Raw genomic sequence first — 57,312 nt, forward strand, 5'->3', positions numbered from 1 at the left:
GATTGACGTGATTGCCTCAAACGATATTCAGGATCTTATGCGGCGCGAGGCAGATATCGCGATCCGCCATGTCCGTCCTGATCAACCCGACCTAATCGCGAAGCTGGTACAGGAGGCGTCGGGGCATTTCTATGCAACCACAGAGTATCTCAACCGTGCGGGACGCCCGAAATCAAAGCAGGACCTTTCACGGCATGAGTTCATCAGCTTTGGCGACAACAATCAGATGATCGCCTATCTGAAGCCGCTTGGCATTCACCTGACCAACGAGAATTTCCGGCTTGGGTCTCAGAACGGAATAGTGGCTTGGGAATACGCCAAACAAGGCTTTGGCATAGCGCCCATGTCGCAGACCGTCGGTGATGCGGCACCAGGTATGGAGCGTGTGTGCCCCGGGATGGAGGCTATCACATTTCCGATCTGGTTGACCACGCATCGCGAGTTGCACACCAGCCGCCGCATCCGGCTGGTCTATGACTTACTGACCAAGTTCCTGTCCAAATAAAAAACGCGCCCGAAGGCGCGCTTTCCATTGGAGCCTCAGAGCTCTAACCGCGAAGGACCCCACCCGTCGCCTTGGCAACCTTGGCAATGATCTTCTCGGCCACAGCTTCGATGTCTTTTTCCTTCAGAGTCGCCTCGGTCGGTTGCAGGCGCACTGTAATGGCAAGGGACTTTTTGCCTTCGCCAAGGCTGCCGCCGATGAATTCGTCAAAGACACGCACGCCCTCAATCAGTGCCTTGTCAGCGCCTGCGGCTGCGTTTACCAGCGTCAGCGCTTCGACATCGGCATCGACGACAAAAGCAAAATCACGCTCGACCGCCTGCAAGTCGCGCAGTTCCAGCGCAGCGCGGGTGGCACCGGATTTGCGGGGCAAAGGCACTTCGTCCGGCCAGATGGTGAATGCCATTGCCGGACCTTTTATGTCCATGGCCTGCAAAATGCGTGGGTGCAGCTCTCCGAAGACACCCAGTACTTTTTTCGGGCCCAGACAGATTTTGCCATGACGACCCGGATGCCACCATGGATCGCCGTCGCGCAGAATCTGAACCTTTTCGGGCGCGCCAATGGCGGCCAGAACAGCCTCGACGTCTGCCTTGGCGTCGAACACGTCCACTGGGCGCGCAGCACCGTGCACATCCTTGGGGCCAGAACGTCCTACCAGCAGGCCGGTGATCTGGGTTTTCTGATCACCCGGCTCGCCATTGTGAAAGACCGGACCGACCTCGAACAGGGCGACGTCCGCGAATCCGCGCGCCTGATTGCGGGCGGCAGCCTGCAACAGGCCGGGCAGCAGATCGGGGCGCATATGGCTCATCTCGGATGAGATCGGGTTTTCCAGCATGGTCGTAGTATCGCCACCACCGAACAAAGCCGCCGAAGCCTGATCAATGAACGTATAACTGACGCATTCGTTATAACCCAGCGCCGCGCAGGTACGGCGCGCCATGGACTGACGGCGCTGCGCCGGGGTCATCACCGGTTTCGGTATCCCCTCGGTCACGCGCGGCAACGGCCGGCCTTGCAGCTTGGTCAAGGAAGCAATCCGCGCGACCTCTTCCACCAGATCAGCCTCGCCCAGGATATCCGGGCGCCAGCTGGGGACATGGGCCATCTCGCCTTCCAGACGAAAGCCCAGACGGGTCAGGGTCTGTCGCTGTTCGCTTTCGGGAATATCCATCCCGACCAGAGACTGCACCCTTTCCGCATTCAGCTTGTAGGCGCGCGCATGGTTCGGCGCTTTGCCAGCCTCAACCACGTTGGAGGCTTCTCCGCCGCAGATATCCAGAATCATCTGGGTCGCGTGTTCCAGCCCCTCGCGGGTGTATTCCGGGTCAACACCGCGCTCGAACCGATAGCGCGCGTCGGAATTGATCTTGAGCGCACGGCCTGTGAGCGCGATTTGCACATGATCCCAGAACGCGCTTTCGAGGAAAACGTTTACCGTTTCCTCGGTACATCCGGTTTCCTCACCGCCCATGATGCCCGCAATCGATTCCGGGCCTTTGTCATCCGAAATCACCATCATTCCGGGTTGCAGCGTGTATTCTTTTTCATCCAGCGCGACCAGCGTCTCTCCGCCTTTGGCGCGGTGCACCCGCAGGTTGCCCTGCACCTTGTCGGCGTCGAACACGTGCAACGGGCGGTTGTGATCGTAGGTCATGTAATTGGTGATATCCACCAGCGCCGAGATCGGACGCAGACCTATGGCCTTCAACTGATCCTGCAGCCATTGCGGGCTGGGGCCATTCTTCACGCCACGGATCAGACGACCGGTGAAATGCGGCGCTCCGTCCAGCGTGTCTTCTTCGATTGACACCTTGATCGGACACTCGAAATCACCCGGAACAGGCGTATAATCACGCTGCTTCAACGTGCCAATTCCACGCGCGGCCAGATCGCGCGCAATCCCTTCAACCCCCAGCGCATCCGGACGGTTCGGAGTGATCGCGATTTCGATCATCGGGTCGACTTTGGATGGGTCGTTTTCTGCAAGCCAGTCCACGAATGTATCACCCACTTCGCCCGAGGGCAGTTCGATGATGCCGTCATGTTCATCCGACAGCTCCAGCTCACGCTCGGACGCCATCATGCCAAAGCTCTCGATACCGCGGATCTTGCCGACGCTGATGGTCAGGTCCAGGCCAGGGATGTACATGCCCGGTTTGCAGACCACGACGGTGATCCCTTCACGCGCATTGGGCGCACCGCAGATGATCTGTAGCTCGCCCTCGTCCGTATCGACCTTGCAAACGCGCAGCTTGTCTGCGTCGGGGTGTTTTTCGGCGTGTTTCACATAGCCCAGTGTAAAACCTGCCAGCCGTTCGGCCGGGTTCACGATCTCTTCGACCTCAAGCCCGAGATCGGTCAGCGCCTCGGCGATTTCATCAACCGAAGCATCAGTGTCGAGGTGGTCTTTCAGCCAGGACAGAGTGAATTTCATTGCACGGGGCCTTTTTTGGCAAACATCCAGTCGGCACAGGCAATGGCAAAGAATGCGCCGGGGTGCAAGCTCTGCGCGTCACGGATACGTGGGGGTGCGGCCCAAAAGCTCATCCAGCTGCCATCCGATCCAGCCATGGGGGATGAAATGTCCACCGGGATGCGTGTCCAGCATCACCTGCCCCTGCGTGCAATCGGTCCATTCCACTCGGCTAAGGGTCAGGAACGGTTCCACACTCCAATCACCCCGCGGGGTGGCTGCATCGCAGCCGTATTTCTCACGCCACAGCGCCACCGGATACGTTGTATCGCCACCCGGACCAAACGGGAAATCCATCACCGTGTCATCTGTCCCATGGACATGCCGCACCTCTTGCGGGGCTTGCGGGCAGGTCTCGGTCTGGCGGAGTGTTCCGGCCACACCCAGCAGCGCCGCGATATCATCGCCGGTTTCGCAGACAAAGCGCCACGCCATCGCACTTCCAAAGGAATAGCCTGATACATAGATGCGGGTCGCGTCGATCGGATAGCGCCGGGCGACATCCTCAAGCACCCGGTCGGCAAAAGGCACATCATCCGAGCTTGCGGACCAGAAATCCCAGCTTTTGCCCAGACCGTTCGGGGCCACCAGCAGCACACCCCGACGTTTCGTGGCCCCGGCAATCCGTTCGTGGTTCACCACCACGGTCCCCTGCCGGGACCAGCCATGGAAATGCAGCAGCACCGGCAGAGGTGTTTCACCATCCCAGCCATCAGGTTCTAAAACGTGATACGAGCGGTCACCGAGATCACAGACAATATCGCCGTGGCATTCGGTTTTCCAGGGCCCCATGGCAAAGGCGGGCCCGGTCATCAGCAGAAGAAGGCAGAGCAATCGACAGATCATGCGCCCGACCCTAACGAGGCATTCCGCCCTGTCACTTAACATATCGGTGTGGTCCGAACGTAGGCCGGGCTTCAGCTCGGCACCCACCCATCGCACATGGCGGGCTGAAGCCCGCCCTACGTCAGGTCAAAGCATCAAGCCGCGCTTAGCAGCCAAACCAACTGCTCACCACCACTTCCAAAACCCGCAATTGCGTTTGTAAATGAGGTCCTGAGTTTTTTCTCTCTGAATTCTATCGCGCATCTGAAACACAGCAGGCCGCAAAAACTCGAAACCAGCAATTAGAATTCCGGGCAAGAACAGAAGTGCCGATGCAACAAAAGCAATCAGAACTGCAACCGGCTGGCTTTTCCAAACCCACAGCACAAAAGTTGGCGTCACAAACATCGCGAGGAACAAACACAAACACCAAAGCAGTGGATGCCTAGAAGCCTTTTGCTTCCACCAATCCTTATATGCGGTCAGCCAGTCGTCCGATGTGCTCTCTACCGCGACAAACCACCATGCAGGTTTGGCATATCTAGCGCTGCAAACCCGTAGTGGCGCAGCCAGCGCAGGTCGCTATCAAAGAACGCCCGCAAATCCGGAATGCCGTATTTCAGCATCGCCAGACGGTCGATGCCAATCCCGAACGCAAAACCCTGATAGACCTCGGGGTCGATCCCTCCAGCGGCGATCACCTTGGGGTGAACCATGCCGGAACCCAGAATCTCCATCCAGTCGTCGCCCTCGCCGATCTTCAGCTGGCCGTTATCCCACGAACAGCGGATATCGACCTCGGCAGACGGCTCGGTGAAGGGGAAGTGCGAGGCGCGGAAGCGCAGTTCGACATCATCGACCTCGAAGAATGCTTTCACGAACTCTTCCAGAACCCATTTCAGGTTCGCCATCGAGATGTCCTTGTCGATGGCCAGCCCCTCGACCTGATGGAACATCGGCGTGTGGGTCTGGTCGTAATCGGCGCGGTACACGCCGCCCGGACAGATTACGCGGATCGGTGCACCCTGTTTCTCCATCGAGCGAATCTGGACAGGCGAGGTATGGGTGCGCAGCACATGCGGCGGGCGGTCATCACCCTCGGCGCGGTGCATATAGAACGTGTCCATCTCGGCCCGTGCGGGGTGGTGACCGGGGATGTTCAGCGCGTCGAAATTGTACCAGTCGTCTTCAACACGCGGCCCTTCGGCCACCGAGAAGCCCAGTTCAGCAAAGATCGCGGTCAGTTCCTCGGTCGCCTGGCTGATCGGGTGGATTGACCCCTGACGGCGCGGGCGGGTCGGCAGGGTGACGTCCAGCCATTCGGTCCGCAGGCGCTCATCCAGTGCAACATCGGCCAGCGCGGCTTTCTTGGCGGACAGCGCCGAGTTAATCTCATCCTTCAGGGCATTCAGCGCCGGGCCTGCGACCTGACGTTCCTCGGGCGTCATCTTGCCCAGCTCGCGCATCTTCAGCGCGACCTCGCCTTTTTTGCCAACAGCCGCGACGCGGATCGCCTCAAGCGCGTTTTCGTCGCCTGCTTCGGCGATTTGGCCCAGATACTTTGCCTTAAGATCGTCCATGACGGCCCTCTGAATTTGGTCGAGAACCTGCTATCGGCCCCGCCCCGCGAATGCAAGCGGGACGGTGCGCATCAATAGCTGTATTCGGGATAAATCCGGGTCAGGTCGCCATTCCAGTCGCCATTGTAGTGTTCCAGCAACTCATCTGCCGGAACCTTGCCGGTGTCGATGCTTTCCTTCAACGCGTTCAGGAAATGCGTCTCATCCGGGACCAAACCACCAGCACCAGGGCGCGCACGGGCTTTCAGGCCCGCCTCGGAGATTGCCACAACTTCACGCGCCAGATCATGCATGTTGACGTTGCCAACCTGCGCTTGAAGCCCGTCTTTGGCCGCCGCAACACGCAGCGCCTCGCGCGTTTCAGCATCCCAGCCCTTGACCAGATCCCACGCCGCATCCAGCGCGGTTTGGTCATAGGTCAGCCCGACCCAGAAGGCGGGCAAGGCGCAAAGCCGTCGCCAAGGGCCACCATCCGCGCCGCGCATCTCCATGAACTTCTTGATCCGCGCTTCGGGAAAGGCCGTTGTCAGGTGATCGGCCCAATCCGACAGGGTCGGCGTTTCACCCGGCAATGCAGGCAACTCACCCTTGAGGAAATCTCGGAACGACATGCCCAGCGCATTAATGTACTGCCCGTCGCGGTAGACGAAATACATCGGCACATCGAGCGCGTATTGGACATAGCGTTCGAATCCAAAGCCATCCTCGAACACGAAGGGCAACATGCCCGTGCGCGCATCGTCCAGATGTCGCCAGATATGGCTGCGCCAGCTTTTCTGACCGTTCACTTTACCTTCGAAGAACGGAGAATTGGCAAACAGCGCCGTCGCTACCGGCTGCAATGCCAGCGCCACGCGCAGTTTCTGTACCATGTCGGCTTCGGACCCGAAGTCGATATTAACCTGAACGGTACACGTCCGCCGCATCATGGCGCGGCCCATGGTGCCGACTTTTTCCATATAATCGTTCATCAGCCGATACCGCCCCTTGGGCATCAGCGGCATCTGGTCATGCGTCCAGATCGGCGCCGCGCCCAGACCGATGAATCCCACACCGATCTCATCGGCGATATCCTTCACCTCGCGCAGGTGAGTGTTCACCTCATCGCAGGTTTCATGGATCGTTTCCAGCGGAGCACCCGATAGCTCCAGCGCGCCACCCGGTTCAAGGCTGACATTTGCGCCGTCCTTTTCCAGACCGATCAGATGACCGGATTCACGGACCTCTCCCCAGCCGTGGCGATCCCGCAACCCCTCCAACACGGCGACAATGGATCGCTTTCCTTCAAAAGGCAGAGGTTTCAGCGTGTCCTTGCAATAGCCGAATTTCTCATGCTCGGTGCCGATGCGCCAATCTTGCTTGGGTTTGCAACCCGATTCCAGATATTCGGCCAGTTGTTCATGGCGTTCGATCGGACCGCCGCCGGACTGAGGGATGGACATGAACCGTGCTCCGATCCTGCTGTGTCTGTTTTGAAGGTCAAGTGGTGGTCGGAAATGGCGCCAGTGTCAATGCAACGGCAAATGCGCCGGGCGCGACGGTGTACGTTCCCAGATAACGACCGGATGCTGCGATTTGCCGTTGAGTTCCGACAGCATTTGCTCGGTTTTGAGGCCAGGCAGGTTTGAGAACACGTCGAACAACGCCTCGGCTCCCTCTGCATTCACAGGAATGTGAAGCGTTGGCTGGCCCGGCTGATCCAGAACCCAATGTGCGGGGTCGGAGGTCGGGTCAAGGGCCAAACGCTCAATTTCGCGGGACGCGACGATGCCGCCATCCAAGGGGCCAAGATAAGTGATCTGACCTTCATCAATCGTCACGACACCTTGCCCGCCCACACCTGTTCTGAAGCGCGCGCGCTGTATGCCGATCACGGCCAAAGCCGCTGACACGACAATCAGAAACCAGCCTATCCAGGCCAACAGTCCGCCCGGCCCGCTGATCCAGCTCAGACCAAGGATCAGGACAAAAGCCGCAACCAGAACCTCGCGCCAACGCCAAAGCGCCAGTTTTGCCTCGGGTCGGATGAAACTCATGAGAGCACCCTTTGCGGTTCCTGAAGCAAAGCGACCTTGTACCAACCCACCTGTTGGAACCCAATCGCCTCATAGGCACGGGCGGCAGGTGCGTTGTTCGCAAACAGGATCGCTGCCGCCGCGCCCTCGGATTTTGCTTTCTGCATCAATGCGGTCGTGACCCGTCGACCCAAGCCACGATTTCTGTTTTTACGTGGAACAAAAACACCACCGACCTGAATTTGGTCGTGAACCCTGGCATTTACAGACGCCATGGCAACCGGCGCGTCGCCTTCCATCAGGACAATCGCCCTGCCTGCGGTCATTTCCGCCTCGACGCGCTCTGCGGCAAGCTCACGCGCCTCTTCGCCTGCGGCTTGTCCGGTATCCTCGATGTAATCCGCAAACCAAGTGTGCAGCCTTGCTCGATCCTCGGCGCGCAAAGCGCGATAAGGAACAGGTACCTCAGTCAGACCGCGCAGGTCACGTCGATAAAGCGGTTCATCGTGATTCAACCGGTACTTCGCCTGCCCCAATCCCAAAGCGCCCAACGTCAGCTCGACCTGAGGTGCATCCCCCGTCATACCCAAAACGGTTTCGCCTTCGATCATCCGCGCGAAACACTCGGCAGCTTGGGTTTCGGCGTTGGGCAATTGAACCATCAGATAGCCCTTCTTGCTGAGCCCAAAGACACCCTGAACCTGATCCTCACCCCAGATGAAGTAGCGGCTGGAATATTCATTCGCATTCAACCCCACCCCATGAGCCGCCAAATTGCCGCGCAAGAACATTGAACTGTCAGGGTAGCGGGACAGAAACCTCTCAAGCGCCGGGGCATCCGATTGAACCGCCTCGCGAATCACGACCAATCCCCCAATGCCTGCTGCCACATGGTCAATGCGGCCACCGCCGCTGTATCCGCCCGCAGAATACGCGGGCCAAGACTGACCACATGCGCATAGGGTAAAGCCGACAGCCGCGCACGCTCAGCGTTGGAAAACCCGCCCTCCGGGCCGATGAGAATCGCCCAGGCGCGCCCTTTTTCATTCGCTGCCAGCCGCAGGGCCGAACCGACCTCGGCTTCGTTGCAGAACATCAACTGTCGACCTTCAGGCCAGGTCTTCAGCACGCGGTCCAGCCGCTGAAGGTCTGCCACCTCGGGCACGTAGGTTCCTCCGCATTGTTCAGCGGCTTCGATTGCATGAGCCTGAAGCCGGTCTTGCCGGATACGGTCTGCGTTGGTGAATTCGGTCTGAACTGGCAGGATGCGAGCCGCGCCCATTTCAGCGGCTTTTTCAACAATGAAATCAGTGCGCGCCTTTTTGATCGGCGCAAACAGGAGCCACAGGTCGGGGGGCAGCTGCAAAGGTTTGGTCTGCCTGACACAGGTCAGAGCTCCGCCGCGTTTTCCGGACTCGGCCACCTCGGCCAGCCACTCTCCATCTTTGCCGTTAAACAGCGCCACTGCTCCGCCAACCGGCAGTCGCATGACGCCAAACAGATAGTGCGCCTGATCGCGCGTCAAAGGAACCGATTGCCCCTGACCCAAGGGCTGCTCTACATACAGTCTGATTTTCGCACTCATGAGACCTACATATGCAAGGCAATGCCCCAACACCAGATGGTCAAGTCGCCGATGCCGTCACCGGCAACTGGGTCGACACATATGCCCCAGCCTTTGCCCGACCGTATCTGCGCCTCAGCCGCGCGGACCGGCCCATCGGCACATGGCTGTTGCTGCTTCCATGTTGGTGGGGGCTGGCGCTGGCCATCCTGCATGACGGTCAACCGCGTTGGGAAGATCTGTGGATTGCCCTAGGCTGCGCATTCGGAGCTTTTTTGATGCGAGGTGCCGGTTGCACGTGGAACGACATTACAGACCGGGAATTCGACGCACAGGTTGAACGCACACGCTCGCGCCCGATACCGTCGGGGCAAGTCAGTGTCCGGCAAGCTGCGGCCTGGATGATACTGCAAAGCCTTCTGGCGCTCGGCATTCTTCTCAGCTTCAATCAGGCGGCGATTGCCATGGGTGTGTTATCTTTGCTGCCGGTGACCGTTTATCCGTTTGCCAAGCGGTTTACCTGGTGGCCTCAGGTTTTTTTGGGGCTGGCCTTCAACTGGGGCGCATTACTGGCTTGGACGGCGCATAGCGGGTCGCTCGGCTGGCCTGCTGTCACGCTGTACCTGTCCGGCATCGCCTGGACCCTGTTCTATGACACGATCTATGCACATCAGGATACCGACGATGATGAACTGGTCGGCATCAAATCCACCGCGCGCCTGTTCGGCACCGACACGGCGAAATGGCTGAAGTATTTTCTGGTCGCAACAGTATCGCTGATGGGGCTGGCCATTATTGATGCCGGGGTGCCTGACGCGTCAATTCTGGCGTTGGGGGTCGCGCTTTGCGGCCCCTGGGCCATGGGCTGGCACATGATGTGGCAATTGCGCGGGCTTGATACCGAAGACAACGCCAAGCTGCTGCTGCTGTTTCGGGCCAACCGCGATACCGGCTTTATTCCGCTGATCTTCCTTTGCGTCGCCTTGTTGCTCTGATTGCACCCGCTGAACGGGGCCTGTAAAGATCGGCGCAAACGCCTGAGGAGTGCCAAACCCAAACATGCGTCTGCCGTATTTTATCGCTGTTTCCCTGATCTTTCTTGTATCAGCTGGCCTGTCACTTCTGGCGGCCAGCTATGCTGTTACCGAGATCGAAGAATCATCGGAACTCGCTGTACGGCGCTCGCTGGACCTGAAAGGACACGATTGGGCCGAGGTCGAAGCCGATGGTTTGCGGGTGGTCCTGACCGGTACAGCGCCAGATGAAGCGACCCGCTTTAACGCTCTGACCGCCGCGGGAACCGAAGTTGATACATCCCGCGTAATCGACGAAATGGAGGTTATCGCAACTTCCGCCCTCGCAGCACCGCGCTTTTCGGTAGAAATCCTGCGAAATGACAGTGGAATTTCGGTGATAGGTCTGATCCCGGCCAGTGAGAACAGGGACAAGCTGCTCCAACGGCTTGGCAATCTGGACAGATCTGTTGCCATTTCGGACCTGATGGAAACAGCAGATTACCCGAAGCCCAAAGGGTGGGATGCCGCAATATCTTACGCGTTGGAGGCCCTGACCCACCTGCCCCGCGCCAAAATTTCCGCCAACCCGGATCTGGTCAGGATCACGGCAATTGCCAACAGTCAGCAAGAAAAACAAAAACTGGAACGCGACCTGACCCGTAGGGCACCGCCCAGTCTGCGGGTTGGGCTGGCGATTTCAGCACCTCGCCCGGTCGTCACACCATTTACTTTGCGTTACCTGATCGACGAAGAAGGCGGGCATTTTGACGCCTGCTCGGCGCAGGATGAGAAGGCACGTGACCGAATCGTGGCCGCCGCGAAAAACGCCGGGTTGACGGGGCCTTATTCCTGCACCGTCGCCTTGGGCGAACCATCGCCACGCTGGCCAGAAGCAGCCGAGAAAAGCATTCAGGCGCTGTTCAGGATAGGCCAGGGTTCGGTCACCATGTCAGATGCGGACATTACCCTGATCGCAGCGGAGGGAACCGATCCTGCGGTGTTCGACCGGGTTGTGGGCGAGCTTGAAACCGAGCTGCCTGCGGTCTTCGCATTGCACGCCGTATTGCCCGAGCCTGAGACAACGAACCCAAATGGCCCGGTCGAGTTCTCGGCGACCCGCAGCCCTGAAGGGCTGGTGCAATTGCGCGGACGGCTGGGTGATGAAACTCTGCGCGACATGGTCGACAGCTACGCGCGCGCGGCTTTTGGGTCCGATCAAGTATATACCGCCACCCGCATCGTTTCGGATCTTCCAGCGGATTGGCCGGTACGTGTTCTGGCCGGTCTGGAGGCTTTGGGTCAGCTCCACAACGGCGTATTGACCGTCACACCCGATACGGTCGAGCTGATCGGCCTCAGCCACGAAGAAGACGCCAAGGCCCGTATCGCAGGTCAATTGTCCGACAAGTTGGGCGAGGGGCAGGAATACACCCTGACCATCACCTATCAGCCCCCACCGGAACCCGAGGACGCCCTGCCCGACCCGGAAGTCTGCGAAGCCCAGATCGCCGAAATTCAGGCCACCAGCAAGATCGCCTTTGAGCCCGGATCGGCCACGATTGCATCAGACTCGCGCGATGTGGTGAACCAGATTGCGGATATCCTGCGCGACTGCGGTCCGATCCGTATGGAGATTCAGGGCCACACAGACAGTCAGGGCCGCGAAGAGATGAACCAACAACTCAGCCAGGCACGGGCACAATCCATCCTGAACGAATTGCGCGGGCGGCGTATTCCGACCAGCAGCTACACCGCTGTGGGATATGGGGAAACGCAACCCATCGCTGACAACGACACCGAAGAGGGCCGGGAAGAAAACCGCCGGATCGAGTTCCGTTTGATCCGCCCTGAGCCTGTTGCGAGTACCGAAACAGGCCTTGAAGCACTCGAGGTCGAGGCTGCGACCTCCGCAGAGGACCAAACCGACACGACCGCACCTGATGCGGATGCAGGGGACCAATAAGTTGAACAGAACAGAATTCGTCATTGTCACTGCCATTATCCTGTTCGCAGCCTTCTGCATGGGCTGGTTTGCCAATTGGCTGGCGCATCGCCTGTCCCGCGTACGACAAAGCGATGTCGCCGATCTGGACCGGATGAGTCAGGAGTTGCACGAGGCCGAGGAAACACGCGATCAGGCCATCACCTATTTGCAGCAACGTGAGGCCGAATTGACAAACCAGCTAACCCAGACAGAGGCCGAGCTGGCAGCCGCAATGGATGGCCTGCGGGCCGCGCGTCAGGAGGCCGAAGAACTGCGCGGACGGATCAACAACGCGGATTAAGTATACGACCTTGCGCCACCGCCCAAGTTTGCAAGAATAAACGGTCGCTAAATCACTACCACCGGGTCAGCGCGTCTTCGTCTTCGTCTTTGGCTGCGACCCATTCCGCACCAGAGTGGGTGATTTCCTTCTTCCAGAAGGGTGCGCGAGACTTCAGATAATCCATCAGAAATTCCGCTGCCTCAAACGCATCTTTACGATGCGGCGCAGCGGTCGCCACCATCATGATCCTGTCTCCCGGGGACAGGCGGCCATGACGATGGATCACCAGGACGTCACCCAATGACCACCGCTCCTTGGCTTCCTGGGCAATCTTGCTCAGCGCCCGTTCCGTCATACCCGGATAGTGTTCAATCTCCATCACATCCAGATCACCGCTTGCCAGGTCGCGCACAACGCCAGTGAAGGTGACAATGGCTCCGTTGGCATCATCCCCGGCGGCAAAAGCATTGGCCTCGGCGCCCAGATCGAATGCTTCCTGCTGAACAGTGATCCGCATCACTCAGCCGCCCGTCATTGGTGGAAAAAACGCCACTTCCCGAACGCCCGACAGCGAGGCGTCAAAATCCGACAATTCCTGATCCAGTGCAACGCGCAGGGCGGACAAATCGGCAAATGCCGCGGCATAGCGTTCTTCCCGCGCGCTCAACTCGGCCACCAGATCATTGACAGTGACTGCCTGCGTTTCGACCTTTTCCTTTGGCAAACCGATACGTTCGCGTACCCATGCAAAATACAGCACATCCATCCCTTAGATCTCCTTCAGATGTGGCATGGCTTTACGTAGGTAATCATAGCCGGTGATCAACGTCAGTGTCGCCGCAATCCACAGCAACCACAGCCCGATCTGGCCTGCCCAGAACATACCATGGATGTTCCAGCGCAGGTGATTCACATCTTCAACCTGGCCCGCGATAATCTGTTCTACCAGCGCGGCGTCCATGCCGAAACTCGCCATCACGGCATAGTGTTCAAAGATGCCCTGCGAGAACAGCACGGCGATGGCGATCATCTGCGCTGTAGTTTTCCACTTGGCAAGCTTTGTAACCTTCAGCGTCCCCGCCACATCGCCCAGATATTCGCGCAGGCCCGAGACAAAAACCTCGCGGAACAGGATCACGGTGGCGGGTAGCACCAGCCATGGCGTCCAGTGTTCGGTCGAATAGCCAACCAGAATCATCAGCGCGATCACCACCATTGCCTTGTCGGCAATCGGATCCAGCATCGCGCCCATCTTGGTTTCCTGTTTCCACGCACGGGCCAGATAGCCATCAAACCAATCGGTGATCGCCGCCGACAGGAACAGGATCAAAGCGAACCAGTCCGCATAGGGCCGGGTGAAGTACAAAAACATAACGGCCAGACCGGGCGCAGCCAGCAGGCGTAGAACCGTCAGGATATTGGGCAAATTCCACTTCATGGCTTGGACCCTATATCGCCGGTTCAAGACAGAAAAGACAAACTGGTAAAAAACTACATCACTCACAACAGCTTGGTCAAAGCGCCGCAGGTCCGACGCTTTGGACCTTGTGCACTTGGCGTTTCACGTCTTTGCGGTCAGATTGCCCGTCAACTGCAAAGCGGAACGTACAGGATGACAGCGCATATTCAAACCGACGCCCGGTCGAACATGATCGGCAGCCTGTGGATGGTGGCCGCAATGGCGGGCTTTGCGCTGGAGGATGCGTTGCTGAAAGCAGCATCGACCGCGCTTCCGATCTGGCAGATAATGGTGCTGTTCGGGACGGGCGGGTCCGTTATCTTTGTCGGGCTGGCGTCAGCTCGTGGAAAACGCCTGATGCACCCAGACGTTCTTTCCCGCCCGATGAAAGTTCGGGTGCTGTTCGAAGTCTTTGGTCGGCTGTTCTATGTGCTCGCCATCGCATTGACGCCCTTGTCCTCGGCCACGGTGATTCTGCAAGCGACGCCGTTGGTTGTGGTCGCAGGCGCGGCGTTGTTCTTTGGTGAAACGGTTGGTTGGCGGCGATGGAGCGCAATTTTTGTCGGTATGATCGGCGTCGTCATTATTCTGCAACCGACCGGAGACAGTTTTTCACTGCTGTCGATACTGGCCGTGCTGGGTATGTTAGGGTTCGCAGGGCGTGATCTGGCCAGCCGCGCGGCCCCTGCCACGCTTGGAACCGAAGTTTTGGGGTTTTATGGTTTCCTCAGCATTATCGTCGCGGGCCTTGCCTATCGGATGTGGGAAGGCGCGCCCTTGGCATCGGTTGGCCTGCACACCAGCCTGCATCTGACGGGCGCGGTTCTGATGGGCGTCATGGCCTATGCCTCGCTCATGAACGCAATGCGCACGGGCGAAGTGTCTGCCGTAACCCCGTTCCGCTATACCCGACTGCTGTTCGGTATTGGGTTGGGTATCGCCCTGTTCGGCGAAAGCCTGAACCGTACCATGTGGGTCGGCAGCGCGCTTATTGTAGCCTCGGGCCTCTATATCCTGTGGCGGGGGCGACAGGTCTAACCCTTGTCGTGGAAGAAATCATAGACTTTCTGAGCCAACCCGGCCGAGATCCCCTCGACCGCTTTCAGGTCCGCCAGATTGGCCCGGCTTACCGCTTTGGCGCTGCCGAAGTGAGTCAGCAAGGCGCGCTTGCGTGCTGCCCCGACACCTGGGATTTCATCCAGCGGCGTGGCACCAACGGCCTTGGCGCGTTTCGCACGATGGGTGCCAATGGCAAAACGGTGCGCCTCGTCCCTTAGCCGTTGAATAAAGTACAAGACGGGATCGTTGCGTTTCAGCGCAAAGGGGCGCTGACCGATCCGGTGAAACTCTTCCTTGCCGTGGTCACGGTCGACCCCTTTGGCAACACCGACCATCGGAATGTCTTCGACCCCGTGAGCCTGCATGATCTCGTGCACAGCGCTAACCTGCCCGGCACCGCCATCGATCAGCAGCAGGTCGGGCCAAAGCCCCTTATCCCGATCCGGGTCTTCTTTTTGCAGGCGGGTGAAGCGACGGTTCAGAACCTCTTTCATCATGCCGAAATCGTCACCCGGGGTCAGGTCATCGCCACGAATGTTGAACTTGCGATAGGCGTTCTTCATGAACCCGTCGGGCCCTGCCACGATCATGCCGCCAACAGCGTTGGTACCCTGAATGTGAGAGTTGTCGTAGACCTCGATCCGACCGGGCGGGCCGTCCAGATCAAATGCTTCGGCCACACCGCGCAACAACTTGGCCTGTGTCGCGCTTTCCGACATGCGCCGGGCCAGAGACTCTCGCGCATTGCGCAATGCACCTGCAACCAGTTCCTGTTTCTCACCCCGCAGCGGGACAAGGATTTTGACTTTGCGCCCGGCTTTCTCGGACAAAGCCTCCTGCATCAGATCGGCGTTTTCGATCCCGTCCGACAAGATCAACTGCCGTGGTGGTTCCTTGTTGTCGTAGAACTGGCCAAGGAAAGCCTCCATCACTTCGGCATGTGATACATCCGGGCCAACACGCGGATAAAAGTCCTTGTTGCCCCAGTTCTGGTTGGCCCGGATGAAGAATACCTGAACACAGGCCTGCCCGCTGTCCATATAAAGGCCGATCACATCCGCCTCGGTCACGCCACGAGGGTTGATGCCTTGCGCGGTCTGTACCTGCGTCAGCGCCCGGATGCGGTCGCGCAGACCGGCGGCGCGTTCGAACTCCATAGCCTCGGACGCCGCCATCATCTGTTCAGCCAGTTCCTCCTGCACCTTGGTCGAGCGCCCCGACAGGAAACGTTCTGCATCCTTGACGCTTTCACTGTAATCTTGCTCCGAAATCAAACCGACACACGGCCCGGAACACCGTTTGATCTGATAAAGCAGACAGGGCCGCGTGCGGCTGTCGAACATGGAATCCGAACAGTTACGCAGCAGGAATGCCTTTTGCAGCTGGTTCAATGTGCGGTTTACAGCGCCCGCGCTGGCAAATGGTCCGAAATAGGCGCCTTTTTCCTTCTTCGCCCCACGGTGTTTTTTGATCTGCGGAAAGTCATGATCCTTGGCGACCAGGATGTTCGGAAAGCTTTTGTCGTCCCGCAGCAGCACATTGTATTTCGGTTTAAGCTGCTTGATCAGGTTCTGCTCCAGCAGCAGCGCCTCGGTTTCCGTTCTTGTGGTCAGAAACATCATCGAAGCGGTCGAGGAAATCATCTTCTCGATCCGGCCCGAGTGACCCGGCCTTGTATAATTCGACACCCGCGCCTTCAGGTTTCGCGCCTTGCCCACGTATAAAACCCGACTGTCGGCATCCAGCATCCGGTACACCCCGGGTGAGCTGTCCAGCGTCTTTGCATAACGCTGAATGCAGGCATAACCGGTCAGGGACGTTTCACTGTGGGTAGTCATGGGATTCCGATATGATTCTCTTTTACTGGCTGCAATCTTGCGGGCTTCAGATCAAGAGAAAACAAATCCACGATTCCTGTGGATAAGTGTGAAGATAAGTTTTCACAGCCTTAGAATTTCCCTTGTTTCATTACCACTTCATTAACATGCACAAAAAATAGGCACATTATCAAGATGCTGATTTTTAACGATATTTTTTCACACATTTAGCAAGTGTATGAAAAAAAAGACATTTTTGTAACACGCAGGTAACACAAACGTGCGCGGTGCAAAACTTGCAGCGATATTGCTTATTCAACTCCCAGAACATCCGGTGTTTTCCACCCCAGGTGTTGGCCGCCATCCACGCATATCAGTTGCCCCGTTACTGCGTGTGCATCCAGAAAATATCCCAAGGCGGCGGTGATATCCGACGGATTTGACCCGCGTTCCAGAACAGTATTCGTTCGTTGCGCCTGGAAATGCTCAGCGCTTTGACGATGCCCCTGTACCGTTGGTCCGGGTCCGATGGCATTGACCCGGATTGCAGGGGACAGCGCCTGCGCCGAGGTACGGGTCAGCGTCCATAGCCCCATTTTGGCGATGGTGTAAGACATGAACTCGGGTGTCAGCTTGCGTACACGCATGTCCACCATGTTGATGATCAGACCGGTCGCAAGGGGTTCGCCATTTTCGTCCGTGTCCGGGGCCAGCCCCTGCCCGGCCATGGCTTGGGTCAAAACGAACGGTGCCCGCAGATTACTGTCGAGATGGCGGTCCCAGCTTTGGCGGGTCGCGGTGTGAACGCTGTCATACTCAAAGATCGAGGCGTTGTTCACCAGACAGGTGATCGGCCCGCCCAGAGCCTCGGCTGCTTTGGGCAGCAGATCCTGCACCTCTGCCTCATCCAGCAGATCAGCCTGCAATGCCACTGACCGTCGGCCCATAGCCTGTACCTCCGCCACAGTCTCGTGCGCGGGGCGTTCTGAGGACGCATAATGAACGGCGACATCATATCCACGACCCGCCAGATAAAGCGCCATGGCCCGACCCAGACGAATACCGGCACCGGTCACTAAAGCTCGGGTCATGCTTCACCTCGTTTTGTCAGATCACACCAGCAATACAGTGACATAAAGCGCATAAAGGAAGGTCAGCACCAGCCCCCAACCGCGAGAGATATCCTGCTTGAAAACAACAAAGGGAACCAGAAGCAGCGATGCGCCCAGCATGACCCAAAGGTCAAAATGCAGGAAACCGGGATCGACCGGGATACGCCCGAACCAGGTTGCAATCCCGATAATGGCCAGAAGATTGAACATGTTCGAGCCAATCACGTTGCCAAGGGCCACATCGGCCTGTCGGCGCAAAGCGGCCATCACGGTTGTCGCCAGTTCGGGTAAAGACGTTCCAACCGCAATTAGGGTCAGACCGATAACCGTTTCACTGACACCATATGTCCGGGCGATGACCGTCGCATTTTCCACCAGCAGGTGCGCCCCCATAGGAAGGCCCACAAGGCCGAGGATCAGGTAAACCGATACCTTCCAGTAAGGCATGTCAGGATCAGCTTCTTCCAGACCTTCAAGGTCGTCGTCATCGGCACAGGCTTCCCCACAGGCCTTGCGGTGCGCCTTTGCTTCACGAAACGCATTCATCAGAACCAGGCCCAAAGCCGCCAGCAGGATCAGGCCGCTGACGACGGTGAATGTTCCACAAAACGCCAACCCTATGAACAGGGCCGTCGCCATCAGCATGAATGCATAGTTCCTACGGCTGTCGCATTCGCTGGTATGGATCGTTGCCAGCATCGCAGGAAGACCAAGAACCAACAGGATGTTGGCCGTGTTTGATCCGACAACATTGCCCAGCGCAATACCCGGTGCGTGTTCCTTGACGGCACTGATAGCAATCAGCAACTCGGGCGCGGACGTGCCGAAGGCCACAATCGTAAGGCTGACGATCAAGGCCGGAACACCTAAACGCAGGCTCAGGTTCACTGCGCCACGCACCAAGGCATCGCCTGCCAGCAACAGGATCAACAGGCCAAGACCAGACAGCAGCCACGTGGTGATCAAGCCCGGCCTCCTTTTCCACAGGCACAGGGGCCTTTTCCGATGCGATAGCGACCGCATCGCGGACATTTCGCCGAACTTAGCTTCTTTTGCCCAGGAAACCGCAGCTTGCCGAACATTGCCAATACGCCCATTGCGATCAGAAATAGAGTGACAGCCTTTACGATCACGTCACAAACCGAAACGCGCGTAGGCTGCCCGCTCCTCTAACCCTGCGATAGCATCCTGCGCCAGGCTGGCACCAAACCGGGTCCAGATCGGTTTTTTCACGCCATAGCGGCGAAATTTGACCTTGTCACCGAAACGGTCCTGCACCTTTGGCTTCAGATGGGCGATGCCGTCGATAAGCCCCAGTTCCTGCGCGCGACGCGCCAGCCAGACCTCGCCCGTGAACAGGTCAGCTTCCTGATTCAGCTTGTCCCCGCGCCGATCTTTGACGTGCGCAATGAAATTCTCGTGGATATCGCCCAATAACCCTTGCAGGCGGGCTACATCCTCTTTCTTTTCCGGTGAAAACGGGTCGAGCATGGACTTCGATTTCCCGGCAGTATGGACCCGCCGCTCAAATCCCTGCCGCGCCAGAAAGACATGCGCGCCAAATCCAGCCGAGATCACACCGATCGATCCCAGTACGGAACTGTCATCGGCCCAGATCTCATCCGCTGCGGCGGCCAGCCAATACCCACCGGATGCAGCGACGTCTTCGACAAAAGCGATGACCGGCACGTCCAGTTCTTCGGACAAACGCCGAATGCGCGCACCGATCATTGAACTTTGGACAGGGGATCCGCCCGGTGAATTAATCTCAAGCGCCACGGCCGCAGGTTTTCCCTTGCGAAAGGCTTTCTCGAGAACCGGCGCAAGCGTGGCGTCGTTCAAGGACCCGCGCCCGGCCATTCCAATGGCGCCGGACAGGCGGACAACGGCCACACAGGGGTGTTTTTTGACGAACGGCAGGCTGAGCTTCATGGGTGCCGATGTAGAGTGCCACCAACCCGTAAACAAGAGACTCTTCGAACCTTGAACGCGACGTGAACCAAATTCACACACTCAATGGGCAAAAATGCAACGCCTCGGTGCGGGTTAGCTGCGAATGCGCCAGCCGGTTTTGAAGATCCAGCCAATGACCGCCAGACACACCCCGGTAAAGGCTATGATGGCCAGCAAACTCAGGGCAATGGGCACATCCGCAAGCCCGAAAAACGACCAGCGAAACCCCGAAATCAGATAGACGACCGGATTGAACAACGTGATCGTCTGCCACAGAGGCGGCAGCATCGAGATTGAATAAAACGTACCGCCAAGGAAGATAAGCGGCGTGACCACAAGCTGCGGCACCAATGACATCTGTTCAAAATTACTGGCCCATATCCCGATGATAAAACCCAGCAACGAGAAGCTGAGACATGACAGGATCAAGAACGCCGCCATGGCAAAGGGATGTTCGATCCGTATGTCGACGAAAAAGGTCGACGTGGCCAGAATGACCAACCCCACGAACAGCGCTTTGGTGGCCGCCGCACCGACATACCCAATCACGATTTCGATAAAATTCACCGGCGCCGACAACAGCTCGTAGATGGTGCCCAGAAACTTTGGGAAATAAATTCCGAAAGACGCGTTCGAGATCGAAAGCATCACCACAGACAGCATGATCAAGCCCGGGACGATGAACGCGCCGTAGGATACACCCTCGACCTCCTGAATTCGACTGCCGATGGCGGTGCCAAATACCACGAAATACAGCGAAGTGGAAAGAACCGGTGACAGGAAGCTTTGCGCCAGGGTGCGAAAAAAGCGGGCCATTTCGAACTGGTAGATTGCAGCGATTGCGGTCCAGTTCATGCCGCCTCTCCGGATACCAGATTGACAAATATCTCCTCCAGGCTCGATTGCCGTGTCTGCACATCGCGCAACACCAGTCCGGCCTGCGACACGTCATTCAACAGGGTCGTTATCCCCGTGCGATCCGCATGGGTATCGTAGGTATAGATCAGGCTATCCCCCGCGCCGTTGAGGGTCAGATTGTGGCTGGCCAAATCATCGGGAATCTTGGCGATTGGCTCGGTGAGCATGACGACAATCTGCTTTTTGCCCATCTGCGCCATAAGCGTGTCTTTGTCCTGCACCAAAAGCAACTCACCCTTGTCGATGACGCCGACGCGATCCGCGATGGCTTCTGCCTCTTCGATGTAGTGGGTGGTCAGAATGATGGTGACACCGTCCCGTTTCAGCTCGGCCACGATTTCCCACATATCCTTGCGCAGCTCGACATCCACACCTGCCGTCGGTTCATCCAGAAACAAAACACGTGGTTCATGCGCCAAGGCCTTGGCGATCAGCACGCGGCGTTTCATGCCGCCCGACAACTCCTTGATGGGGTTCTTGCGCTTGTCCCATAGCGAGAGCTTGCGCAGAATGTCCTCTATCCGGGCGTTGTCTTTGCCCAGCCCAAACAACCCGCGTGACAGCCGAACTGTGTTCCAGACCTTTTCAAACGGTTCCAGCGCGATCTCTTGCGGGACAAGCCCGATCATCCTGCGCGCTGCGCGATAGTCCGACTGAATGTCGTGCCCGCCGACTGAGACCGTGCCGGATGTTGGCGTGGTTATTCCACAGATCGTCGAGATCAGAGTGGTTTTTCCCGCCCCATTCGGCCCCAGAAGCGCAAGAATTTCGCCTTCTTCAATGTCCAGAGACACACCTTTCAGCGCCTCGAACCCATCGGCGTAGGATTTGCGCAGATCTCTGATGGATAAAATGGTCGTCATATCCGCTCCCCGTTCTGGCCCAAACCCTATCGCCCCGAACACAGGGATAACAGGCCCATTCCGCACCATGTGATGAACAACTGCCAAAAGGAAGACCGCCCGCGCCAGCAATCATCCGGCTTGCAATCCCGACACCAGCCAGCAAACTCTGCCGGGAATGGAGGGCCCTGATGCTGAACGGAATACGTGTTGTCGAACTTGAAGGTCTGGGTCCCGGCCCGTTTGGAGCCATGTTTCTGGCAGATCTTGGCGCTGACGTGATAACAATCCATCGCAAAGGGGGCGCCACGACACCGGGCATGCCGGAACGTTCCCTGCTGGATCGGGGCAAAAGATCCATCGCACTTGATCTGAAGGACGCCAATGATCTGGAGACCGCGCTTCGCCTGATCGACACAGCCGATGCGCTGATCGAAGGATTCCGTCCCGGTGTGATGGAAAAACTGGGGCTCGGGCCCGATGTCTGCCTGACCCGCAATCCAAAACTGGTCTACGGGCGCATGACGGGCTGGGGGCAGGATAGCCCGCTGGCCGACACGGCGGGGCATGACCTGAATTACATCGCCCTGTCCGGAGCGCTCTGGTATGCCTCACACCCCGGCCATGCACCGCAGACCCCGCCAACGTTGGTGGGTGATATCGGCGGTGGGGCCATGTATCTTGTGGCAGGCATTCTGGCAGGGCTCATCAATGCGCAACGCACTGGCGCAGGTACTGTCGTTGACGCGGCAATCTATGACGGCTCGGCCCATATGATGAACCTGTTGATGACAATGCGCCAAACCGGCAACCTGTCTGAAACCCGGGGTCAAAGCCTGTTGGACGGTCCCCACTGGAGCAGCACCTACGCCTGCGCCTGCGGCGGCTATATTTCCGTGCAATGCCTCGAACCAAAATTTTACATGCAATTTCTGAACTTACTGGGCCTCACAAACGATACCGAGTTTCAGCGGCAATACGACCGTGATCTATGGCCTTCGCTTTCACGCCGTCTGACCGATATTTTCGCCAGTCAACCACGCGACCATTGGGAGGCCCTGTTTCAAGGAACAGATGCCTGCGTTGCCCCAGTTCTCAGCCCGGACGAAGCCCGCTCACACCCGATGAACCTCCATCGCAACTGCTGGCAGGATTTTGACGGCGCATTTCAGGCCGCCGCCGCCCCACGGTTTTCAGGTCATGACTGGACCGCGAAACCCAGTCCCATACGCGGCGAGCATACCAAGGACATCCTCGCAGAGCTCGACAGCCTGAGCTGATCCGCACTTCATCTGGCGCAAAATATCCCGGGGGATGAATTGGCCGCAGGCCAAGAAGGGGGCTGGCCCCCTTTAATCTGACTACCGCCCGCGCACCGTATCGATCATCAACTGAACATTCTCAGGATCGGCATCCGGCGTGATCCCATGACCCAGGTTGAAGATGTGTGGCCCGTTCGAGAACGCCTCGACAATCCGCCGCGTTTCGTCCACCAGAGCCTGTCCACCGGTCACCATATGCGACGAGGCCAGGTTTCCCTGTACACAACCATCAATCTGTACATGTCTGGCGGCCCAATCGGGCGACACCGAATTGTCCAGCGCGACGCAATCCACGCCAGTCGTCTTGGCAAATCCAATATACCCCTCCCCCGCCTCGCGCGGGAAACCAATCACCGGAATGCCGGGATGACGCTCCTTGATGGCCTGCGTAATCACACGGCATGGTTCCACAGCGTATCTGCGAAACGCCTCACCTTTCAGGGAACCCGCCCAGCTGTCGAAAATCTTGACCACCTCAGCCCCGGCGTCGATCTGAGCCGACAGATACTCGATTGTTGCGGCCGTGATGCGATCCAGCAGCGCCTCGAATAAAACAGTATCGCTTTCTCGCAGAGCGTGAGCTGGTCCCTGATCGGGTGTTCCACGCCCGGCGATCATGTAGGTCGCGACTGTCCAGGGCGCGCCGGCAAACCCGATCAACGCGGTCTCAGACGGCAATTCTCGCGACAGGATCCGAACCGTTTCATAAACGGGCGACAATGTCTCATGAATCGCGTCAACCGGTTTCAGCGCATCAAACTCCGCTTGCCGCGTGATGGTCGATAAACGTGGGCCTTCACCGGTCACGAACCATAAATCCGCACCCAGCGCCTGCGGTACCAGCAGGATATCGGCAAACAGGATCGCAGCATCAAACCCATAGCGCCGGATTGGCTGCAATGTGACTTCGGCGGCCAGTTCCGGGTTATAGCATAATGACAGAAAATCCCCAGCCTGGGCACGGGTAGCCCGGTATTCCGGCAGATACCGACCCGCCTGGCGCATCATCCAGATTGGCGGCACATCCTGTACTTCGCCCGCCAGCGCCCTCAGCAGTTTCTTTGTCTCGGCCATATTCGCCCCCAGTCTTCCGGTTTTGGCAACGGGTCGTCCTTCGGCGGCAATTTGTCAAGCTCAGCCCCCATTGTCAGGGCAATGTGACGCGACTAAAGCTGTGCACATGACTTTGACCCTGCCCACCCCCGCATCGCCCCTCAGAATTGGCACCCGTGGTTCACCGCTGGCTCTGGCTCAGGCCTATGAAACCCGCCAACGCCTGAGCGATGCGTTTGATCTGCCCGAAGTGGCCTTTGAAATCGTCGTGATCAAAACAACCGGCGACAATCGCGCCATGATCGATGCGGATCGCCCGCTGAAGGAAATCGGCAACAAGGGCCTGTTCACCAAGGAAATCGAAGAGGCGATGTTGCGCGCCGAAATCGATATCGCCGTGCATTCAACGAAAGACATGCCTGTTGAACAGCCCGAAGGGCTGGTTCTGGACACATTCCTTCCGCGCGAAGATGTGCGTGACGCGTTCATCTCGCCGCGCCTTAACTCAATCCACGATCTGCCCGAAGGGGCTGTTGTGGGCACTTCGTCATTGCGGCGCCGGGCGCAGCTGCTGAACCGGCGGCCGGATCTGAAAGTGGTCGAGTTTCGCGGGAACGTGCAGACGCGGCTGAAAAAGCTGGAAGCCAGGGTCGCGGATTGCACTTTTCTGGCCATGGCTGGCATTCGCCGTCTGGGCATGGACGAGATTCCAGCCAGCGCCATTTCTCCGGATGACATGCTGCCCGCGATTGCACAGGGTACCATTGGCATCGAACGGCGTAGCAACGATATACGCGCGGCTGAAATGCTTGAAGCGATTCATCACGCGGAAACAGGATGGCGGCTGGCCGCCGAACGCACCTTGCTGGCCGCGCTGGACGGGTCTTGCGAAACTCCGATCGCTGGCCTGGCGGAACTGGACGGAGACAACTTAAGGCTGCGCGGCGAAGTCCTGCGCCCAGATGGGTCGGACACCGTGAACAGAGAAGTGACCGGTTCTGTCAAAGACGGGCCAGAAATGGCCCGCACGATGGCAGCGGAACTGTTGGAACAGGCGGGTCCAGGTTTTTTTGATTGGAAAAATTCAAATTAATTTAAGGCAGTGTGAACTTGATCACTGTGACCGCCGAGATTCTCGGGCATTAAAGTGACATACCGATGAGGAAGTCGGGTCAGTCGCGAAAGTATCGAAAAGTTTTCAGATTGCCGGTGATTTAATCAGTATTCGAGGGGGCGAGGCTGACCCCCGACTTCCAAAGGTAGCGGGTCGCTGTTGAACTCAACAGCGACCCGTTTACGTTGTATACATCCAACCTTCAGGAAATGGCATCAACCGCGTGACGGACGGCGATGCGTGTCTGTTCCAGATCCGCATCGGTGATCGCCAGCGACGGATAAAGCTTGCCCGGAGACTTGAAGATTCCATGGGCGCGCAGCACCGCATTATAAGTGGCGTTGCGCTGTGGATCATCGTGGTTTGCGCTGCGATAATCACGGCACTCGGCGTTGGTGAAATAGATGTCAAACAAAGTCTCGTCACCGCAAATCCGATGCGCGATGCCCGCTTCATTCAAGGCGTCCGACTGAATCTGCTGCAAGTGTTTTCCAATTGCGCGCAAACGCTCATACGCGCCTTCACGCCGCAAAATCTCCATCGTCTTCAGCCCAGCGGCCGAGGCGACCGGATTCCCCGAGAGGGTACCCAACTGCATCAGCCAACCTTCTTCCCCGACCTTCGACTTATCGAAATGCTTCATGATCTCGACGCTGGCACCAAGCGCAGCCAGAGGGAAGCCGCCGCCCGTGATCTTTCCCAAAGTGCAGATATCCGGTGTGACCCTGTATCGTTCCTGCGCCCCGCCATAAGCCAGCCGGAATCCGGTGACGATCTCATCAAAGATCAACAGCACACCATGTTGATCACACAGAGCTCGGAGGCCCTGCAAATATCCCGGCATTGGCGGGATGATCCGTTGCAAAGGCTCGACTATAATCGCGGCAACGTCGTCATTTTCATCCAGCAAAGCAGCGACGGCTTCCAGATCGTTAAAGGGCGCGATCAGCATTTGCTCGGCCACGCTGTCGGGGATACCGGCGCTGTCGGGAACAGCCTGCGGGAAATTAACTCTGCGGCTTGGGGCAAGGCTCATCTGCGCCTCGGCGCTCATACCGTGGTAACCGCCTTCAAACTTCAGGATCTTGCTGCGCCCGGTATAAGCCCGCGCCAGGCGAATCGCATACATGTCGGCTTCGCCTCCCGACGCGACAAAGCGCACCTGCTCGCAGCAGGGAACGGCGTCGATGATGGCCTCGGCCAGTTCGATTCCTTTTCTGTTGTTGGCAAAAAACGTCATCCCTTTGGGCAGCTGTTCCAAAACGGCTTCCATCACTTCAGGGTGGCCATGACCCAGCAGCATCGGACCCGACCCGATCAGGTAATCGACATATTCGTTGCCATCCTCGTCCCAGACACGGCTGCCTTCACCACGGGCGATGATGATGCCCGGATCAAAGTTGCCAAACCCCCCGGCGGGTAGAACTTCGTTCGCGCGAGCAATCCATTCGGATTGTGATTGGATTTTCAGCATCTCAGTCGATCTCCAGAATTGGGGTGCCAAGGATATCGAGGTCCGGCACAACACCTAAACCCGGACCTTCGGGCGGAGCAATCCGGCCGTTTTCACGAATTGGTGCATCAGGACACAGACGCGGGGCCACGTAAGACGACAAGTCGCACGTGTTCATCAGAGAACCTTTCGGCGTCGACGCCGCAAAGTGAAGTGAAGCCGCAGTAATAATGTCAGACCCCCATGTGCATTCCGCGCAAATCTCGGCACCCAGATGCACGGTCAGATCCCGTGCACGACGCATTGCTGACAATCCGCCGAATTTCGAAAGTTTAAGCGCCACCGCATCCATGCAACCCAGTTCATACGCACGCAAAAGCGAGGCAAGATCAAAGGCACTCTCGTCGATTTTCATCGGAAGACCAGTAGCCTGACGGACAGCGGCACAGTCTTCCAGCGTTTTGCAGGGCTGTTCCAACATCACGTCCAGATGTGCCACCGCACGCCCGGTACGGGTCGCCTGCAATCGCGATGCTCCACAATTCCAGTCACCATATACCAACGGCCCGGTTCCCACGGCTTCGCGCACTTTGATCAGCCGCTCGGCATCCGCCTGCCAATCTCCCTCGACACCCAGCTTGACCTGAAACTGCCGGATTCCGGTTTGAAAAGCGGATTTGGCAATACGCGCCATCTCGTCCGGTGCGATGCAGGTGATCGAATGATAGAGCGGCATATCCGCCTGCGTTCGCCCACCCAACACCGCATAAACCGGCAACCCTGCCGCCTGACCGAACAGGTCCCAAAGCGCGATATCGACGATCGATTTCGCGTATTGATGCCCTTGCAGAAACCCGTCCAGCTTGCGCATGGGAGAGTCTGCACCAAAAGGGGTGATCCCAAGAATTTCGGGCCCCATCTCAGCAATGGCACCTGGCACGCCGTCCGCATAGGCCGGCAGGTAATGCGGGATCGGGCAGACCTCACCCCACCCCCTGTGACCGGTGTCCGTTTCAAGGCTCAGGACATGGGATTTCACAGTGGCACAGGTCTTGCCTTCAGCCATATGGTACGTTTCGTGACTTGTCAGATCAACAGACCAGAGCGTTATCTTGTTGATTTTCAAGCGTATACTCCCACTGGATCACCCAATGTGCTTTCATCCGGATGAACACCGAGCCCGGGTTCTTCTGGCAGGTGCAAATGGCCATCAACATTCCGAGGCCCACGCCCACCGGCAATATCGACCGTGATCATGTCCTGACAGGCCCATACTGCAAGGCAGTTGTCATCCGGGATGGTCGCGGCCAGATGCAATGCTTCGGTATCGGCCAGAACCGTACCGCCTGTGGCCATTACAAACATGTCTATCCCATGGGCCAGCGCGATATCCCGCATGCGCGCAGCCTTGGTCAGCCCGCCGACGCGGTTCAACTTGATCCCGAAAATCTGAGCCAGACCATCGCGGGCAATACGGGCCGCATCCTGCAAAGTCACGAGGCTTTCGTCCACTGAAACGGGTGACGGGTGAAGCCCCGAGATTGCAGCAATGTCATCCAGCGTCTCACAAGGTTGTTCGAACATGACATTCAGGTCCGCGCAGGTGCTCATCACACGCAACGCTTGCTGACGCGTCCAGCCACGATTGACATCATAAAGAACGATCTCGCCGGGTCGCCGAATACTCTCGACATCGCGAACACGCGCGATGTCCCGTTCAACGTCACCACCGATCTTCACAGAATGGGCGATGTAGCCCCGCTGGCGGTACCGCTCTATGACCGCGCGCGTTTCGTCGACGGATTTCGCCCCGACCGAGGACGCTATCGGGCGCGGTGTCCGCGATCCACCCCCCATCAGATCGGCAATCGGCACACCCGCCGCCTGACCCGCGATATCCCAGCAGGCCATATCAATTGGGCTTTTGGCATAAAGGTGCCCGGGCAAGGCAAGATCCATCACCCGTTCCACATCCAGAACCCGCCGCGGATCCAGGCCCAGAATGAACGGCGCTATCGTTTCAATTCCGGCGCGGATACCCGGACCATGCGCGGGCACATAGGTATGGCCCCATGGGGTCCCTTCACCCCAGCCAACAAACCCCGCATCGGTTTCGATTTTCACGACTGTCGCGTCAAGCGTTTCGAATTTCAGCCGCCCGCCCGACAACCAATATGGGTGCTCCAGTGGGAGGTCGACGTGAAATACTGTGATAGATTTGATCTTCATGCGATATCCATCCGGGGCAGATCACCCATGCCTTCACCGCGCCACAGAACATAAGTCAGGATCTGCTGATCTGTGGTGACCATGGCATGACTTTGCCAGCTTGCGTGCAAGCGTGTTTGATTGGCTCCAAGATATGTTTCGTTCCCATTGACCTTGAACAACGCACCTCCGCCAAGAATGAGGTAGAGTTCTTCGGCCTGATGGCTGTGCCAATCGTAATTCAGGCCAGCCCCCCAATACGCGATGTAGCCACGCAGCAGGGTCGAGTGAAAATGTCCGGTAGGACCTAACAACTCATAATAGCCGTATCGGTTCAGGAAATCCGCACCAACTTCGTCTTCGGTGTAGGTGTGTTTCCAATGTGCCAGATGCGCCGTCGCTTTGACCGCCGCGATCAGGTCACGGGTTGGCGTGTCTTCAACAAGATCGAAGGCTGCCACCAGCCTCGTTGCGGGAATGGGTGCGGCATCCAACCCCGTCGGGGTCAGATCACCCGGCCAAGGCGCGAACGCAGCAAGGTCCGGATGCGCATGGTGCATTTGCCGGGCAGCTTCGAGAACATCGTCAAGCGTCATGGCATCACCACGATGTTGCCGGTGTGCTCTTTCGCGATGAACGCGGCTTGTGCTTCTCGGAGTTCCTTCAGCGCGTATGTCGCGGCAAGCGCTGGCTTGATCTCACCAGCCTCGATGTATGTTACGAGGTTCTTCATGACCTGAGGGTCAATGACGGTCGAACCGGTGAAGGTCAGGTCGCGCAGGTAGAATGTGCGCAGATCAAGTTCGACGATCGGGCCTGCAATTGCGCCCGAACAGGTATAGCGGCCACCCCGTTCCAAAATGTCGATCAGGTTCGGCCAGTATGGTCCGCCCACGACATCTGCGACCACACTGATCTTTTCTACGCCCAGCGCCTCGCGCAGGTTCGCAGGAGCGCGTGGCAGAATGACGTCAGGGCCAAGCCTGGCCACGTCCGCGTGTTTGGATTCGGATGCCATCGCGATCACACGCGCGCCGCGCCGTTTGGCCAGTTGCACAAGCGCACCGCCCACACCGCCGGAAGCACCTGGAACCAAAACCGTATCCTCGCCGGTCACATTGGCACGGGTCAACATGCCTTCGGCGGTGGAGTAAGAGCAGGAAAAAGTTGCCAGTTCAGCATCCGTCAGGTTCGAGGTGATTGCCACAGCATTCACCGCCAGAGTTGTCGCGTATTCGGCAAAACCACCATCCCGTTCCGAGCCGAAATAACCAGTCTTGTCCATATTGTCGGGTTCCACCGGATCGCGCAGCCAGCCATCCGTGATGACACGCTCGCCAATACGTGCCTGGTCAACACCTTCGCCGACGGAAACGATATGCCCGCAGATATCGGCCCCTTGAATTCGCGGGAAGGTGATCGGATTACCGCCCCAGGTGGGATCTTCTTCGCCAACCTCTTCAAACGCACCACCGGTCGTTGCGGCTGTGACCGTCTTGGAGTACCAACCCGACCGCGTGTTGACGTCCGTATTGTTCAGGCCACATGCCGCAACCTTGATCAGCACTTCACCCTCCGCAGGTTCAGGACGCGGCCATTTATCGTGCCAAACTATCTGCTCTAACCCTCCGTGGCCCATCGTGACCATGGCTTTCATTGTGGCGGGCAGGCTCATCAGGCGGTCTCCACTACTGCGTCTGTGCGGGGCAGCAGGCTGTCTGGATCGTAGGCGGGCTTATCCAGTACTCGGGCCGAACGCGGCTTGCCGTGAATCACGACCTCCAACTCGGTTCCCGCTTTTGCTGCTTCGGATTTGATGTATGCAAAGGCCAATATCTTACCTACCGTGTGGCCGAATACGACCGAAGCTGTCGAGCCTATGACACGCCCGTCCAGCGTCACCGCCTCGCCTCCATGGCCATCAATTTCGCCATCCGGCTCGACTTGCAGATAGGCACATACCCATGGCAGATCGGTGTTCAACGTCTTGTCCTTGCCCAGGTAGCCCTTGTCCGTACGGGCAAAGCGCAGCACATCAGCTTCTGCCAGCGTGACTTCGTTTGTCAGCTCGCCTGCCCCTTTGAAGCCCTTCTCCATCCGCATCACGTTCATGGCGAAACTGCCATAGTCCGCAATGCCATACGCCTCACCCGCAGCCCATAGCGCATTGTAGACGTCGAGGCAGGCAGCGTTGGGCATATGCAGCTCCCAACCCAGTTCGCCCGCATAAGATATGCGAAACGCCCAGAGTTTATGACCGGCAATGGTGACCTCTTGCGCCGACAGCCAGCGGAACCCGGCATTGCTCAGATCGGTAGCCGTACAGCGCGCCAGAACTTCGCGTGATCTGGGGCCGTTCAGCGACAAGGCCGACCATTCTGACGACAGCGCGTTGATCTGCACATCTTCACCCTTGCGATGATGCGCCAGATGATCAAGCAAGCGCTGTTCGAAGAACGCTGCACAGACCAGATAGAAGCGGTCTTCGGCCATGCGGACAATCGTTGTCTCCAACTCGATCCGGCCACGGCGGTTCAACATATGGGTCAGCGTGATCGAGCCAACCTTTTGCGGCATCCTGTTAGCAGTCAACCGATCCAGCAGAGTATAAGCATCGGGCCCCGATACTTCGACTTTGGTGAAGGCGGTGACATCCATGATGCCGACACGTTCGCGCACTGCCTTGACCTCGGCCGCGACCATGTCGTCGGCAGGAGTGCGGCGGAAGGAATAGTGATCGCGCTGTTCCACGCCGTCCCGGGCGAACCAGCGGGGGCGTTCGAAGCCATAGACCTCTTCATGTACCGCGCCTTTAGACTTCAGCAACTCAAACAGTGGCGACGGCTTGATCGGACGCCCTGCAAGTCGATTGAAGTGTGGAAACGGGATTTCGTGACGTAAGCAATAATCTTCTTCCGCCTTGATCACTTGCCAGTCTTTGGTGGCATAGCTGCCGAAGCGGCGCGGATCGAAATCCCGCATCGAGATATCGGCAGCCCCATGCACCATCCAGCGCGCCAGTTCTCGGGTCAGACCCGGGCCCCAGCCGATCCCGATCTGCGTCCCGCAACAGCACCAGTATTTCCGCACACCCGGCGCAGGACCGATCAGGGGGTTGCCGTCCGGCGGGTGCGAAATCGCCCCATGCACATCGCGCTGAATGCCCAGCTCGGCAAAGATTGGCATCCGGTTCAGGCTTTCCTCAAGCCATGGCATTACCCGGTCATAATCCGCGTCGAACAACCAGTTCTCGTACTCCCACGGGCAGTGATCATGCCAGACCGAGTTCGGATTCTCTTTCTCGTATATTCCGATCAGGCCACGCTGCTGCTCCATCCGGATATAACCCGAGACTTTGCGGTCATCGCGGATCACCGGCAGTTCTTTGTCCAGATTCTGGAATTCCGGCACCGGTTCAGTCACAAAATAATGGTGCGTCATTGACGTCATGGGCAGTTGCAGCCCGGACCATTCGCCCATCTGGCGCGCGTAGGTGCCACCCGCGTTCACCACATGCTCGCAGATGATTGCACCCCGTTCGGTCTCAACAATCCATTCACCATTTGCGCCCTGCGTGATGTTCGTCGCCCGGCAACTGCGGAAGATGCGCACGCCTTTCTGGCGTGCCCCGGCTGCCATCGCCATGGTCACGTTTGTCGGGTCCACATGCCCGTCATCCGGCGTGTGCAGAGCGCCAAAAACACCTTCGAGGTTATAAAACGGATGCAGTTCGGCCACCTTCTCGGGACCGACAAGTTCGATATTGAAGCCCAGCGACTGGCCCACCGAAAGCGTGTGGCGCAGCCAGTCCATCTCATCCTCGGTATAGGCAAGACGGAACGAGCCGCAGCCATGCCATGTGACAGGCTGACCTGTCTCGGCCTCAAGCAGGCCGGAATACAAACCGATGTTGTAATCGACGCATTTGCCCAGACCAAAGCTTGAGGTTGAATGCGTAATCTGCCCTGCCGCATGCCATGTACTGCCGCTGGTCAGCTCGGCCTTTTCCAGCAGAACAGTCTCTTCGCCCCAGCCTTCATGGGCCAGATGGTAGGCCAGACCAACGCCCATGACGCCGCCTCCGACGATGACCACACGTGCGTGTGACGGCAGTTCATTCCCGGACATGAATTTTCCTCTTCCCGAGTCGCTTTTCTGCTCGACAGGCTAATTCCACATTTGTACCATCGTCAATCATGAATGACACAAATGTATCATCAACTGTTCTGGATCGCCTGACCGAAGAGTGGGACGCCCTGACCCCTGAGGCGCAGAAAGCCGCGCGTTACGTTCTGGAAAACCCTACGGATGTAGGGGTTTCAACCGTGCGCGAAATTGCCGAGGCGGCAAAGGTCAAGCCCAACACATTCGTGCGCATGGCGCGGCAAGTGGGGTTTGAAGGGTACGAAGATTTTCGCGAACCCTTTCGCGACGCGATCCGAAAAGGGCGCGTGTCGTTTCCAGACCGCGCCAGATGGCTTCAGGACATCGGCAAATCCGGTGAATTGGGCGGGCTGTATGCCGATATGATCGGTGCCGCAATCCGGAATATCGAGGAAACATTTGCAGGGATCGACGCGACCCGCCTGAAATCTGCTGCCGAAATCATCTGGAATTCTCGCCAGATTTTCACACTCGGCGTAGGCGTCAACAACTCCAACGCGCGCAACTTTACTTATCTGGCTTCGACCGGGATGAAGCAGTTTCATGCAATCCCCCGCCCCGGTTCAACCCCAATGGACGATCTGGCCTGGGCCGATGAGCAGGACGTGCTGATTGCGATCACCTGTCATCCCTACCGCACCGAAGTGATCGAGGCGGTCAAACTGGCACGTCAGCAGGGCCTGACTGTCATCGGTATCTCGGACAGTCCGGCCAGCCCTGTGATCCGGAACGCCCATCACGGGTTTGTCGTCGCAGCAGATACCCCACAGTTTTTCCCGTCATCCGTTTCGACCATCGCGCTGCTGGAAACGCTGCTGTCTTTCGTGATCGCGGTATCCAGCGACGAGATCGTCGAACGGGTCGAACGTTTCCATCGTCGTCGCCATCAGCTTGGCATCTATGCGGAGGAACCCGAATGAACGCACCGCTGACCCACTCACTGGACGCGCGATATTATACCGACCCCGCCATTTTCGAGAAGGAGATGCAGGGGCTTTTGGCCCGAACATGGCAGTTCGCAGGCCATGTCGCGCAGGTTCGGGAAACAGGAGATTACTTTGCCTTCGAGATTGCCGGGCAAAGCCTGTTTTGCATTCGCGGGCGCGATGGCGAAATTCGCACTTTCTATAATGTCTGCCAGCACCGTGCGCATGAAATGGTCTCGGGCACAGGCAACACCCGCGTTGTCGTCTGTCCCTATCACGCGTGGACCTATGAATTGTCAGGTCAGTTGCGCGCGGGTCCAAATATCAAATCCGTCCCCGGATTTGACCGCAGTGCGATCTGCCTGACGGCGGTCCGGACCGAAATCTTCAATGGGTTCATCTTCGTCAATCTCGACGACAAGGCAGCCCCGATGGATGACTGGTATCCCGGAGTACGGCAGGAAATCCGTGCATTCGTCCCGCATATCGACGAACTCGAGCCGCTGGAATGGGTCGAGATTCCGGAACACTGCAACTGGAAGGTCAGCGTCGAGAATTATTCGGAATGCTATCACTGCCCGAGCAACCACCCGACTTTCGCTGAAGGTGTCGTCAAGCCCGAAACCTACGACATCCAACCCGATGCAGGCGGCGGTTTCGTGCTGCGCCACACGACCGAATGTCAGAGCCTCGACAAGATGACTTACCCAATCGACCTGTCGGTGCCTCATGCGGGCGATTACCAGTCTTGGTTCCTGTGGCCGATGTTTTCGTTCCAGTGCTATCCGGGCAATGTGCTGAACACATATCACTGGCGCGCAAATGACACGGATCACTGCACCGTCTGGCGCGGTTGGTACACTGAAGGTGGTTCGGAAAGCGCGGTGATCCGGCAACTGGCCGTTCAGGACAGGGAAACAACGGTCGAAGAAGACATCCGGCTTGTGGAATCCGTGCATCGCGGCCTCAGATCCCGTGGTTACTGCCCCGGCCCGCTGGTGCTGGATCCGGGCTGCGGTGTGATGTCCGAACACTCAATCGCCAAGTTGCAACAATGGATGCGCGAGGCCGTGGAATGAAACCCACCCCAGGCAGACATAACCTGCTTGCCCTACCCTTGAGCGGGTAGATCAACCACGCTGATGCCCAAGGACTGGCACCCTTGCGAAATTGACCGGATTTTGCCCAAAGCACTTGGGTATATCGACATAGTGGACATGCCGGACCGGGTATACAGGTGCACCACCGGATGAAATCACACTACGATCCCGCATACAAACACCGCCTGACACGCTGACAAACCGGAGACCCGTAATGGCCGACTTATTTGACGAAGACCTGTTCCTGAAAGGGTTGGAACAACGGAAGAATACACTGGGCGCGGACTATGTGGAAAAGAACCTTGCAGCAGCAGATGATTTCACCCGCCCGTTTCAGGAAGCCATGACCGCCTGGTGCTGGGGTTTTGGCTGGGGGGATGACGTGATCGACGCAAAAACGCGGTCGATGATGAACCTGTCCATGATCGGAGCACTGGGAAAGATGCATGAATGGGAAATCCACTGCCGGGGTGCTATCACCAACGGGGTGACCAAAGAAGAAATACGCGCCATCATCCACGTGGTCGGGATTTATTGCGGCGTTCCGCAGGCGTTGGAGTGTTTCCGCGTCGCCCGCAAAGTGCTGGACGACAATTAGACGCCATCACAGACCTGCTTCGGCCAACAGTCGTGCACCTTCGTCATAGTATTTTCTGTTTTTGAAACAGCCCGGCCAGGCCCAGCGCTCTGCCGTGAAACCGGGCTGCAATTCCAGGATGCGACGGGCGTGCCGGCGTGCCAGTGACTGGTTGCCAGCGGCGGCGGACAACATGCATAACACAACCCGCGCCCGCACGCTGCCGGGGTCCACTCGCAAGACATTATGCGCGTGCTGCCATGCTGCCTTGTCTCCGGAGAGGGCAAGGGTCATGGACAGGTTCGCCTCGATCCAGATCGGCGGGTGCGGCGTTAACGCGAGGGCCTGCCGATACGTGGCTATTCCGTCCTCAAGCCGGTCATCATACATCAACAAGACACCATAATAGCCCAGCAATTCGGGGCTGCTGTGGAACCTCTCAAGTACCTTGCGCATCAGCTGGCAAGCCTCGGCAGTATGGCCAGCAACACTGTGGGTAAACGCTTCGAGTGCGGCGCAATAAGGATCCGCCGGGTGTTTTTCACGCATGACGGCGCAGTCGGCCTCGACCAGAGCCAGCGTTTTTTCCGGCGAATCTTCCATGCCCAACCGGATCAGATCCAGGCGGCAGAATCCGACAGCGATCCGCGCAGGCAGATAGTCCGGATCGCGCTGCAAACAGACCTCATACTGGCGGATGGCACGAAACAGGCCGTCCTTGGTCGTAAGGCTCTCCTGAATGCGACCATTCTGAAATGCCGTCCAAACTTCGGTGGATGTGGCGCGTGCTGACCAGATGTCGGACCAGTGACCATCCCGCAGCCGTAGTTGAAGCGCTTCGACAACTTTCATTGCGATTTCTTCAACGGCGTCAAACGTATCCTTTTCCCGAAACCGGAAACGTTCGGTCCATAGGCACACCTGATCCACGGTTGATGTTAATTGTGCCGCCACCCGCAGTCCTTCGGCCGCTACCACGCTGCCGCTTAGCATATAGCCGTCGACAGGCCCTTCTTGCCTGCGCGCATCACGCAATTCGATGACATCCGACAACGTACCCAAGAGGAAAAGCAATTCGTCCCGTATCGACGCCGCCGCAACGTTGATATTGTTATCGTCACCAATTACTTCAAACGGCTCGACTACAATTGCAGGTCTCTGATGCCCCCAATGGGATGGAAAGCGCGCGCCAACCGGGACAGGCGCATTTTCATCAAAACCAACGTCCCAATACGCTTGCCGTTCAACTGCCAACCAGTCTTCAAATTCCGGGTCTGCAACATCCAACCCTTCCAGAAGCTCGGCGCGATCCGGTTGAAGCGGTTCATCAAACAAATCAATTTCAAGCGCTTTCAGGTCGATGGAGACATTCTCGCGCCCGATGTCCAAAAACCCCAGACCGAACCCGGCCAGATGCTTGGTCAGGACACTAAGTTCCTTGCGCAACGAGGCCGCACCCTGTGCAGGTGAGCTTTTGCTCCAAAGCTTGTCTTGCAGCCAGGCCCTGCTGCGAACAGCATTCTTAGACAACAACACCAAGGCGAGAAGCGCTTTCGCCTTGGTGCCGCGTGGTGTTGCATCCTGGCCGTCGTTGCAAATCACCTGAAACGGACCGGTCAGGAATATCTTGGTTTTTGCCTTACTCAAATAAACTCCTCAGGCAAGTTCAGATACTGCGATCAGGAACCACAGCCATAAACGACAATGCCACCCATCGCTTCATAGGCCAGCTTGCAGCACCATGACTCGTGATCGGGATTTGGGTCTGGCTCTTTATCGCTCAGATCAGGGATTACGATATGAACCTTGTTCTTGGAATCATAAACAAACTCCACCGCAGGATTACCGACATCAGCAAGGATTTCATGAATCTGCCGCTCAGCCGCGTCGCGACCCTCTTGTGACCCCAGCGCGTTGCTCCGGGCGGCGTTCAGAACTTCACACCCAAGATCCTTAAGTGTGTATTTCGGATTAATAGTCAAACGAGCCATACTAAAAGTCCTTTCTTAACAACCACAACCATTTGTATAACCCGTTACATACCTATCCGGAAACAAAAATGACCGACGCGCTGATTGAACTGGCCGAAAACGCAGGGATTATTTCCGGACCTTCTTTTGCTGAATTTCCCAAAGGTGCTCCGATCCACACCGCCTTTCGCATGGTCAATTTGCGAAACGGAACAGTGCCACCCGCTGGCGCAATGAAACATCGCGTGTCCTTTGGCACAGCGCGTAACCGGAACGTAGCCGCGCGACTTTCGGGTTTCGAAGCGATCGAACGTTATGCGCTGCAATACAGCGCGGATTCGCCCGAAACCCGCGAAAGCCTGATTTCATCGGATGGTGCCACGCATGTTCTGCCAAATGATGCCCTTGCTCTGGGTGCGCCGGGCAGCGATGGGCAGATCACGTCGAAGGGGGCCGCAGCCGGACCAACGCATGAGGCCGCTGCGTTATGGGCCGCATTTGAATGCCTGGAACACGCGCTTGGACCACGCGGTTTCGACCAAGTGTTGCCCGAAACAGCGTTGCCGCGTGATCTGACCCGCTGGCTGAACACCTACCTGCGTCATCTGAGCGTTCACGTTCGCATGGTTTCGGGCGTCGGCCTGCTACTGCGTGCGGTCTGCGCCGATGCGGATGGCGGGCGACCAACCTATGGAACGGCTTTTTCCGCCGATCTGGCGACAGGTGTCTGGCACGCGGCATGCGAAGCGGTTGTGTCCTGGCGCAATATGGTGACGCTTGACCACACCGGCGTGACAGATGACGCGATGAATGAGGAACAGGCGCGCTTGTTCCGACTGTATCGCGGCGCGCGAACCGATCGCCCGACAACTCCGGCATCCTCTTTCGATGTGGACGCCTGGCAGAGTCCCGACCCGACGCTGATGACTGTGTTGACAGCGGCGGCCAACGCTGCCGGTCGCCCGATTGCCATATTCGATATGACCGCGCCGGAAATACCTTTGCCCGTTGTCAAAGCCGTGCCGGTTTGAAACCTTTGTCAGTGACTGAATTGGCGAGTTAGCGCCAGTTTGCCAGAGACCTCGGTTTCAGTCCGGTCCGCAAATTCAGAAATCTGTTTGCATCGTTGGGTTTCCGGCAGTCCACAAACGATGTCGCTTGGATCAACTGGCGGGACTTCAACAAATTCGACCCTTGTGATCGCGCGTGGATTGGCCGCCACTGTTATCAAAGGGCCAACCTCGATCAGGCCGGCAAGCGCATAACCCGACGCAGGCCGTGCGGTCGACCCTGTTCCCATGGTGATATCGTCCAGAAACCGCGGATCATCGTCGCCCGGCCCGAACTCAAGGCGCATGGGCATTCCCGCTTCACCGCGCGGATAACGCACCCAATCTGTCGGCACATTCACCGCATCCACGAAGAGTTCGGACATGTGAAACGCCCGAATATAAAGCCCCAGAGGATTCGCGAACGCCATCGCGCGCCCTGTCGGTGTCGCTGTGCCCCTGGAGAAGGCCAGATCAAGGGCTTCACCCGCCAAACCAGATCCCGCATGGCGACAATACAAATCCTGTCGGTCGGCAAAATGTAACACTTCATCAAGCCGCGCGGGCCTTCTGTTTTCACCATTGCCGACAACATATGGGAATGAGGAAAGATGCATTGTAGCGATCAGGTCGCTCAGGCTGTTCGTCTCTCTGGTCATGAACAAAGCATGTTCGATATTCAACGGATGCTCTGGTGGATGAGCAAAATCTGTTCCCACCAATCTTTTGTGAAAACGAGCAATGCGTTGAGGCACATCCAATGCGCACCAGTCTGCTCGCGAAACCTCGAACAACTCTTCGCAGGAATATGAACATCTGGATACGGTTTCAACGACCGAAAGGAAGTGATCCAGATCGAACACTGCCATGGTTCTCCACCACTCCATCAGTTCGGTTGTGGCGACAAAGCGCTTCGGCCGCATTTTACCTTCGGAATCGAGCCGTAAAATCAGCGCATATTCCAGAAATTCATTGTGCAGCTCAGCCCTGCTTGCCCAACCCCGATCCGAAAGACTGGCGGCCAGATCCTCGCCCAGACAATCCCGGGGCTCGCGCGGGTTGGCAGACCATTTGAACCCCGTCGATATCTGACCATCGACGATGTCGTCTGGGTCCATGACCAGGAACGGGCTCACTCCATTGCCATCGAAGAACTCTTCAATTCTCAAGTTCCAGTCCGACAGGGCGGCTTCACTCACCCCCCTATCGGCGCAACCTGGAGATTGAAAAACAGCCATCACCGAACACCGATTTGTATCTGAAATGCAGGGCTGATCTGCCATCAATACTTGCCACGGCAGTTCCAGCCTGGTTCGAGAGATCATCATCGTTGACGGGCACGGAAGCATCATGAAAAATCTCCCTCCGAAAAAACCTGAAACCTCATCCGCCCCAACCTGCCTGCTCTGGCAGGTGGCGGGTCCACCACAACTCAGGCGAACTATTGGCTACGTGGATTTCACTGCCAGAAGACCGTTTTCCCGAGATGCTGAGATGATCGCCGTCAAAAGTCTCAAGCGACACTTTCGATAACGCCGGTGATTTTGCCATATGCTCTGCCAGTGTTCCGACCGCGATACGCTCACCCATCCGGATACTGTCGAAATAATCGCTATAGAAATGAACGCCCGCCAAATTGCGCCCAAGTGCAATATTCGCAGCCAACTTGTTCAGCTCGCCATTCAGCGTCAGGCAGTCTGCACTGTCTTCTGGTCGGGTCGAGTCGATCAGGGTCTTACCCCCCGCAGCTGGCACAAGGACCCGAGGCAGACCAGCTGCAGCCAAAGACACCCGTGATCCATCCAAAGCGTGCGTTCTGAAGAAAGCTTTGAGCACTGTGACGCATGCCCCGGCAACGGCACCATGAGCCGCCCCATAAGACGGGTGCATTGGCGACCCTTCGGGGTAAGCAACCGGCAGCAGCAAGTTACGGTCATTTCGCGGCAAGCCCTTATGGGAAATGGCGTTATGCGCAAACCGCTTCACCGAAGGCGAGGCGGCGATTGCATCCATAAGGCTGAAACCTTCGCTTGTCGCCGCTTCGAGTTTTCCCAGATGGGTCGCGGCAAAAGGCTCGGCCGCGCCAAGGGTTGCGCCGTGACCGTTCGCCATCAAACTCGTAACACTGCCCAGCTTTTCAGGCCGGGCACGATTGTGCACCTGAAACGTCTGGCGTTTCGCGGCCCTCAGGGCCCGTGCCCCGGCTTCCGTCAACAGGGACAGTACGTGCGCGCCGCCGCAGGCAGAGCCTGGATCACGCACACCGGCATATCCATCCTCGGGCAAACCTTCATCTGTCGGCGTGCCCTGTCCCAGCATCAGCAGGCAGGCATTGAAAAAAGCCTGATAGATTCTGTCAAAATGCACGTAAGAGGCAAGGTCGCGCGGTGTTTCAATGAATTTCGTTCCCTCGCTCTCAAAGGCTTGTTCAGCCGTCGTGTCCGCCCCGTTCTGAACGTCCAGCCACTCAGCCCAATCCCGCAGATAGTCCACGCCCGCCGCCTGCGGCTGGATTTTCTGGTCGATCCTCAAAGCGCCGAAGGGAACAGCCCCGACGGCCATTGCCTGCGTCAGCTTTTGCTTTTGTCGGCGCGCTTGATCTGCTGTCAGTGGATCGTGGCCTTGTACCAGGAACTGCGACAGATACGGTCCCTGTGCACAGCCCTGTGAGCAACCGCGAAACAGGGTTTGAGGGGTCAGGCCGCCACCGTCCCGAACCCGCCGCGCCGCCGAAACCTTTCCAATCTCTGCGCCATCAGCGTCCCGAGGGCTGCCATCGCGACGGAACCATTCCATCTGACAAAGGGCACCCGCCACGTTGGCCGCATCACCGGCACCATCCCTGATGGATTCGAACGGCACATCCCGCAGATAGGCCATCGCGTAAATCTCGGCCATCTCCGCCGCCAACTCATCCGATCCAAGCCGGGGCGCGGGTGCAATTCCCACCCCCCCCGCGTCACATCCGTTGAGACCAAGCCGATGGCCCAGGATTGGCCCTTCCCACGCACGCCACCTAAATTCACCACCCTCTGATGGCGCGGTGCGGAAGGGCCCGGAATAGGCTGGCGTGTCGAACAACGCCAACCGATTGCCATGATTGTCGGTGCAGGTCGGATCCGCCACTTCTTCCAGAAACTCGGTATAGACCTGCGCGTCGACAATTCCGTTCACGTCATGACGCAAACCCTTCGAGAAATTCGTGGGCCATGTCCCTTCAAAAAGGTCCGATTCACCGTTGTGATCCTTGAAAACCTCCTGAGTGGAACGCGCCAACACACTCAAACGGCGCCGACCCCGGCCTACCTTTTGATTGGCTTCGTCAGGGTTCTGCCATGGTTCAGACGGAACGGTATGTTGCGACATGATGTTCTCCTCAACGACGAAAGAACGATTCGCATCACGGCGTTACCGGATCGTGACTTCCAAAAAGAGAATGTGTTTTCTATGCTTTTTCAATAAGTTGTTGGGTTCGCACTGGCGCACGGAACGCAATCACGCAAAAACTCGTGACCCGGTTCCACGTTGCAAAGCCAACCGAGCACTTGAACTCCGCTGTAGACTTGCCACGTTCAAATTCTCGTACATCAGGCCAGATGCCACAGGCAAGGCCCGCGATTCTAAGGATATTACGAACTGCATCGGGCCTGAAGAAAGTGAACCCGTACTTACAAATGGTGTATGCAAACCGGTGCGATTCCGTTCTATTTCAAAGAGTTCGGACAGATCTGCAAAAAAAACCAAACTTTGCGGAATTGACCTTGTATTTCCGTTGCTTGCACGGATATACCCGTCGGCGGAGACGTGGCCGAGTGGTCGAAGGCGCTCCCCTGCTAAGGGAGTAGGCCCGGAAGGGTCTCGAGGGTTCGAATCCCTTCGTCTCCGCCATTTACCAAAGTAAAAAATAATCATAAAAAGCAAAAGCTTATTTGAAATCAGACAGTGCGTTTCTGGACTATCGAGCGACGACAGCCCTTAGAAACAACCGCGTTCAGCCGCTGTTGCAACATAGGTTAGTATCAGGGATGCGCCTGACGTTGTCTTCAGAACCTGTACGTTGCGCCCAGCAGCGGGCCTGACTGGTCAAACCTGAAATCATTGCCGTTGATCTCATGATCAAAGGAGATATAGCGGTAGCCGCCCCGGATCAGCCATCTGTCATTGATTTCATAATCCGCGGTCAGCAGAACTTGCCAGGTTTCGCTACCGCTCCGAAATCCACCGTAATCTACAAATCCGGTCCCTGACCATTTGTCAGAAATCCGAACTCGTGCGCGGGCAGCGACGACCGGATCAGTCCAGTTGTCGTCGATCGTCACACTTCGCCCGGCGACGATCCCCGGTTGCAATCGGAATGTGGTTTCCGTGCTGAACCACCTGAACCCGCCGGCAAGGGCCACGCTGATCGCGGGTGTCTCATAAACACGGTATCCGACATAGCCGCTGAGAAATTGCGTGGTGGCGGAGGTGTCCAAACTCGAAAACGCTGGGCCGGGAGTTGAATTACTGAACGTCAAATCGGTGTAGTTATAGTCAGCAAGCAACAACCAGCGCCCGTTAGACGCGGAAATGCCGCCCATAAACGCAAAGTCCAGGTTTTCGAGAGCGTCTGAAAAACTCAACGTGCCGTCGATTGTTCCACTTGGTGTTCTAAGGGAAATATCCGTTTCGGCCATGAACAGATAAGCGGTGCCCGCAAAAGACCAGTCAGATTGCTGGGCTGAAATAGGCGGTGCGATCAGTAACGCAAACGCTATCGCCAAGTATTGCACCTTGCTTTTCATCAGTGACCTCGTTGCCAGAATTTATATTGCATTACTTGCATACTTCACGGTTGCACAATTTGTAGCCTTTTCCAATATCTCGATCGCTGTACCGCCAACACGGTCCTTATTAATCACAGGATGCGTTCACACAGGAAATGCTAAAGGCCGCTGTCGTGCGTCACCCGAACTGATCATACGTAGGATAAATCCCGCTTCTAACGAAGTCGCTACTGGTTTGGGGCAACAGAGGCGGTCAACAATTGCTTGGAATACTCGTGGCTTGGGTTCCCCAAACGCAGAGTTTCCGAGGACATGACCTCAACTATTTCACCATTTCTCATAACTGCCAATTGCTCGCACATATGTGCGATAACCGGAAGATCATGAGATACCATCAGATAGGTCAATCCGCGCTGTTTGCGCAGGTCAGTCAGCAGGTTGAGCACCTCGGCCTGAACGCTGACATCCAAAGCCGACGTGGGTTCGTCCAAAAGCAAAATGTCCGGCTCACCTGCCAAGGCCCTTGCGATTGCCACGCGTTGTCGTTGACCACCGGAAAGCTGGTGTGGATACCGAAACCGGAATCTTCGCCCAAGTCCGACGTCGTTGAGCAAATCGCTCACGCGTTTATCGATATCTCCAAACCCATGCAGATGAATTGTTTCACTGAGAACCTGATCAACAGTGTGCCGCGGATGCAAAGACGCGTAGGGGTCCTGAAACACCATCTGGACGGTCCGAAAGAATGACCGATCCCGCCGGGACCCGGATATAGCCAGACCTTCTACGCGGATTGTGCCCGACCATTGCGGTGCAAGCCCCGTTATTGCCCTCAGAATTGTCGACTTGCCGGACCCGCTTTCGCCCACAAGGCCAAAACTCTCGCCCTGCGCGACTTCAAGGTTTGCGTCTTTCACTGCATCGACCCGGTCGTGCGCGTGACCAAACCAGACATTCAGATGGTTGATTTCCAGTGCCTTCATTTCAGCCCCTCACGCTCGGGGCTTCGGACCAAGACGGATCGCGTGTGAGAACACTCAGGTGGGTGCATTTTTCATCAAGGCGCGGCAGCGAGTTCAGCAAGCCCTGGGTATAGGGATGTTGGGCCTGATGCAGCTTGTCAGCCTCGCAAACCTCGACGATCCGACCTGAATACATGATGAGGACACGGTCGCAGAATTCAGACACCAGATTCAGGTCGTGGCTGATGAATATCAGACCCATCCCCCGCTCCTTGACCAATCCATCCATGATGTTCAGCACCTGCCGCTGAACGCTGACATCAAGCGCCGAAGTTGGTTCATCGGCAATCAGTATCTTGGGATTGGGAATCAACATCATCGCAATCATAATGCGCTGCCCCATACCCCCAGACACCTCATGCGGGTACGTTCGCATCACCCGCTCAGGATCACGGATTGAGACGTTATCCAACATCTCGATAGCCATCTTCTTAGCATGGGCCTTCGAGCCGGAATTGTGCTGAAGGTATGCTTCCATGAGTTGCTCGCCAACGGTGACCACCGGGTTCAGAGAAAACTTGGGGTCCTGCATCACCATGGAGATCTGCTTCCCTCGCACCTCACGCATCTCGCGCTCGCTGAGCTTCATCAGGTCTCGGCCTTCCAAATTGATGTGTTTGGCCTCCACGATACCCGGATTTCGGATCAGGCGCAGAATGGCCCGTCCAGTCATCGACTTGCCCGAGCCGCTTTCGCCGACGATCCCCAGACGCTCGCGCTCCAGCGAGAACGACACGCCCCGCACGGCGTCAAACACGCCCTGACGGGTTGGGAAACGAACCCACAGATCTTCGATGTCGAGTAAGTTCATTGCCCACCGTCCTTTGGATCAAGCGCGTCCCGCAGCCCGTCACCCAACAGGTTGAAGGCCAGCGAAACCGTGAAAATTGCGAGCCCCGGCACCGTGGCCACCCACCAGTGGTCAAGGATGAACCTTCGACCCTCGGATATCATGGCACCCCATTCCGGGCTTGGAGGTTGTGCCCCCAACCCCAGAAAACCAAGGCCGGCGGCAGCCAAAATGATCCCGGCCATATCCAGCGTGACCCGCACGATCAAAGATGAGATGCAAAGCGGCCAGATATGCCGGGTGATGATGCGCAGCGGCCCGGCACCCTGAAGGCGTATCGCGTTGATATAGTCTGTTGACCGGATGGTCAGGGTTTCTGCACGCGCCATACGTGCATAGGGCGGCCACGCCGTGAGTGAGATTGCCAGAACAGCGTTTTCAATCCCTGCCCCAAGCGCCGCGACAAACGCCAGCGCCAGAACAAGTCGTGGAAAAGCGAGGAAAATATCCGTGATGCGCATAAGGATCACATCCGTCCATCCCCCCACATATCCCGCAACAGTCCCGACCAGAAGCCCCGCAATCGGTGCGATGAGCGCCACAAGAGCTACGATGTACAGTGTAATTCGCGCCCCAAAGATCAGGCGTGACAGAATATCCCGCCCCAAGCTGTCGGTTCCCAACAGGTGCCCTTCAGCCCCGATGGGGAGAAGTCGGCTGGACAGGCTCTGAACAAAGGGATCGTGCGGCGCGAGAAAAGGCGCAAAGACCGCTGTCAGAACAAGGACGACAAGAATCGCCAACCCGACCATTGCCATCGAGTTTGATCGCAAAGTCAGCCAGCCTTTGTAGAAGCTGGCCAATCTGGCATGGCGGCGCGAAGTCGGCTCGTCGGTCAGCAGCCACTGGCGCAAGGTCATGTCGCTCATTTCGACCTCGGATCAAAGAAACGGTAAAGAAGGTCCGAGAATATGTTCAGGCAGATAAAGATCAGCCCGACCACAACGGTTCCTCCAAGAACGGCATTCATATCGGCGCTCAACAAAGCCGTCGTGATATAGCTGCCGATCCCCGGCCAGCTAAAGATGATCTCGGTCAGAACTGATCCTTCCAACAAGTTGGCATAGCTGAGTGCGATCACTGTGATCAGCTGCACCCGGATATTCTTGAAGGCGTGGCGCCAGATAACTTGTCTTTCAGACAGCCCTTTGACGCGGGCGGTGATGACATACTCGGCTGACAACTGTTCCAGCATGAAGGATCGGGTCATCCGGCTGATGTAGGCAAGCGAGTAGTACCCCAGCAATGCCGCGGGCAGGATAATATGGGACAACGCATTGCGGAAGACATCCCAATCCTGGGCCAAGGCACTGTCTACCAAAATCAGCCCAGTGCGTGAGGGCACTATGTCCTCGTAGAAGATATCCAGGCGGCCCGGGCCACCGACCCAGCCGAGTATCCCGTAGAAGACCAGAAGCCCCATGAGCCCCAGCCAGAAGATTGGCATTGAATACCCGACAAGCGCGACCACACGGGCGACCTGATCGATCCATGATCCGCGCTTGACTGCGGCGATCACACCAAGCGGAACACCCAGAAAGATTCCAATCAGAACGCCCAAAGTCGCCAATTCCAGCGTGGCAGGGAAGACGCGGGCAATATCCTGAGAAACCGGGCGGGCATTCAGAAGTGAATCGCCAAAATCACCGTGCAGAACATCCCAAAGGTAATATCCAAATTGAACCAACAGCGGCTTATCAAGACCAAGCTGTTGATAGACCGCATCATAAGTCGATTGCGATGCGCGTTCACCGACGATTGCCAGTACCGGGTCGATCGGCATCACGCGACCGATGATGAAGGTCACGAAAAGCAGACCCAGCATTGTAATTGCGATGGTGCCAAGAGTTTTCAGGATACTCTTGATCCAATGGATAAGAGGCGCCGAGCGGCGCCCCTCAGTTGGTCTTTCGGCCAGTGCCATTTACTTGGTCACCTGCCAATACGACGCCGATGTAATCGCCTGACCGGTTGAGAAATTCGTCACGTTTTCACGCAGGGCCGATTGCTCAATCTGCTGGAACATGATGACAAACGGCGAAGTCTCGCGGAACTCGGCCTGGATTTCCTTGTACATGTCAGCGCGTTTCGCGGTGTCGTTTTCGATAACGGCCGCGTCCGTTTTCTCGGTCAGCCCGCCGGTATCCCAAGAATTCCGCCAAGCCAGCAATCCTGTGGCATTGGCTTCGTCCGAATTATCCGGGTTATAGGCAAAGGTACCTGCGTTCGTCTGCGGGTCGGGATAGTCCGGCCCCCATGCGCCAAGGTAAACATCCAGTTCCCGCGCACGATACCGCGCCAAAATTTGTTTGGCGGTCCCCACGGTGATGTTCATCGTGATGCCAACCTGACTCAGCGCATTCTGTAGCGATTGGGCGATTTCGATCCGTTCCTGCGCTTCACGCACACCAACTTCGATCTCAAGCCCGCTTACACCTGCTTCATCCAGCAGGGCCTTGGCCTTTTCCACATCAAAGCTAAACGGCGTCTCGTCAGAGGCACCGAGATAGGTTTGGGGCAGGAAATTCTGGTGGATCGTGTATTGCCCTTTCAGGAAGCTGTCGCGCATCCCTTCATAGTCAACCAGATATTTGAACGCCTGCCGAACCTGAGGCTTGCTCAGCTCAGGGTGTTTCTGGCTCAGCGAAACATACATCAGGCGGCCCTTAAGCTCGTCTGCAATCTTTACGCCGGCAACAGATGAAGCACCGGCAACATCTTCTGGGTTCAGGTTGCGCGCGACATCGATATCACCACGTTCCAGCAACAGGCGCTGGCTGGCGCTTTCCTGAACGTGACGGACAACCACACGCTCCATGGCCGGAGCACCCAAATAGAAATCGGGGTTCGACTTCAGTGTTACGCTTTCATTGGGTTTCCAGCTGACCAGGCTATAAGCTCCAGATCCAGCAGTATTGGTCTTGAGCCATTCATTGCCCAAGTCGCCATCCTTGTCGTGTTCCATCACCGTCTTCTTATCGACAATGCCGCCGATGGTAGCGGTCAAACAGTTCAGAACGAAGGATGTCGCATAGGGTTTGTCCGTCGTGATCGTCAGAGTGTTGCCGTCCGCGACAATCGTTTGTTCGACATTTTCCGGCGTGAACCCAAACTGGGTCAGGATAAAGGCCGGGGTCTTGTTTAGAATGATCGCCCGACGCAGTGAAAATTCAACATCTTCGGCTGTCACCGGATTTCCAGAATGAAAGGTCAACCCTTCCCTGATATTGAAGGTAATCGATTTGCCGTCTTCAGACACATCCCAACTTTCAGCGATGTCGGGCTGATAGCCAGCATCCAGATTGAGCGGGTCGAAGTTCACCAGCTTCTGATAGACATTCCGGCTGACATCCGAACCCGCAAACTCAAAGCTTTCGGCCGGGTCCAACGTCGTGATGTCGTCGATACGATGCGCGATAACCAGCATGTTCGGCGGCGTTTCGGCCATAGCCGAAGTCGAGGTCACGGCCAGCGCCAATCCTAGCGCCGCACCGGTAAGCAATCTGTTAAATGCGTTCATTTTGTCCTCTCCGTCATCAAGTCTTCACTAACGGTTACGAGCCCCAGGTCTTCTCAAGAACACGCAACCAGTTTTCGTGGCAGAGCTTCTTGATGAGCTCTTCGCCGTATCCATGGGTCACCATGGCATCTCTCAATCGAGGCAGCATCGAGATGTCCTTCACGTCGTCCGGCACGACCGCCCCGTCATAATCGGACCCAAGCCCGACCCGGTCTTCACCCATTATCCCGATCAGGTGGTCAAGGTGCTTCAGAACCTGCATCAACGGCACATCGGACAGCATCCGACCATCCTCACGCAGAAACGCAGTGGCAAAGTTCAACCCGACCATCCCGTCGCTTTCCGCGATGGTGCGAAGCTGATCATCGGTCAGATTTCGCGCGTGCGGACAGATGGCGTGGGCATTCGAATGCGTTGCGACCAAAGGCGCATCCGAATACCGCGCTACATCCCAGAAACCTTTTTCATTGAGGTGGGACAAATCCAACATGATACCCAGCGCGTTGCATCGCTGCACAAGCCGCAGTCCATGATCCGTCAACCCAGGGCCAGTATCTGGCCCCGATGGATATCTAAACGGCACACCATGGCCAAAAATGTTGGGTCGGCTCCACACGGGCCCAAGCGATCGCAACCCCGCCGCATGAAATACATCAAGCGAATGCAGATCGGCATCAATCGGCTCGGCGCCCTCGATGTGAAAAATGGCCGCAATCTGGCCTAGCGCCATGCTGTTTCGAATATCCGAAACTGATCGAACCACTTTCAACGCCCCCAAACGTTCCAGTTCCAGCAGTATGGCAATCTGCCCCAGCGCTGAGGGCAGAGCATCTTCGGCGTCTATATGATTGGGAAGCGGCAGGTCATAGCTAGGCTGGACCATTTCTTCCATTTTAGCATCGGCATCGATAGGCGAAGGGACCCAGACGGCAAAGAAGCCTCCGCCAAATCCACCGGCCTTGGATTTAACAGAGTCGATTGCACCTTCGAGCCCGGTCAGGAAGCGGCCCGCTTCGGGCAGACCGCCTGACGAGGCCAGTTTTGACAGAACATCATTGTGCCCATCAAAGATAAGAGGGGAGGTGCTCAAACTCGTTTTTCCCAGGTTAGTGTCATTTCGACACACGCTAACAGACGCAATCATCATGATTGCAAAAAATCTTGATGAGTTTTACTCATAGAGCTAGTCGGAATCATGCGGGCGCCCAGCGATGAAGAAACCTCGCAACTGGCATTCTCTGCCGGAATACCAGGCGCTCCGTGCGCTCATGCAGTCTGGAACAACGGCCGCTGCCGCACGACAGCTCGGCTTATCTCAGTCCGCGGTCAGTCGCTCGGTCAGCAGCTTAGAGGATCGACTGGGCAGAACACTGTTCGAACGGGATGCAGGCAGATTGCGACCGACGCAAGAAGCCGTAAGGCTGAATATGCGATTGGATCCTTTGTTCGAGGCATTGGACAGGATCGATGGTCCGGGCGAAACTGTGCAGGAAACACTGCGCCTCGTTGCACCGCCCAGCTATGCTCATCGATACATCGTTTCCCTCATCGCCAGTTTCATTCGCGGGAATCCCGGTTTTTTCGTGAACCTTGAGGTGACAACGTCGGATATGGTCACGCTTGGCGTGCTTGAGAACCGATTTGATCTTGCCGTGACCGGGATTGAACAAAGCCGCGCTGGCATCAAACTTATACCATTTCGCGAGTCACCAGCCGTTTGCTTCATGCGACCCGAACATCCTCTGTCTGAACGCACCGTTCTGACGCCTTCAGACTTGCATGAGCAAGAGCTGATCGCGCTGACGTATCGACATGGGCGGCGCGGGCAGCTGGACCGGTTGCTTCATCAAGTGCGCGCTAAACCGAGGATCGTTGCCGAAGTTTCAACCTCATTCGCCGCTGCCGACATGGCGCGCGAAGGATTGGGGCTGTCTGTTATCAATCCCTTTCCCGTCTACCATTACCGATCTCCCGACCTGGCATTTGTCCGATTTGAATCTCTTATGCGGTACCGGGGCCATTTTGTGGTCTCTGATCAAAAACCGGTTCCAAGGATCGCACGGGCATTCATGCGGCATCTGCGATTGAATACCCCTCCGGACCCTTTCTCTGACCCGAGGTAATGAAATCTTTCCAAAGGTCTTCAATGGCAATACGCCATGTGACCGCCCAACAGGGAAGATTTTGGAGGAGGGTCGAGGTACGGACCTGTCATGGCTACGTGCACAGTTTGGTATGAGTAACGTCCGCAAACGTGGGTTTCTTCGTCCTTATGTATCTCAGGCCGTATCACCCGGTATGCGGTTCGTTCATAAGGCTCGTTAGAATCTCCGCCCAAAACCCGCTTCTGATTTCCCTACGTTTCCAGGCGAAGCTGGCGTATCATTCTCTCGCTCAAATCTTAGGAAGGAATACCTAGATGGCGGATTGTGCGAAACTGCACCCCGGCGAAACCTATTCCGGGAAACAGGGGTTCGATTACTTCGAAGGCATCGCCAGACAGACGGTAGGAAGCCAAGCTATCTGCATGCATCTGCTCACGGTCCCGCCCGGAGGGCGCGCCAGGGCGCATAAACATGAGACACATGAAACCGCGATTTATGTGATTTCCGGGTCTGCTAAGATGTATTGGGGCGACAGGCTAGAACACGTTATGGAAACGCAAGCAGGAGACCTGATCTATATACCATCAAACACTCCGCACCTTCCGTTCAACGATGGGAATGAACCCGCAGTTGCAGTTATCGCACGCACGGACCCGAACGAACAGGAAAGCGTTGTTCTGATGCCGGAACTTGAAGACCTTGTACCAGGGTGACGCAAAATACCGTTGGGGACCAGCAGCGTATTTTTTAGTCCCTAATGCTTCCAGAGAGCTTCCAGTTGTGCAGTGGCCCTGAACGCAGAAAGCGCCCCTTGGGGCGCTAAGTGTTTGATATCTAACTAGGAAGTATTGGTTGCGGGAGCAGGATTTGGCCTTTGCCGAACGTCTGTGGAACTAAGAATCTAGTAGGCCAATTTTACACATGCCCTAGCTGCTTAAATTAATGACCGCGTTGGGAGGGATGGCAGACCCAGAGTTGAAAAGCGCTGAAGATGTCTTGCGGATTTTCCCGCAATTGGCACGCTTGTGCCGGAAGGCTGCAGACAGCCAGAAGCAGACATGCCTAAATTGAAGTCTGGGCGGGAAGCTGACTTTCGCTGCATATGCGAGAGCAACTCTACCAATCTGTGAAAGCGGTCATTTACAGTCAGATATGCGATACACGCCCGATCCAGGTACGGATGAAGTCCTTTGTGGCGCGGGATCAGAGCGACCTGGCAAGGTCGCCAATATCCCAAAAAAGCCCGGCCATTGCGCGCAATGCATCACGCGAAACTGACTTTAACACGTGCTCGTTTGGCGCGTGCTGCGAACAGCCGCGATAGGAGTGCGGCACCCAAACCGTTGGGAGACCGAGCAAATCGGAAAAGACCTCGTTGGGCAAGGAACCGGCGAGATTTGGCAGGACATGGGGTGGCTTCCCACACGTTTTTTCAAGCGAACGCGCGACAAAAGACACCCACGGATGGTTGGGCGACGTTCGCGTTGCATCAAAGAAGCTGCGGTCATGAGGCTTGATCTGAACGATCTCAAAACCTCTCGCATCAAGGTGGCGTCGAAGGGCGGGCAGGATATCGGATTGGTTAGTGCCAACAACGAAGCGGAGCTGGCAGGCGGCTATGGCAAATCCCGAGATCGCGTTGACCGGTGCCTCGGGGACACCGCTTTTCATTGCGAGGACCGCAAAACTGTTCCAGCCGAAGACGCGTTCGGCCGGTGTCAGGCCTTCCTCTCCCCAATTCTCGTCAATCTTCGGACCACCATCCCCGCCAACCGGCAAGTTGCGCAGGGTGTCCCGGATGTCTTCAGTCAGGCTGGTCGGCCGCCATTCTGGTATTTGGATTTGGCCCCGCACATTGGTGATCGTCGAGAGGGCTTGTGCAAGGATCATCGCGGGGTCGGCAAGCAAACCGCCCCAGTTACCCGAATGGTGCGCGCCGTCTCTTAGATCAACGATGAGGTCGAACGAATTGCCGCCCCTTGCCCCCATGAACAACGTGGGCGTGTCGGACTGAAGGCGCGGCCCGTCCGATGCGATCAGGACGTCTGCGGCTAGGTTGTCCTTGTGCTTGGCGCAAAACTCCGACAACCCCGGTGATCCCATTTCTTCGCCCATTTCAATGAGAATGCGCATGTTGAAGCCGAGCGCTCCACGGGCCTCAATGACAGCGCTCAGCGCCGCCAAATTGATGAGATGCTGCCCCTTATTGTCGGCTGTTCCGCGTCCATAGAGGCGGTCGCACTCATCAACCAGTCGAAATGGGTGAAGCCCGTCGCGCCATTGATCCGTTTGCGCGCGGATCACGTCGCCATGCCCGTAGGACAGGATTGTCGGACGCGTGTCGTCCTCGATGCGCTCTGCAACCAAGATCGGTCCGGCATCGTGCACAGGGTTCGGGTAGATTTCACAGGAGAACCCGAGTCTGCTCAGGCGCGGAACGAGGGCTTCCTCAAGATAGCGCGGAAGTTCCGCGGCTTTTTCTTGTGTCTGGCTCTCCGTCTCATGGGCAACCAGTTCGCTAAGTTCTGTTGCAAATTGACCGGTGTCGAAAAACTGGGCGGCGTTGTCTATTGCAGAGGCGCGGGTCACGGTTGTTTTGCCTCAGACAGGTGGACGCACGTCGTCCGGGATCGGACATGTGTAAGGTGTTTGGCCCAGATGGTCTTGATGCGTCGCGCATGCAGCTTCGATGCGCGAGGGATCCTCAACCAGTCGACAAGCTGTCGCGGCCATTGCTTTTGCCGCGTAGACCATGCCTTTGTGAGCCGCGGGCGCCTTGCCTTGTGCCACTGTTTGCCACGTATGAAACGGCGTTCCTATAGCACAGGTGGCAACTCGTGCCTGAACGGTTGGGACTGCCCAACTCACGTCGCCAACATCTGTCGAGCCTTCGCCGCCATCGCTGTGGCGATCAAGAGGTGCGATGAAGTCGCAGAGTGCGAGATTTTTTTTGGGCTTAGCACCGATCCGCTTGAAGGTCGTATTGATGTCAGCGGCGGTTAATGTGGTCTGAATGTCGCGGGCAAAACTGAGATCTGCCTCGTCAAAGGCGACGGGTCCAAGTTTCTCTAGCTCGTGCTGCATGGTTTCTTCCAAAGGACGGTTGCCAAGCAGGTTTGAAACGCCGGAAAAGACCTGGCTGGTAACTTGCGTTCCTGTCATCAGCGCCGCGCCGTCCGCAATCTTTCGGACGCGCGTAACCAAATCGGCGAGGTCCGGTAGCGAGCTGGCGCGGACGAGTTGGCGCACTGTGGCCTTGGCCTGCACCACGTTCGGCGCAACACCACCTGCATCGAGATAGGCGTAGTGAACCCGGGCGCTGTCGGGCATGTGCTCGCGCAGGTAATTTACACCGATGTTCATCAGTTCAACCGCATCAAGCGCCGACCTACCCAATTCCGGTGCACCCGCCGCATGGGCAGCTTTTCCATGAAAAGTGAAATCGATCCGGGTGTTCGCGAGCGATCTGGCCTCATTCACGCCTGTGAAGGTCGCTGGATGCCACGAGATGGCTGCGTCGACATCATCGAACAGTCCTTCGCGCACCATGTATGTCTTGGCCGCGCCCCCTTCTTCAGCGGGGCAGCCATAGTATCGCACACGGCCCTTGATGCCGTTTTCGGCCAGCCAGTCTTTCACCGCCGTCGCGGCCAAGAGTGCGGCGGCCCCTAAAAGATTGTGACCACACCCATGCCCGTTGCCGCCCTCTTCAAGCGGCTGATGTTCAGCCACACCTGGCGCCTGGCTCAGATATGGCAGCGCATCGAACTCGCCGAGGATGGCAATCACCGGACCCTCGTCTCCTGCTTCGCCAATCACGGCCGTAGGAATGCCAGCTGCGTTCTCTGTTATCTTGAAGCCCTGAGCGCGTAACATCTGCACATGTTCGGCGACGGACTTGTACTCGGCATAAAGCGTCTCGGGCGTGTCAAAGACTCGATCTGACAAGGCGATAAAATCATCACGATGGCGGTCGACGTGGTCCCAGATCGGATCGGCGTTTTTCAAGGGGCTCTCCAGCTTCTCGTTCAAACGGTTTCGGCGTGTTCCAGCAGGCAAGCCGTTTCGCGCCCGCCGCGCCCCGCTTTCAGTTCAGGAACAGTGGTGCGGCACTCAGCGGTCGCCACCGGGCAACGCGGGTGGAAGGTACATCCAGATGGCGGATCGAGCGGCGACGGAATTTCCCCCTCAATCGGGGCAAACTCACGCCGGCGCTGATCAAGGCGCGGAGCCTCTGCAAGCAGCGCTTTCGTGTAGGGATGGCGTGGGTCCGAAAAAATTTCCTCAGTCGATGCGCTCTCGACAATGCGGCCCAGATACATGATCGCCACGCGGTCGGCGATGTGTTCGACGACGCTCAGGTCATGGCTGATGAACAGATAGGTCAGGCCCAGCTCTTCGCGCAGATCCATGAACAAGTTGATAACCTGCGCCTGGATCGACACGTCCAGCGCAGCGATGGCTTCGTCGCAGACAAGGAACTTCGGCTTCACGGCGAGCGCACGTGCAATTCCAATCCGTTGCCTCTGACCGCCGGAAAACTGATGCGCGTAACGCCGCTTGAGCGACGGGTCGAGGCCGACCTTGCGCATCACGTCGTCCACGTATTCCGCACTCTCTGCCTTGCGGACGATCCCATGCATACGCGGTGCTTCGCCGATGATATCTTCGACGCGCATTCGCGGATTTAGGCTGGCAAAGGGGTCCTGGAAGATCATCTGAATTGCGAGGGTCGCCGCGCGTTTGTCGGTGCCGTTCAACGTCGCAACATCTTTGCCTCCGTAGAACATCTGTCCGTCACTTGCAGGGTGAATGCCGGCAACAACACGTCCCAAAGTGGACTTGCCGCAGCCGGATTCGCCGACCAATCCCAGAACCTCACCCTTTTGAATCGACAGGTTCACGTTATCGACAGCATGGACCGTTTCTTCCCGGATGTTTGCGCCAAGTCGCTGTGCGATTTTCCCCGCGACGTCCAAACGTTTGGTGAAGCGCTTCGAAACGCCTCGGATTTCAACGAGCGGCTCACTCAAAGCGTCGTCTCCTTGGTGCGTTGCGGATTGAAACAGCGAAGGCTGCGGCCATCCACGTCCTTAATCGGGGGGCGCTTGGAACACGCTGCCGTTCGGGCCTGACAACGCGGTCCAAAGGCGCATCCTTCAGGCAGGGTGAGCATGTTTGGCGTCATCCCTTCGATCTGGAACAAACGCTGCCCGCGCCGGTTCGCCGTCGGAACCGATCCGAGAAGCCCGACCGTATAGGGATGCAACGGACGGTCGATAACATCGTCGATACTGCCTTGCTCAACGATCCGTCCTGCGTACATCACCGAAATCCGGTCCGCGAGCCCTGCCACAACGGCAAGGTCATGCGTGATCCAGATCATCGCGGTTCCCGTGCGTTTCGTCAGCTTCTGTGCCTCGTGGATGATCTGCGCCTGAATTGTCACGTCGAGCGCTGTCGTCGGCTCGTCGGCAATAATGAGGTCCGGCTGGTTCAAGAAGGCTGTCGCAATCGCCACGCGCTGCCGCATCCCACCGGAAAGCTGATGCGGATAGGCTTGCAATCGCTCTTCCGGCGATGGGATGCCAACCAAACCAAGCGCATCACGGCTTCTTTCCCAGGCGGTTTGGCGGCTTACGTTTTCATGGGCGAGAATGGCCTCGATCATCTGCGTATCGACGCGCAGGACCGGGTTGAGAGTCATCATCGGATCCTGAAAGATCATCGAGATTCGGTTGCCACGCAAGGTCTTGAGTCGCTCTTCCGGTGCGTTCGCGATCTCGTCACCATTAAAACGGATTGACCCATCGACGATGCGCCCGGGAGGATCGATCAGCCCAAGGATGGAAAACCCGGTGATCGACTTGCCTGACCCGGACTCACCCACCAGACCCATTACCTCGCCCTTGGAGACGGTGAAATCCACACCATCTACGGCCTTGACCACACCCGCGTGCGTGAAGAAGTGGGTCTTTAGCCCGCTGACTTCGAGTACTGCCGTCATTTCTTCAACCTCGGGTTCAAAACATCGCGCAAATGGTCGCCCACAAGGTTGATGGACACGACCGTCAGCAAGAGCGCGATGCCGGGGAAAACGGATATCCAGTAGCGCCCGGACAGCATGTACTCGAAGCCATTTGCGATCAGCACCCCAATCGACGGTTCAGTCTGTGGAAGGCCTACGCCAAGAAACGAAAGCGTCGCTTCCAATGAGATTGCGCTGGCGGTTTGCACCGTGCCAACGACGATCAGAGGCGCCATGCAATTCGGAAGGATATGGCGAAAGACGATCCGGGGTCGCGATATTCCAAGGCATTGCGCGGCTTCGACATATTCCTTGCCACGCTCGACAAGCGCGGTCGCGCGAACCGTGCGGGCGTAATAAGCCCATTGCGCGATCACGAGGGCGAGGATGATCTTGTCGACACCCTTACCAAGTGCCGCAACCATCATCAGCGCAACAAGCGATGCCGGGAACGACAGTTGAAGATCCACGATGCGCATGATGAACGCTTCGGTCCGGCCTCCGGCGTAGGCCGCGACCAGACCGATCGCCATACCGATCAGAAGGGCAATCACCCCAGATGCAAGCCCAACGGTCAGAGAAATACGCAAGCCATAGAGAATTGCCGAGTAGAGATCGCGTCCAGACCCGTCCGAACCGAGCCACATCGTGTATCCGTCGAATGCTTCGGAACC

Annotated in this window: 52 protein-coding genes and 1 tRNA gene (2 of these 53 running past the window's edge); 14 read left to right on the forward strand and 39 right to left on the reverse strand. The window is 57.2% G+C overall.

Annotated features, from left to right (window positions below; all coding sequences use genetic code 11):
• Nucleotides 1-505, forward strand: partial view of a LysR family transcriptional regulator gene (locus tag ACR0DS_RS09175; protein WP_480545858.1) — the 3' portion only. Its footprint begins 380 nt before the window's first position; only the last 505 of its 885 coding nucleotides appear in the window; the start codon falls outside the window, past its left edge; the stop codon is at nucleotides 503-505.
• Nucleotides 506-548: 43 nt separating this feature from the next.
• Here ACR0DS_RS09175 and pheT read toward each other — a convergent pair whose 3' ends face one another.
• The 7 genes from pheT to ACR0DS_RS09210 all read right to left on the reverse strand — a co-directional run bounded on the left by pheT (nucleotide 549) and on the right by ACR0DS_RS09210 (nucleotide 8,989).
• On the reverse strand, nucleotides 549-2,945 hold the full coding sequence (gene pheT / locus ACR0DS_RS09180; protein WP_480558734.1) for a phenylalanine--tRNA ligase subunit beta: 2,397 nt from the start codon (nucleotides 2,943-2,945) through the stop codon (nucleotides 549-551).
• A gap of 78 nt (nucleotides 2,946-3,023) precedes the next feature.
• Complete coding sequence (locus ACR0DS_RS09185; RefSeq protein WP_480483015.1) at nucleotides 3,024-3,830, reverse strand: CE1 family esterase; 807 nt, start codon at nucleotides 3,828-3,830, stop codon at nucleotides 3,024-3,026.
• A gap of 485 nt (nucleotides 3,831-4,315) precedes the next feature.
• On the reverse strand, nucleotides 4,316-5,389 hold the full coding sequence (gene pheS, locus ACR0DS_RS09190) for a phenylalanine--tRNA ligase subunit alpha (RefSeq protein WP_480483013.1): 1,074 nt from the start codon (nucleotides 5,387-5,389) through the stop codon (nucleotides 4,316-4,318).
• A gap of 71 nt (nucleotides 5,390-5,460) precedes the next feature.
• The gene (locus tag ACR0DS_RS09195; RefSeq protein WP_480483011.1) at nucleotides 5,461-6,831 is read right to left on the reverse strand and encodes a glutamate--cysteine ligase; all 1,371 of its coding nucleotides are present in this window, start codon (nucleotides 6,829-6,831) and stop codon (nucleotides 5,461-5,463) included.
• Nucleotides 6,832-6,897: 66 nt separating this feature from the next.
• Complete coding sequence (locus tag ACR0DS_RS09200) at nucleotides 6,898-7,425, reverse strand: hypothetical protein (RefSeq protein ID WP_480558732.1); 528 nt, start codon at nucleotides 7,423-7,425, stop codon at nucleotides 6,898-6,900.
• Nucleotides 7,422-8,267, reverse strand: coding sequence for a GNAT family N-acetyltransferase (locus ACR0DS_RS09205; RefSeq protein WP_480616727.1), 846 nt, complete (start codon nucleotides 8,265-8,267; stop codon nucleotides 7,422-7,424). Before ACR0DS_RS09205 ends, ACR0DS_RS09200 begins: the two co-directional genes overlap by 4 nt.
• Nucleotides 8,264-8,989, reverse strand: coding sequence for a 16S rRNA (uracil(1498)-N(3))-methyltransferase (locus ACR0DS_RS09210; RefSeq protein WP_480486558.1), 726 nt, complete (start codon nucleotides 8,987-8,989; stop codon nucleotides 8,264-8,266). The genes ACR0DS_RS09205 and ACR0DS_RS09210 overlap by 4 nt, the downstream gene beginning before the upstream one ends.
• Nucleotides 8,990-9,000: 11 nt before the next feature.
• Here ACR0DS_RS09210 and ubiA point away from each other — a divergent pair, with 11 nt between their 5' ends.
• From ubiA to ACR0DS_RS09225, 3 genes are all read left to right on the forward strand, one after another.
• Complete coding sequence (gene ubiA, locus ACR0DS_RS09215; RefSeq protein WP_480545855.1) at nucleotides 9,001-9,963, forward strand: 4-hydroxybenzoate octaprenyltransferase; 963 nt, start codon at nucleotides 9,001-9,003, stop codon at nucleotides 9,961-9,963.
• Nucleotides 9,964-10,027: 64 nt separating this feature from the next.
• On the forward strand, nucleotides 10,028-11,947 hold the full coding sequence (locus tag ACR0DS_RS09220; RefSeq protein ID WP_480558728.1) for an OmpA family protein: 1,920 nt from the start codon (nucleotides 10,028-10,030) through the stop codon (nucleotides 11,945-11,947).
• A 1-nt stretch (nucleotide 11,948) separates the two neighbouring features.
• Nucleotides 11,949-12,269 carry a hypothetical protein gene (locus ACR0DS_RS09225; protein WP_480558726.1) on the forward strand — a complete coding sequence of 107 codons (321 nt, stop codon included), beginning with the start codon at nucleotides 11,949-11,951 and terminating at the stop codon, nucleotides 12,267-12,269.
• Between the two features lie 55 nt (nucleotides 12,270-12,324).
• Here ACR0DS_RS09225 and ACR0DS_RS09230 read toward each other — a convergent pair whose 3' ends face one another.
• The 3 genes from ACR0DS_RS09230 to pgsA are packed head-to-tail and all read right to left on the reverse strand — an operon-like array spanning nucleotide 12,325 to nucleotide 13,689.
• Nucleotides 12,325-12,768 (reverse strand): molybdenum cofactor biosynthesis protein MoaE, encoded by a 444-nt coding sequence (locus ACR0DS_RS09230; protein WP_480558724.1) that lies wholly within the window; start codon nucleotides 12,766-12,768, stop codon nucleotides 12,325-12,327.
• A 3-nt stretch (nucleotides 12,769-12,771) separates the two neighbouring features.
• The gene (gene moaD / locus ACR0DS_RS09235; RefSeq protein WP_209506660.1) at nucleotides 12,772-13,017 is read right to left on the reverse strand and encodes a molybdopterin converting factor subunit 1; all 246 of its coding nucleotides are present in this window, start codon (nucleotides 13,015-13,017) and stop codon (nucleotides 12,772-12,774) included.
• 3 nt (nucleotides 13,018-13,020) lie between these two features.
• Nucleotides 13,021-13,689 (reverse strand): CDP-diacylglycerol--glycerol-3-phosphate 3-phosphatidyltransferase, encoded by a 669-nt coding sequence (gene pgsA / locus ACR0DS_RS09240; protein WP_480482997.1) that lies wholly within the window; start codon nucleotides 13,687-13,689, stop codon nucleotides 13,021-13,023.
• A gap of 174 nt (nucleotides 13,690-13,863) precedes the next feature.
• Between pgsA and ACR0DS_RS09245 the strand changes: the two genes are divergently transcribed.
• Nucleotides 13,864-14,748 (forward strand): DMT family transporter, encoded by an 885-nt coding sequence (locus tag ACR0DS_RS09245; RefSeq protein WP_480558722.1) that lies wholly within the window; start codon nucleotides 13,864-13,866, stop codon nucleotides 14,746-14,748.
• Here ACR0DS_RS09245 and uvrC read toward each other — a convergent pair.
• The 6 genes from uvrC to ACR0DS_RS09275 all read right to left on the reverse strand — a co-directional run bounded on the left by uvrC (nucleotide 14,745) and on the right by ACR0DS_RS09275 (nucleotide 21,432).
• The gene (gene uvrC, locus ACR0DS_RS09250) at nucleotides 14,745-16,607 is read right to left on the reverse strand and encodes an excinuclease ABC subunit UvrC (RefSeq protein ID WP_480558720.1); all 1,863 of its coding nucleotides are present in this window, start codon (nucleotides 16,605-16,607) and stop codon (nucleotides 14,745-14,747) included. The two genes, ACR0DS_RS09245 and uvrC, sit on opposite strands and share 4 nt — an antisense overlap.
• A gap of 290 nt (nucleotides 16,608-16,897) precedes the next feature.
• Nucleotides 16,898-17,677 carry an SDR family oxidoreductase gene (locus tag ACR0DS_RS09255; RefSeq protein WP_480558718.1) on the reverse strand — a complete coding sequence of 260 codons (780 nt, stop codon included), beginning with the start codon at nucleotides 17,675-17,677 and terminating at the stop codon, nucleotides 16,898-16,900.
• Between the two features lie 21 nt (nucleotides 17,678-17,698).
• Nucleotides 17,699-18,661 (reverse strand): calcium/sodium antiporter, encoded by a 963-nt coding sequence (locus ACR0DS_RS09260; protein ID WP_267365434.1) that lies wholly within the window; start codon nucleotides 18,659-18,661, stop codon nucleotides 17,699-17,701.
• Nucleotides 18,662-18,832: 171 nt separating this feature from the next.
• Complete coding sequence (locus ACR0DS_RS09265) at nucleotides 18,833-19,630, reverse strand: S49 family peptidase (RefSeq protein ID WP_480482989.1); 798 nt, start codon at nucleotides 19,628-19,630, stop codon at nucleotides 18,833-18,835.
• A gap of 114 nt (nucleotides 19,631-19,744) precedes the next feature.
• Nucleotides 19,745-20,506: an ABC transporter permease gene (locus ACR0DS_RS09270; RefSeq protein WP_480558716.1), complete on the reverse strand. Its 762-nt coding sequence runs from the start codon at nucleotides 20,504-20,506 to the stop codon at nucleotides 19,745-19,747.
• Entirely contained in the window at nucleotides 20,503-21,432 is a 930-nt protein-coding gene (locus tag ACR0DS_RS09275; RefSeq protein WP_480486548.1) for an ABC transporter ATP-binding protein, read from the reverse strand. Before ACR0DS_RS09275 ends, ACR0DS_RS09270 begins: the two co-directional genes overlap by 4 nt.
• 170 nt (nucleotides 21,433-21,602) lie before the next feature.
• On the opposite strand from ACR0DS_RS09275, the gene ACR0DS_RS09280 reads away from it, so the two are divergent.
• The gene (locus ACR0DS_RS09280; RefSeq protein ID WP_480558714.1) at nucleotides 21,603-22,691 is read left to right on the forward strand and encodes a CaiB/BaiF CoA transferase family protein; all 1,089 of its coding nucleotides are present in this window, start codon (nucleotides 21,603-21,605) and stop codon (nucleotides 22,689-22,691) included.
• A gap of 81 nt (nucleotides 22,692-22,772) precedes the next feature.
• On the opposite strand, the gene hemE is transcribed toward ACR0DS_RS09280, so the two are convergent.
• The gene (gene hemE / locus ACR0DS_RS09285) at nucleotides 22,773-23,807 is read right to left on the reverse strand and encodes a uroporphyrinogen decarboxylase (RefSeq protein WP_480506635.1); all 1,035 of its coding nucleotides are present in this window, start codon (nucleotides 23,805-23,807) and stop codon (nucleotides 22,773-22,775) included.
• A gap of 106 nt (nucleotides 23,808-23,913) precedes the next feature.
• Between hemE and hemC the strand changes: the two genes are divergently transcribed.
• Nucleotides 23,914-24,879 carry a hydroxymethylbilane synthase gene (gene hemC, locus ACR0DS_RS09290; protein ID WP_480539054.1) on the forward strand — a complete coding sequence of 322 codons (966 nt, stop codon included), beginning with the start codon at nucleotides 23,914-23,916 and terminating at the stop codon, nucleotides 24,877-24,879.
• Nucleotides 24,880-25,102: 223 nt separating this feature from the next.
• Here hemC and ACR0DS_RS09295 read toward each other — a convergent pair whose 3' ends face one another.
• The 6 genes from ACR0DS_RS09295 to ACR0DS_RS09320 are packed head-to-tail and all read right to left on the reverse strand — an operon-like array spanning nucleotide 25,103 to nucleotide 32,689.
• The gene (locus tag ACR0DS_RS09295; protein ID WP_480558712.1) at nucleotides 25,103-26,374 is read right to left on the reverse strand and encodes an aspartate aminotransferase family protein; all 1,272 of its coding nucleotides are present in this window, start codon (nucleotides 26,372-26,374) and stop codon (nucleotides 25,103-25,105) included.
• Between the two features lies 1 nt (nucleotide 26,375).
• The gene (locus ACR0DS_RS09300; protein WP_480506630.1) at nucleotides 26,376-27,479 is read right to left on the reverse strand and encodes a mandelate racemase/muconate lactonizing enzyme family protein; all 1,104 of its coding nucleotides are present in this window, start codon (nucleotides 27,477-27,479) and stop codon (nucleotides 26,376-26,378) included.
• Nucleotides 27,476-28,582, reverse strand: coding sequence for a mandelate racemase/muconate lactonizing enzyme family protein (locus ACR0DS_RS09305; RefSeq protein ID WP_480558710.1), 1,107 nt, complete (start codon nucleotides 28,580-28,582; stop codon nucleotides 27,476-27,478). The genes ACR0DS_RS09300 and ACR0DS_RS09305 overlap by 4 nt, the downstream gene beginning before the upstream one ends.
• Entirely contained in the window at nucleotides 28,579-29,157 is a 579-nt protein-coding gene (locus ACR0DS_RS09310; protein WP_480539056.1) for a dimethylsulfonioproprionate lyase family protein, read from the reverse strand. Before ACR0DS_RS09310 ends, ACR0DS_RS09305 begins: the two co-directional genes overlap by 4 nt.
• A complete protein-coding gene (locus ACR0DS_RS09315) occupies nucleotides 29,154-30,236 on the reverse strand; it encodes an alcohol dehydrogenase family protein (RefSeq protein ID WP_480486535.1) in 1,083 nt (360 codons plus the stop codon). The genes ACR0DS_RS09310 and ACR0DS_RS09315 overlap by 4 nt, the downstream gene beginning before the upstream one ends.
• On the reverse strand, nucleotides 30,236-32,689 hold the full coding sequence (locus ACR0DS_RS09320; RefSeq protein WP_480558708.1) for an FAD-dependent oxidoreductase: 2,454 nt from the start codon (nucleotides 32,687-32,689) through the stop codon (nucleotides 30,236-30,238). Before ACR0DS_RS09320 ends, ACR0DS_RS09315 begins: the two co-directional genes overlap by 1 nt.
• 68 nt (nucleotides 32,690-32,757) lie before the next feature.
• On the opposite strand from ACR0DS_RS09320, the gene ACR0DS_RS09325 reads away from it, so the two are divergent.
• The 3 genes from ACR0DS_RS09325 to ACR0DS_RS09335 all read left to right on the forward strand — a co-directional run bounded on the left by ACR0DS_RS09325 (nucleotide 32,758) and on the right by ACR0DS_RS09335 (nucleotide 35,349).
• Nucleotides 32,758-33,645: a MurR/RpiR family transcriptional regulator gene (locus ACR0DS_RS09325; protein ID WP_480558706.1), complete on the forward strand. Its 888-nt coding sequence runs from the start codon at nucleotides 32,758-32,760 to the stop codon at nucleotides 33,643-33,645.
• Nucleotides 33,642-34,730: an aromatic ring-hydroxylating oxygenase subunit alpha gene (locus ACR0DS_RS09330; protein ID WP_480558704.1), complete on the forward strand. Its 1,089-nt coding sequence runs from the start codon at nucleotides 33,642-33,644 to the stop codon at nucleotides 34,728-34,730. Before ACR0DS_RS09325 ends, ACR0DS_RS09330 begins: the two co-directional genes overlap by 4 nt.
• A gap of 235 nt (nucleotides 34,731-34,965) precedes the next feature.
• Nucleotides 34,966-35,349, forward strand: coding sequence for a carboxymuconolactone decarboxylase family protein (locus ACR0DS_RS09335; protein WP_480482962.1), 384 nt, complete (start codon nucleotides 34,966-34,968; stop codon nucleotides 35,347-35,349).
• 6 nt (nucleotides 35,350-35,355) lie between these two features.
• Here ACR0DS_RS09335 and ACR0DS_RS09340 read toward each other — a convergent pair whose 3' ends face one another.
• Together ACR0DS_RS09340 and ACR0DS_RS09345 are read right to left on the reverse strand one after the other, a co-directional pair.
• Nucleotides 35,356-36,975: a hypothetical protein gene (locus ACR0DS_RS09340; RefSeq protein ID WP_480482960.1), complete on the reverse strand. Its 1,620-nt coding sequence runs from the start codon at nucleotides 36,973-36,975 to the stop codon at nucleotides 35,356-35,358.
• Nucleotides 36,976-37,007: 32 nt separating this feature from the next.
• Nucleotides 37,008-37,319, reverse strand: coding sequence for a hypothetical protein (locus ACR0DS_RS09345; RefSeq protein WP_480482958.1), 312 nt, complete (start codon nucleotides 37,317-37,319; stop codon nucleotides 37,008-37,010).
• Nucleotides 37,320-37,387: 68 nt separating this feature from the next.
• Here ACR0DS_RS09345 and ACR0DS_RS09350 point away from each other — a divergent pair, with 68 nt between their 5' ends.
• Nucleotides 37,388-38,329: a YcaO-like family protein gene (locus ACR0DS_RS09350; protein WP_480486528.1), complete on the forward strand. Its 942-nt coding sequence runs from the start codon at nucleotides 37,388-37,390 to the stop codon at nucleotides 38,327-38,329.
• A gap of 8 nt (nucleotides 38,330-38,337) precedes the next feature.
• Here the strand turns inward: ACR0DS_RS09350 and ACR0DS_RS09355 are convergent, their stop codons facing one another.
• The gene (locus tag ACR0DS_RS09355; protein ID WP_480558702.1) at nucleotides 38,338-39,546 is read right to left on the reverse strand and encodes a hypothetical protein; all 1,209 of its coding nucleotides are present in this window, start codon (nucleotides 39,544-39,546) and stop codon (nucleotides 38,338-38,340) included.
• Nucleotides 39,547-39,730: 184 nt separating this feature from the next.
• Entirely contained in the window at nucleotides 39,731-41,713 is a 1,983-nt protein-coding gene (locus ACR0DS_RS09360) for a phosphatase PAP2 family protein (protein ID WP_480558700.1), read from the reverse strand.
• Nucleotides 41,714-42,145: 432 nt separating this feature from the next.
• On the opposite strand from ACR0DS_RS09360, the gene ACR0DS_RS09365 reads away from it, so the two are divergent.
• A tRNA-Ser gene (locus ACR0DS_RS09365) sits at nucleotides 42,146-42,235 on the forward strand.
• Between the two features lie 155 nt (nucleotides 42,236-42,390).
• Here the strand turns inward: ACR0DS_RS09365 and ACR0DS_RS09370 are convergent.
• The 7 genes from ACR0DS_RS09370 to ACR0DS_RS09400 all read right to left on the reverse strand — a co-directional run bounded on the left by ACR0DS_RS09370 (nucleotide 42,391) and on the right by ACR0DS_RS09400 (nucleotide 49,595).
• The gene (locus tag ACR0DS_RS09370; protein ID WP_480474891.1) at nucleotides 42,391-43,131 is read right to left on the reverse strand and encodes an outer membrane protein; all 741 of its coding nucleotides are present in this window, start codon (nucleotides 43,129-43,131) and stop codon (nucleotides 42,391-42,393) included.
• Nucleotides 43,132-43,340: 209 nt separating this feature from the next.
• A complete protein-coding gene (locus ACR0DS_RS09375; protein ID WP_480518282.1) occupies nucleotides 43,341-44,096 on the reverse strand; it encodes an ABC transporter ATP-binding protein in 756 nt (251 codons plus the stop codon).
• 1 nt (nucleotide 44,097) lies between these two features.
• Nucleotides 44,098-44,946 carry an ABC transporter ATP-binding protein gene (locus ACR0DS_RS09380; protein ID WP_480558698.1) on the reverse strand — a complete coding sequence of 283 codons (849 nt, stop codon included), beginning with the start codon at nucleotides 44,944-44,946 and terminating at the stop codon, nucleotides 44,098-44,100.
• Nucleotides 44,943-45,854 carry an ABC transporter permease gene (locus ACR0DS_RS09385; RefSeq protein WP_480545830.1) on the reverse strand — a complete coding sequence of 304 codons (912 nt, stop codon included), beginning with the start codon at nucleotides 45,852-45,854 and terminating at the stop codon, nucleotides 44,943-44,945. The genes ACR0DS_RS09380 and ACR0DS_RS09385 overlap by 4 nt, the downstream gene beginning before the upstream one ends.
• Nucleotides 45,851-46,909 (reverse strand): ABC transporter permease, encoded by a 1,059-nt coding sequence (locus ACR0DS_RS09390; protein ID WP_480558696.1) that lies wholly within the window; start codon nucleotides 46,907-46,909, stop codon nucleotides 45,851-45,853. Before ACR0DS_RS09390 ends, ACR0DS_RS09385 begins: the two co-directional genes overlap by 4 nt.
• Nucleotides 46,910-48,505, reverse strand: a complete 1,596-nt coding sequence (locus ACR0DS_RS09395; protein ID WP_480558694.1) for an ABC transporter substrate-binding protein — start codon at nucleotides 48,503-48,505, stop codon at nucleotides 46,910-46,912.
• 34 nt (nucleotides 48,506-48,539) lie between these two features.
• Nucleotides 48,540-49,595, reverse strand: a complete 1,056-nt coding sequence (locus tag ACR0DS_RS09400) for a dipeptidase (protein WP_480558692.1) — start codon at nucleotides 49,593-49,595, stop codon at nucleotides 48,540-48,542.
• A 121-nt stretch (nucleotides 49,596-49,716) separates the two neighbouring features.
• Between ACR0DS_RS09400 and ACR0DS_RS09405 the strand changes: the two genes are divergently transcribed.
• Nucleotides 49,717-50,628 (forward strand): LysR family transcriptional regulator, encoded by a 912-nt coding sequence (locus tag ACR0DS_RS09405; RefSeq protein WP_480558691.1) that lies wholly within the window; start codon nucleotides 49,717-49,719, stop codon nucleotides 50,626-50,628.
• A 296-nt stretch (nucleotides 50,629-50,924) separates the two neighbouring features.
• On the forward strand, nucleotides 50,925-51,323 hold the full coding sequence (locus ACR0DS_RS09410) for a cupin domain-containing protein (RefSeq protein WP_480482942.1): 399 nt from the start codon (nucleotides 50,925-50,927) through the stop codon (nucleotides 51,321-51,323).
• 490 nt (nucleotides 51,324-51,813) lie between these two features.
• On the opposite strand, the gene ACR0DS_RS09415 is transcribed toward ACR0DS_RS09410, so the two are convergent.
• The 5 genes in view from ACR0DS_RS09415 to ACR0DS_RS09435 are tightly spaced (at most 20 nt apart) and all read right to left on the reverse strand, a layout consistent with a single transcriptional unit that may run on beyond the window.
• Nucleotides 51,814-53,199, reverse strand: a complete 1,386-nt coding sequence (locus ACR0DS_RS09415) for a M20 family metallopeptidase (RefSeq protein ID WP_480558689.1) — start codon at nucleotides 53,197-53,199, stop codon at nucleotides 51,814-51,816.
• A gap of 12 nt (nucleotides 53,200-53,211) precedes the next feature.
• Entirely contained in the window at nucleotides 53,212-54,618 is a 1,407-nt protein-coding gene (locus tag ACR0DS_RS09420) for an amidohydrolase (RefSeq protein ID WP_480472950.1), read from the reverse strand.
• A 20-nt stretch (nucleotides 54,619-54,638) separates the two neighbouring features.
• A complete protein-coding gene (locus ACR0DS_RS09425; protein ID WP_480473306.1) occupies nucleotides 54,639-55,643 on the reverse strand; it encodes an ABC transporter ATP-binding protein in 1,005 nt (334 codons plus the stop codon).
• Complete coding sequence (locus ACR0DS_RS09430; RefSeq protein WP_480558687.1) at nucleotides 55,640-56,617, reverse strand: ABC transporter ATP-binding protein; 978 nt, start codon at nucleotides 56,615-56,617, stop codon at nucleotides 55,640-55,642. Before ACR0DS_RS09430 ends, ACR0DS_RS09425 begins: the two co-directional genes overlap by 4 nt.
• Nucleotides 56,614-57,312: the 3' portion of an ABC transporter permease gene (locus ACR0DS_RS09435; protein WP_480472946.1), read on the reverse strand. The gene runs 225 nt beyond the window's last position; only the last 699 of its 924 coding nucleotides appear in the window; its start codon lies off the right edge, out of view — the gene reads right to left on this strand; it ends in the stop codon at nucleotides 56,614-56,616. The genes ACR0DS_RS09430 and ACR0DS_RS09435 overlap by 4 nt, the downstream gene beginning before the upstream one ends.

It is taken from the genome of Ruegeria sp. AF5 (genome assembly GCF_056541905.1).

What these genes read in the sequence shown, in the direction of transcription:
- pheT (WP_480558734.1), bottom strand. Translation starts at nt 2,945, where the DNA reads ATGAAATTCACTCTGTCCTGGCTGAAAGACCACCTCGACACTGATGCT.
- ACR0DS_RS09185 (WP_480483015.1), bottom strand. Translation starts at nt 3,830, where the DNA reads ATGATCTGTCGATTGCTCTGCCTTCTTCTGCTGATGACCGGGCCCGCC.
- pheS (WP_480483013.1), bottom strand. Translation starts at nt 5,389, where the DNA reads ATGGACGATCTTAAGGCAAAGTATCTGGGCCAAATCGCCGAAGCAGGC.
- ACR0DS_RS09195 (WP_480483011.1), bottom strand. Translation starts at nt 6,831, where the DNA reads ATGTCCATCCCTCAGTCCGGCGGCGGTCCGATCGAACGCCATGAACAA.
- ACR0DS_RS09200 (WP_480558732.1), bottom strand. Translation starts at nt 7,425, where the DNA reads ATGAGTTTCATCCGACCCGAGGCAAAACTGGCGCTTTGGCGTTGGCGC.
- ACR0DS_RS09210 (WP_480486558.1), bottom strand. Translation starts at nt 8,989, where the DNA reads ATGAGTGCGAAAATCAGACTGTATGTAGAGCAGCCCTTGGGTCAGGGG.
- ubiA (WP_480545855.1), top strand. Translation starts at nt 9,001, where the DNA reads ATGCAAGGCAATGCCCCAACACCAGATGGTCAAGTCGCCGATGCCGTC.
- ACR0DS_RS09220 (WP_480558728.1), top strand. Translation starts at nt 10,028, where the DNA reads ATGCGTCTGCCGTATTTTATCGCTGTTTCCCTGATCTTTCTTGTATCA.
- ACR0DS_RS09230 (WP_480558724.1), bottom strand. Translation starts at nt 12,768, where the DNA reads ATGCGGATCACTGTTCAGCAGGAAGCATTCGATCTGGGCGCCGAGGCC.
- moaD (WP_209506660.1), bottom strand. Translation starts at nt 13,017, where the DNA reads ATGGATGTGCTGTATTTTGCATGGGTACGCGAACGTATCGGTTTGCCA.
- pgsA (WP_480482997.1), bottom strand. Translation starts at nt 13,689, where the DNA reads ATGAAGTGGAATTTGCCCAATATCCTGACGGTTCTACGCCTGCTGGCT.
- ACR0DS_RS09245 (WP_480558722.1), top strand. Translation starts at nt 13,864, where the DNA reads ATGACAGCGCATATTCAAACCGACGCCCGGTCGAACATGATCGGCAGC.
- uvrC (WP_480558720.1), bottom strand. Translation starts at nt 16,607, where the DNA reads ATGACTACCCACAGTGAAACGTCCCTGACCGGTTATGCCTGCATTCAG.
- ACR0DS_RS09255 (WP_480558718.1), bottom strand. Translation starts at nt 17,677, where the DNA reads ATGACCCGAGCTTTAGTGACCGGTGCCGGTATTCGTCTGGGTCGGGCC.
- ACR0DS_RS09265 (WP_480482989.1), bottom strand. Translation starts at nt 19,630, where the DNA reads ATGAAGCTCAGCCTGCCGTTCGTCAAAAAACACCCCTGTGTGGCCGTT.
- ACR0DS_RS09270 (WP_480558716.1), bottom strand. Translation starts at nt 20,506, where the DNA reads ATGAACTGGACCGCAATCGCTGCAATCTACCAGTTCGAAATGGCCCGC.
- ACR0DS_RS09275 (WP_480486548.1), bottom strand. Translation starts at nt 21,432, where the DNA reads ATGACGACCATTTTATCCATCAGAGATCTGCGCAAATCCTACGCCGAT.
- ACR0DS_RS09280 (WP_480558714.1), top strand. Translation starts at nt 21,603, where the DNA reads ATGCTGAACGGAATACGTGTTGTCGAACTTGAAGGTCTGGGTCCCGGC.
- hemE (WP_480506635.1), bottom strand. Translation starts at nt 23,807, where the DNA reads ATGGCCGAGACAAAGAAACTGCTGAGGGCGCTGGCGGGCGAAGTACAG.
- hemC (WP_480539054.1), top strand. Translation starts at nt 23,914, where the DNA reads ATGACTTTGACCCTGCCCACCCCCGCATCGCCCCTCAGAATTGGCACC.
- ACR0DS_RS09295 (WP_480558712.1), bottom strand. Translation starts at nt 26,374, where the DNA reads ATGCTGAAAATCCAATCACAATCCGAATGGATTGCTCGCGCGAACGAA.
- ACR0DS_RS09305 (WP_480558710.1), bottom strand. Translation starts at nt 28,582, where the DNA reads ATGAAGATCAAATCTATCACAGTATTTCACGTCGACCTCCCACTGGAG.
- ACR0DS_RS09310 (WP_480539056.1), bottom strand. Translation starts at nt 29,157, where the DNA reads ATGACGCTTGACGATGTTCTCGAAGCTGCCCGGCAAATGCACCATGCG.
- ACR0DS_RS09315 (WP_480486535.1), bottom strand. Translation starts at nt 30,236, where the DNA reads ATGAGCCTGCCCGCCACAATGAAAGCCATGGTCACGATGGGCCACGGA.
- ACR0DS_RS09320 (WP_480558708.1), bottom strand. Translation starts at nt 32,689, where the DNA reads ATGTCCGGGAATGAACTGCCGTCACACGCACGTGTGGTCATCGTCGGA.
- ACR0DS_RS09325 (WP_480558706.1), top strand. Translation starts at nt 32,758, where the DNA reads ATGAATGACACAAATGTATCATCAACTGTTCTGGATCGCCTGACCGAA.
- ACR0DS_RS09330 (WP_480558704.1), top strand. Translation starts at nt 33,642, where the DNA reads ATGAACGCACCGCTGACCCACTCACTGGACGCGCGATATTATACCGAC.
- ACR0DS_RS09335 (WP_480482962.1), top strand. Translation starts at nt 34,966, where the DNA reads ATGGCCGACTTATTTGACGAAGACCTGTTCCTGAAAGGGTTGGAACAA.
- ACR0DS_RS09345 (WP_480482958.1), bottom strand. Translation starts at nt 37,319, where the DNA reads ATGGCTCGTTTGACTATTAATCCGAAATACACACTTAAGGATCTTGGG.
- ACR0DS_RS09350 (WP_480486528.1), top strand. Translation starts at nt 37,388, where the DNA reads ATGACCGACGCGCTGATTGAACTGGCCGAAAACGCAGGGATTATTTCC.
- ACR0DS_RS09360 (WP_480558700.1), bottom strand. Translation starts at nt 41,713, where the DNA reads ATGTCGCAACATACCGTTCCGTCTGAACCATGGCAGAACCCTGACGAA.
- ACR0DS_RS09370 (WP_480474891.1), bottom strand. Translation starts at nt 43,131, where the DNA reads ATGAAAAGCAAGGTGCAATACTTGGCGATAGCGTTTGCGTTACTGATC.
- ACR0DS_RS09375 (WP_480518282.1), bottom strand. Translation starts at nt 44,096, where the DNA reads ATGAAGGCACTGGAAATCAACCATCTGAATGTCTGGTTTGGTCACGCG.
- ACR0DS_RS09380 (WP_480558698.1), bottom strand. Translation starts at nt 44,946, where the DNA reads ATGAACTTACTCGACATCGAAGATCTGTGGGTTCGTTTCCCAACCCGT.
- ACR0DS_RS09385 (WP_480545830.1), bottom strand. Translation starts at nt 45,854, where the DNA reads ATGAGCGACATGACCTTGCGCCAGTGGCTGCTGACCGACGAGCCGACT.
- ACR0DS_RS09390 (WP_480558696.1), bottom strand. Translation starts at nt 46,909, where the DNA reads ATGGCACTGGCCGAAAGACCAACTGAGGGGCGCCGCTCGGCGCCTCTT.
- ACR0DS_RS09395 (WP_480558694.1), bottom strand. Translation starts at nt 48,505, where the DNA reads ATGAACGCATTTAACAGATTGCTTACCGGTGCGGCGCTAGGATTGGCG.
- ACR0DS_RS09405 (WP_480558691.1), top strand. Translation starts at nt 49,717, where the DNA reads ATGAAGAAACCTCGCAACTGGCATTCTCTGCCGGAATACCAGGCGCTC.
- ACR0DS_RS09410 (WP_480482942.1), top strand. Translation starts at nt 50,925, where the DNA reads ATGGCGGATTGTGCGAAACTGCACCCCGGCGAAACCTATTCCGGGAAA.
- ACR0DS_RS09430 (WP_480558687.1), bottom strand. Translation starts at nt 56,617, where the DNA reads ATGACGGCAGTACTCGAAGTCAGCGGGCTAAAGACCCACTTCTTCACG.